50 protein-coding genes (1 of these 50 only partly in view) are annotated in these 57,671 nt (G+C 50.1%); 15 read left to right on the top strand and 35 right to left on the bottom strand.

The window, feature by feature from the left end:
• The first annotated feature begins 45 nt into the window (after positions 1-45).
• Positions 46-420 carry a VOC family protein gene (locus ACO0LC_RS03075; RefSeq protein WP_423000517.1) on the top strand — a complete coding sequence of 125 codons (375 nt, stop codon included), beginning with the start codon at positions 46-48 and terminating at the stop codon, positions 418-420.
• A gap of 14 nt (positions 421-434) precedes the next feature.
• Here ACO0LC_RS03075 and ACO0LC_RS03070 read toward each other — a convergent pair whose 3' ends face one another.
• Positions 435-1,010, bottom strand: coding sequence for a TetR/AcrR family transcriptional regulator (locus tag ACO0LC_RS03070; protein WP_423000515.1), 576 nt, complete (start codon positions 1,008-1,010; stop codon positions 435-437).
• A gap of 110 nt (positions 1,011-1,120) precedes the next feature.
• On the opposite strand from ACO0LC_RS03070, the gene ACO0LC_RS03065 reads away from it, so the two are divergent.
• Positions 1,121-2,341 (top strand): MFS transporter, encoded by a 1,221-nt coding sequence (locus ACO0LC_RS03065; RefSeq protein ID WP_423000513.1) that lies wholly within the window; start codon positions 1,121-1,123, stop codon positions 2,339-2,341.
• Positions 2,342-2,371: 30 nt separating this feature from the next.
• On the opposite strand, the gene ACO0LC_RS03060 is transcribed toward ACO0LC_RS03065, so the two are convergent.
• Positions 2,372-4,027 (bottom strand): amidohydrolase, encoded by a 1,656-nt coding sequence (locus tag ACO0LC_RS03060; protein WP_423000511.1) that lies wholly within the window; start codon positions 4,025-4,027, stop codon positions 2,372-2,374.
• Between the two features lie 369 nt (positions 4,028-4,396).
• Here ACO0LC_RS03060 and ACO0LC_RS03055 point away from each other — a divergent pair, with 369 nt between their 5' ends.
• Complete coding sequence (locus tag ACO0LC_RS03055; RefSeq protein WP_423000509.1) at positions 4,397-5,950, top strand: transglycosylase SLT domain-containing protein; 1,554 nt, start codon at positions 4,397-4,399, stop codon at positions 5,948-5,950.
• 203 nt (positions 5,951-6,153) lie between these two features.
• Here the strand turns inward: ACO0LC_RS03055 and ACO0LC_RS03050 are convergent, their stop codons facing one another.
• The 11 genes from ACO0LC_RS03050 to ACO0LC_RS03000 form a co-directional block, all read right to left on the bottom strand.
• A complete protein-coding gene (locus ACO0LC_RS03050) occupies positions 6,154-7,155 on the bottom strand; it encodes an NADP-dependent oxidoreductase (protein WP_423001029.1) in 1,002 nt (333 codons plus the stop codon).
• Positions 7,156-7,296: 141 nt separating this feature from the next.
• Positions 7,297-8,106 carry an oxidoreductase gene (locus ACO0LC_RS03045; protein WP_423000507.1) on the bottom strand — a complete coding sequence of 270 codons (810 nt, stop codon included), beginning with the start codon at positions 8,104-8,106 and terminating at the stop codon, positions 7,297-7,299.
• 127 nt (positions 8,107-8,233) lie between these two features.
• Entirely contained in the window at positions 8,234-8,842 is a 609-nt protein-coding gene (locus ACO0LC_RS03040) for a TetR/AcrR family transcriptional regulator (RefSeq protein WP_423000505.1), read from the bottom strand.
• Positions 8,843-9,189: 347 nt separating this feature from the next.
• Positions 9,190-9,861: an OmpW/AlkL family protein gene (locus ACO0LC_RS03035; RefSeq protein ID WP_423000503.1), complete on the bottom strand. Its 672-nt coding sequence runs from the start codon at positions 9,859-9,861 to the stop codon at positions 9,190-9,192.
• Between the two features lie 14 nt (positions 9,862-9,875).
• The gene (locus ACO0LC_RS03030) at positions 9,876-11,402 is read right to left on the bottom strand and encodes an alpha/beta hydrolase (protein ID WP_423000501.1); all 1,527 of its coding nucleotides are present in this window, start codon (positions 11,400-11,402) and stop codon (positions 9,876-9,878) included.
• A 310-nt stretch (positions 11,403-11,712) separates the two neighbouring features.
• Positions 11,713-14,844, bottom strand: a complete 3,132-nt coding sequence (locus ACO0LC_RS03025; RefSeq protein WP_423000499.1) for an efflux RND transporter permease subunit — start codon at positions 14,842-14,844, stop codon at positions 11,713-11,715.
• Between the two features lie 3 nt (positions 14,845-14,847).
• Positions 14,848-16,029 (bottom strand): efflux RND transporter periplasmic adaptor subunit, encoded by a 1,182-nt coding sequence (locus ACO0LC_RS03020; protein ID WP_423000497.1) that lies wholly within the window; start codon positions 16,027-16,029, stop codon positions 14,848-14,850.
• A gap of 171 nt (positions 16,030-16,200) precedes the next feature.
• Positions 16,201-16,686: a DoxX family protein gene (locus tag ACO0LC_RS03015; RefSeq protein WP_423000495.1), complete on the bottom strand. Its 486-nt coding sequence runs from the start codon at positions 16,684-16,686 to the stop codon at positions 16,201-16,203.
• Positions 16,687-16,758: 72 nt separating this feature from the next.
• Entirely contained in the window at positions 16,759-17,547 is a 789-nt protein-coding gene (locus ACO0LC_RS03010; RefSeq protein ID WP_423000493.1) for a putative DNA-binding domain-containing protein, read from the bottom strand.
• Positions 17,547-18,428 (bottom strand): DUF692 domain-containing protein, encoded by an 882-nt coding sequence (locus ACO0LC_RS03005; protein ID WP_423000491.1) that lies wholly within the window; start codon positions 18,426-18,428, stop codon positions 17,547-17,549. Before ACO0LC_RS03005 ends, ACO0LC_RS03010 begins: the two co-directional genes overlap by 1 nt.
• Positions 18,429-18,501: 73 nt before the next feature.
• Positions 18,502-18,756, bottom strand: coding sequence for a DUF2282 domain-containing protein (locus ACO0LC_RS03000; RefSeq protein ID WP_423000489.1), 255 nt, complete (start codon positions 18,754-18,756; stop codon positions 18,502-18,504).
• 214 nt (positions 18,757-18,970) lie between these two features.
• Between ACO0LC_RS03000 and ACO0LC_RS02995 the strand changes: the two genes are divergently transcribed.
• A complete protein-coding gene (locus ACO0LC_RS02995) occupies positions 18,971-19,252 on the top strand; it encodes a hypothetical protein (RefSeq protein ID WP_423000487.1) in 282 nt (93 codons plus the stop codon).
• 38 nt (positions 19,253-19,290) lie between these two features.
• Positions 19,291-19,509 carry an RNA-binding S4 domain-containing protein gene (locus tag ACO0LC_RS02990; protein ID WP_423000485.1) on the top strand — a complete coding sequence of 73 codons (219 nt, stop codon included), beginning with the start codon at positions 19,291-19,293 and terminating at the stop codon, positions 19,507-19,509.
• Here the strand turns inward: ACO0LC_RS02990 and ACO0LC_RS02985 are convergent.
• The 3 genes from ACO0LC_RS02985 to mobB all read right to left on the bottom strand — a co-directional run bounded on the left by ACO0LC_RS02985 (position 19,497) and on the right by mobB (position 20,945).
• Positions 19,497-19,925, bottom strand: coding sequence for a hemerythrin domain-containing protein (locus ACO0LC_RS02985; RefSeq protein ID WP_423000483.1), 429 nt, complete (start codon positions 19,923-19,925; stop codon positions 19,497-19,499). The genes ACO0LC_RS02990 and ACO0LC_RS02985 overlap by 13 nt on opposite strands.
• 159 nt (positions 19,926-20,084) lie before the next feature.
• Positions 20,085-20,285 (bottom strand): YjfB family protein, encoded by a 201-nt coding sequence (locus tag ACO0LC_RS02980; protein WP_110254153.1) that lies wholly within the window; start codon positions 20,283-20,285, stop codon positions 20,085-20,087.
• A 63-nt stretch (positions 20,286-20,348) separates the two neighbouring features.
• Positions 20,349-20,945 (bottom strand): molybdopterin-guanine dinucleotide biosynthesis protein B, encoded by a 597-nt coding sequence (mobB, locus tag ACO0LC_RS02975; RefSeq protein ID WP_423000480.1) that lies wholly within the window; start codon positions 20,943-20,945, stop codon positions 20,349-20,351.
• A 69-nt stretch (positions 20,946-21,014) separates the two neighbouring features.
• Between mobB and ACO0LC_RS02970 the strand changes: the two genes are divergently transcribed.
• On the top strand, positions 21,015-22,139 hold the full coding sequence (locus tag ACO0LC_RS02970; RefSeq protein ID WP_423000478.1) for an ABC transporter substrate-binding protein: 1,125 nt from the start codon (positions 21,015-21,017) through the stop codon (positions 22,137-22,139).
• Between the two features lie 135 nt (positions 22,140-22,274).
• On the top strand, positions 22,275-22,886 hold the full coding sequence (locus ACO0LC_RS02965; protein WP_423000476.1) for a porin family protein: 612 nt from the start codon (positions 22,275-22,277) through the stop codon (positions 22,884-22,886).
• A 135-nt stretch (positions 22,887-23,021) separates the two neighbouring features.
• On the opposite strand, the gene ppc is transcribed toward ACO0LC_RS02965, so the two are convergent.
• The 4 genes from ppc to edd form a co-directional block, all read right to left on the bottom strand.
• Positions 23,022-25,808 carry a phosphoenolpyruvate carboxylase gene (gene ppc, locus ACO0LC_RS02960; protein ID WP_423000474.1) on the bottom strand — a complete coding sequence of 929 codons (2,787 nt, stop codon included), beginning with the start codon at positions 25,806-25,808 and terminating at the stop codon, positions 23,022-23,024.
• Positions 25,809-26,020: 212 nt separating this feature from the next.
• The gene (pgi, locus tag ACO0LC_RS02955; RefSeq protein WP_423000472.1) at positions 26,021-27,655 is read right to left on the bottom strand and encodes a glucose-6-phosphate isomerase; all 1,635 of its coding nucleotides are present in this window, start codon (positions 27,653-27,655) and stop codon (positions 26,021-26,023) included.
• A 63-nt stretch (positions 27,656-27,718) separates the two neighbouring features.
• Entirely contained in the window at positions 27,719-28,354 is a 636-nt protein-coding gene (gene eda, locus ACO0LC_RS02950; protein WP_423000470.1) for a bifunctional 4-hydroxy-2-oxoglutarate aldolase/2-dehydro-3-deoxy-phosphogluconate aldolase, read from the bottom strand.
• A 40-nt stretch (positions 28,355-28,394) separates the two neighbouring features.
• Entirely contained in the window at positions 28,395-30,236 is a 1,842-nt protein-coding gene (gene edd / locus ACO0LC_RS02945) for a phosphogluconate dehydratase (RefSeq protein ID WP_423000468.1), read from the bottom strand.
• Positions 30,237-30,604: 368 nt separating this feature from the next.
• Here edd and zwf point away from each other — a divergent pair, with 368 nt between their 5' ends.
• From zwf to ACO0LC_RS02930, 3 genes are read left to right on the top strand one after another with little or no spacing between them, the layout of a single operon-like run.
• Positions 30,605-32,065 carry a glucose-6-phosphate dehydrogenase gene (gene zwf / locus ACO0LC_RS02940; protein ID WP_423000466.1) on the top strand — a complete coding sequence of 487 codons (1,461 nt, stop codon included), beginning with the start codon at positions 30,605-30,607 and terminating at the stop codon, positions 32,063-32,065.
• A gap of 14 nt (positions 32,066-32,079) precedes the next feature.
• A complete protein-coding gene (gene pgl, locus ACO0LC_RS02935; RefSeq protein ID WP_423000464.1) occupies positions 32,080-32,748 on the top strand; it encodes a 6-phosphogluconolactonase in 669 nt (222 codons plus the stop codon).
• On the top strand, positions 32,739-33,656 hold the full coding sequence (locus tag ACO0LC_RS02930) for an SIS domain-containing protein (RefSeq protein ID WP_423000462.1): 918 nt from the start codon (positions 32,739-32,741) through the stop codon (positions 33,654-33,656). The genes pgl and ACO0LC_RS02930 overlap by 10 nt, the downstream gene beginning before the upstream one ends.
• 17 nt (positions 33,657-33,673) lie before the next feature.
• Here ACO0LC_RS02930 and ACO0LC_RS02925 read toward each other — a convergent pair whose 3' ends face one another.
• The 3 genes from ACO0LC_RS02925 to ACO0LC_RS02915 all read right to left on the bottom strand — a co-directional run bounded on the left by ACO0LC_RS02925 (position 33,674) and on the right by ACO0LC_RS02915 (position 38,216).
• Positions 33,674-34,885 carry a PepSY-associated TM helix domain-containing protein gene (locus ACO0LC_RS02925; RefSeq protein WP_423001027.1) on the bottom strand — a complete coding sequence of 404 codons (1,212 nt, stop codon included), beginning with the start codon at positions 34,883-34,885 and terminating at the stop codon, positions 33,674-33,676.
• Between the two features lie 15 nt (positions 34,886-34,900).
• Positions 34,901-36,985: a TonB-dependent siderophore receptor gene (locus ACO0LC_RS02920; protein WP_423000460.1), complete on the bottom strand. Its 2,085-nt coding sequence runs from the start codon at positions 36,983-36,985 to the stop codon at positions 34,901-34,903.
• Between the two features lie 499 nt (positions 36,986-37,484).
• Positions 37,485-38,216 (bottom strand): hypothetical protein, encoded by a 732-nt coding sequence (locus ACO0LC_RS02915; RefSeq protein ID WP_423000458.1) that lies wholly within the window; start codon positions 38,214-38,216, stop codon positions 37,485-37,487.
• Between ACO0LC_RS02915 and ACO0LC_RS02910 the strand changes: the two genes are divergently transcribed.
• Positions 38,206-38,559: a hypothetical protein gene (locus ACO0LC_RS02910; protein WP_423000456.1), complete on the top strand. Its 354-nt coding sequence runs from the start codon at positions 38,206-38,208 to the stop codon at positions 38,557-38,559. The genes ACO0LC_RS02915 and ACO0LC_RS02910 overlap by 11 nt on opposite strands.
• 354 nt (positions 38,560-38,913) lie before the next feature.
• Positions 38,914-39,756, top strand: coding sequence for an HDOD domain-containing protein (locus ACO0LC_RS02905; RefSeq protein WP_423000454.1), 843 nt, complete (start codon positions 38,914-38,916; stop codon positions 39,754-39,756).
• Between the two features lie 31 nt (positions 39,757-39,787).
• Here the strand turns inward: ACO0LC_RS02905 and ribA are convergent, their stop codons facing one another.
• From ribA to ACO0LC_RS02875, 6 genes are all read right to left on the bottom strand, one after another.
• Complete coding sequence (gene ribA, locus ACO0LC_RS02900; RefSeq protein WP_423000452.1) at positions 39,788-40,420, bottom strand: GTP cyclohydrolase II; 633 nt, start codon at positions 40,418-40,420, stop codon at positions 39,788-39,790.
• A 278-nt stretch (positions 40,421-40,698) separates the two neighbouring features.
• Positions 40,699-42,576, bottom strand: coding sequence for a dihydroxy-acid dehydratase (gene ilvD, locus ACO0LC_RS02895; protein ID WP_423000450.1), 1,878 nt, complete (start codon positions 42,574-42,576; stop codon positions 40,699-40,701).
• Positions 42,577-42,689: 113 nt separating this feature from the next.
• Positions 42,690-43,301: a hypothetical protein gene (locus ACO0LC_RS02890; protein WP_423000448.1), complete on the bottom strand. Its 612-nt coding sequence runs from the start codon at positions 43,299-43,301 to the stop codon at positions 42,690-42,692.
• Positions 43,298-43,747 carry a (2Fe-2S)-binding protein gene (locus tag ACO0LC_RS02885; protein ID WP_423001025.1) on the bottom strand — a complete coding sequence of 150 codons (450 nt, stop codon included), beginning with the start codon at positions 43,745-43,747 and terminating at the stop codon, positions 43,298-43,300. Before ACO0LC_RS02885 ends, ACO0LC_RS02890 begins: the two co-directional genes overlap by 4 nt.
• 178 nt (positions 43,748-43,925) lie before the next feature.
• Positions 43,926-46,025, bottom strand: a complete 2,100-nt coding sequence (locus tag ACO0LC_RS02880; RefSeq protein WP_423000447.1) for a molybdopterin cofactor-binding domain-containing protein — start codon at positions 46,023-46,025, stop codon at positions 43,926-43,928.
• A 133-nt stretch (positions 46,026-46,158) separates the two neighbouring features.
• Complete coding sequence (locus ACO0LC_RS02875) at positions 46,159-47,145, bottom strand: MBL fold metallo-hydrolase (protein ID WP_423000446.1); 987 nt, start codon at positions 47,143-47,145, stop codon at positions 46,159-46,161.
• Between the two features lie 170 nt (positions 47,146-47,315).
• Here ACO0LC_RS02875 and ACO0LC_RS02870 point away from each other — a divergent pair, with 170 nt between their 5' ends.
• A complete protein-coding gene (locus ACO0LC_RS02870; RefSeq protein WP_423000445.1) occupies positions 47,316-47,774 on the top strand; it encodes a hypothetical protein in 459 nt (152 codons plus the stop codon).
• Positions 47,775-47,795: 21 nt separating this feature from the next.
• Here the strand turns inward: ACO0LC_RS02870 and ACO0LC_RS02865 are convergent, their stop codons facing one another.
• A complete protein-coding gene (locus tag ACO0LC_RS02865) occupies positions 47,796-48,776 on the bottom strand; it encodes a hypothetical protein (protein ID WP_423000443.1) in 981 nt (326 codons plus the stop codon).
• A 296-nt stretch (positions 48,777-49,072) separates the two neighbouring features.
• On the opposite strand from ACO0LC_RS02865, the gene ACO0LC_RS02860 reads away from it, so the two are divergent.
• A complete protein-coding gene (locus ACO0LC_RS02860; RefSeq protein WP_423000442.1) occupies positions 49,073-49,507 on the top strand; it encodes a winged helix-turn-helix transcriptional regulator in 435 nt (144 codons plus the stop codon).
• A gap of 67 nt (positions 49,508-49,574) precedes the next feature.
• Here ACO0LC_RS02860 and ACO0LC_RS02855 read toward each other — a convergent pair whose 3' ends face one another.
• Complete coding sequence (locus tag ACO0LC_RS02855) at positions 49,575-50,576, bottom strand: class 1 fructose-bisphosphatase (RefSeq protein ID WP_423000440.1); 1,002 nt, start codon at positions 50,574-50,576, stop codon at positions 49,575-49,577.
• Positions 50,577-50,631: 55 nt separating this feature from the next.
• Complete coding sequence (gene pepN, locus ACO0LC_RS02850; RefSeq protein ID WP_423000438.1) at positions 50,632-53,310, bottom strand: aminopeptidase N; 2,679 nt, start codon at positions 53,308-53,310, stop codon at positions 50,632-50,634.
• Between the two features lie 358 nt (positions 53,311-53,668).
• Here pepN and ACO0LC_RS02845 point away from each other — a divergent pair, with 358 nt between their 5' ends.
• The gene (locus ACO0LC_RS02845) at positions 53,669-54,304 is read left to right on the top strand and encodes a DUF4136 domain-containing protein (RefSeq protein ID WP_423000436.1); all 636 of its coding nucleotides are present in this window, start codon (positions 53,669-53,671) and stop codon (positions 54,302-54,304) included.
• Positions 54,305-54,364: 60 nt separating this feature from the next.
• Here ACO0LC_RS02845 and ACO0LC_RS02840 read toward each other — a convergent pair whose 3' ends face one another.
• The 3 genes from ACO0LC_RS02840 to ACO0LC_RS02830 form a co-directional block, all read right to left on the bottom strand.
• Positions 54,365-56,626, bottom strand: coding sequence for a DUF1631 family protein (locus ACO0LC_RS02840; protein WP_423000434.1), 2,262 nt, complete (start codon positions 56,624-56,626; stop codon positions 54,365-54,367).
• Positions 56,627-56,795: 169 nt separating this feature from the next.
• Complete coding sequence (locus tag ACO0LC_RS02835) at positions 56,796-56,942, bottom strand: hypothetical protein (protein ID WP_423000432.1); 147 nt, start codon at positions 56,940-56,942, stop codon at positions 56,796-56,798.
• Between the two features lie 11 nt (positions 56,943-56,953).
• Positions 56,954-57,671, bottom strand: the 3' portion of a protein-coding gene (locus tag ACO0LC_RS02830; RefSeq protein ID WP_423000430.1) for a quinone oxidoreductase family protein. The gene runs 257 nt beyond the window's last position; the window shows 718 of its 975 coding nt (coding positions 258-975); its start codon lies off the right edge, out of view — the gene reads right to left on this strand; the stop codon is at positions 56,954-56,956.

The following is a 57,671-nucleotide window of genomic DNA, read 5'->3' as shown; positions in this document are numbered from 1 at the left end:
GGCAAAATAGCCAACTCACCAACAACACTTACCAAGGAGACCATGATGATAGGCTACATTACTCTAGGCACAAATGATATCGGACGTGCCGCTGCTTTTTACGATGCCTTGCTCGCTGATGTTGGTGCCCGGCGCCAGATAGATCTGGAAGATTTTATTACCTGGGGAGCCAGCCCGAAGCATCCCGCTCTGAGTATAGTCAAACCATATAATGGCGAAGCGGCCACTCCAGGCAATGGCAACATGGTCGCCCTCGTGATGAAAACCAGAGAGCAAGTTCAGGCGGTACATAAAAAAGCACTTGAACTAGGCGGCAAGGATGAAGGTGCGCCAGGCCCAAGAGGTGACAGCGGTTTTTACGCCGCTTATTTCCGCGACCTGGATGGCCATAAACTCAATGCATTCTGCATGGGTGGCTAAAGCCTCAGTTGGCTTCAATCCTTTTCAGCCTCCAGCGTAGCAGCGACAGCGCCCAGGATGCGCTGGGAAAAATCTTCATCTTCTGCCACTCGCGCCAGCACGACTGCTCCCACCATGCTGGCCAAAGCCAGCATGGCCTTATCCTCTCTTTTTTCTTTCGTCTCGCCAGGCAGCAAGTCCGACAGTACAGCCATCAAATCATGTGCGCCTTTATCGGCAGCTTTGCGCACGGTCTTGTTTTGTCTGGCCATGTCTGAACCCAGTGCCGCCAGGGCACAACCCCTGCCCGGCTTGTCCCTGTGGGCGGGAGACAGATAATCATTGGCGATGCGTGACAAGGCGGTATCCGGGGATTCTGCCTGCCATTTCTTCCAGCGCTCTGCCGAACGTCCCAGGCTCAGTGCACAGGTTTGCGCAATCAGATCTTCTTTGGAAGAAAAATTTCCATAAAAGCCACCATGGGTCAGGCCTGCCCCCTTCATCAGATCGACCACGCTGACACCGTCATAGCCACGCTCCCGAAATAGCTGTGAAGCTACATCCAGGATACGCTGGCGATTTTCATTTGCCTGCTCTCGACTGACTTTCATGACGCTACTCCTTAACAAATTCTCTTGACATCATAGATTATAAACGTAATATATACAATCATGATGACCATCATTTAAAGTAAAATACCCCCCATTAACGGAAAACCAATATGGATACCAAGAGCAATCTTCTGAACAAATACCCTGCCATCTGGCTGGTATTGCTGGGCACTGCAGGCACTTTTGCCCTGACCATGGGGACCAGGCAAAGCATGGGGCTGTTTCTCAGTCCCATGAATACCTCCACTGGTCTAGGGGTAGGCAATATCAGCCTGGCTTTCGCCTTTGGGCAATTGTGGTGGGGCCTGACACAGCCATTCGCTGGCGCTTTTGCCGATAAAATGGGTGCTGGGCGCGTCTTGTGCATCGGTATCGTGCTGGTAGCATTAGGCACTTTCATCACGCCGCTGATGACGACTACGGCGGGCCTGATCTTTGCCATAGGCATGCTGGCGGCAGGTGGTGCAGGCATGGCCGGGCCTGCAGTGTTGATGGCGACTGTCACCCGCATGATCCCGGCAGAAAAACGTGGCATTGCCACTGGCATTGTGAATGCAGGTGGTTCATTTGGCCAATTTTTAATGGCGCCAATCGCCATCGCGCTCATGGGTTGGTATGGCTGGAATAATGCGATGCAGATCATGGGCATACTGGTTTTGCTGGCCCTGCCCGCTGCCTATCTATTGCGCGGTAAACCCGCGCAAACCGCCAGTGCAGGACAAGCACCTGTCAGCACTTCCAAAGCGATCGCCATTGCCCTGAAAAATCCCAGTTACCTAATGCTGGCAGCTGGCTTTTTTGTCTGCGGCTTCCATGTGGCTTTCCTCGCCACCCATTTGCCTGGCGTAATAAGTCTATGCGGCTTGCCTGCAGAATTTGGCGGCTGGGCGCTGGCCATGCTGGGCTTGTTCAACATCATAGGCAGCATTTCCATGGGTTGGGCAGTTGGCAAATGGCGCATGAAATCGCTGCTGTCCTTGCTATATGCGACACGTGCCATCGCTATCATCCTGTTTTTGCTGGCACCTAAAACTGGCACGGTTGTGCTGATGTTTGCCGCGGTCATGGGGCTGACTTTTCTGTCTACAGTACCGCCGACTGCTGGCCTGGTTGCCAAGTTGTTTGGCCCGGCAAATATGGCCAGCCTGTTTGGCATCGTCATGCTGACACACCAAATCGGCGGCTTCCTGGGTGTCTGGCTGGGTGGCAAGGTGCTGGAAGCAAATGGCAATTTCAATTTGCTCTGGTATATCGATATCACGCTGGCAGTGGGCGCAGCCCTGATACATTTACCTATACAGGAAAAACAATTGCAACTGCAGGTGGCCTGAGCCGCACTACAATCGACAAGAAAGCAGGCTTTATTTAGTGGCTGAATAAACCTGCTTGCCTGCCACCCAGGTTTGCAAGACCTTGATCTTGTATATATCGGTGGCGGGCATGTTCAGCATATCCTGGTCTATGAGGATAAAGTCCGCCCACTTACCTGCCTCCAGCGTACCCAGGGTATTTTCCTGATGTGCGGCATAGGCTGCATCAAGGGTAAAGCAGCGCAAGGCTTCTTGCACCATCATGGCTTGATTGGCATACCAGCCTTGTGCTGGCTTGCCTGCCATGTCCTGACGGGTAACGGCTGCATGGATGCCCCAGAATGGATTAGGGGATTCTATAGGGAAGTCAGAACCACAAGCGATGCGTGAACCCTGCTTAAGGAAACTGCGCCAGGCATAAGCCCCCTTGATACGTTCTGCTCCCACCCTGTCCTCAGCCATATTCATATCTGACGTCGCATGAGTGGGCTGCATGGAGGGCAAGATGCCCAGTTGTTTGAAGCGCGGGATATCATCTAGTGCCACGACTTGCGCATGCTCTATGCGGTGGCGCGAGCTGGCAGACGCAGGCAAGCGGGCAAAGCCATCGAGTATCTGACGGTTGCCAGCATCACCGATCGCGTGCACATTGACCTGATAGCCTTTGCTGGCGGCTTTTTCTATCATGGCGTACATTTCATCAGCAGTCTTAAATAGCAGCCCATGAGTATGAGGCGCATCTGAATACGGCGCCATCAATGCCGCGCCACGGCTGCCTAGCGCTCCATCGGCAAACAGTTTGACTGCACGCAGAGAATAAAAATCATGCCCATACGTCAGTAAAGGGCCTTGCTGTGAAACCTGATCAAAAAATTCATCGGTGCCGCGCACCATGCCGTAGACGCGTGTCGTCAATTTGCCCTGGTCCGCATATTCGCGGAATAATTTGTCGGCAGATTCTGAAACACCGGCATCATGCACGCTCGTGACGCCAACCTTGGCCAACTCCAGCAAGGCCAGGTCCAGGGCAGCTCTTTGCTCGGCATTCGATGCTGGAGGCACCACCTTGTCGACCAGACGCATGGCAGCATCAACGAGGATGCCGGTAGGCTTGCCCTGGGCATCTTTTTCTATCTTGCCACCAGCAGGGTCAGGTGTATTTTCTGTAATACTTGCCAGTTGCAGGGCTTTGGTATTGGCCCAACCAGCGTGACCATCTACCCGTGACAACCAGACCGGACGGTCTTTGACTACTGCATCAATCTCTTGAGCATTGGGAAAACGACCCAGCTTCCAGTTAGCCTGGTTCCACTCACCACCGACGATCCACTGATTTGAAGGAAAGCGACTTGCATAGTCAGCAATCGCTTTTTGCGCATCCGCAAGATTGGCCGTAGCGCGCAAACCCAATTGCATCTGACTTGCCCCCAAACTGAACACATGACCGTGTGCATCTATCATGCCTGGCAACAAGGTTTTACCGCCGCCATCAATATGCCTGGCTTTGGGTAAGCTGGCTGCCAGATCAGCAGACTTGCCAGTAGCTACGACCTTGCCAGCATCATCAAAAGCCAAGGCTTGAAACTGCTGCAATTTCGCCCCACTCAATGTATAACCACGGACATTATCGATAATCGTTTCGGCAGCAGCCATGCCTGCACTCAAGCTCATAAGTGCCACCATCAAAGGCTTCAATGTACTGTACATAAATCAAATCCAGGAGATAGGGAAAGGAGAGCATATTGTATTTCAATATGCATTGATAATTTAGATATAGCAAAGAACAACGCCAGTCTGCTTTCATTCTTGTCATATGACAAAGCAGCATATTCTTGCCACAATAAAAATACAGACTTAGATGCTATTACATGACATTAAAATGGTTTTAATGAAAATTAAATGCACTTACCATCACTTCCCTCAAAGGAAAAGTAAAATCCAAAGGGATATCCATGTAACAGATGTAAAACTTGTCATTTAATTGACATTTATCTTGACGCTGCAAACGACACTTGCGTACACTCTCACGATCCTGCAATCCACGTCGACTATGGTCGATTAGACAATTCATTGCCTATGAAACGATTCCGACTAAGCCCCCCAAGCATATTGACCGCCGCTCTATTAGCTGGCCTGGCTCCACAAATATGTCTTGCAGATGCTCCCCCCCCAGTTTTTTCCCTCGTATCCGCACCAGAAACCACTAATACGGCACAAGCTGCCAGCCAACCTGCCAATCTGGAATTACCAACTGATGTCGCCAATCTAGACTACACCGGCAAAACTACAGATTTGTGGGAAAGAGTACGTGCAGGCTATGCCATTCCTGACCTGGAAAATCAGTTGGTCAGCAATCAATTGGCCTGGTATAGCACTCGCACCGAATATATTTTGCGCACGGTACAGCGTGGCTCCCGCTATCTCTACCATGTGGTGGAGGAACTGGAGAAGCGCGGCATGCCAACCGAACTGGCCCTGCTGCCATTCATAGAATCAGCCTTTAATCCGCAAGCCATTTCCACCGCCAAAGCAACTGGCATGTGGCAATTCATGGCGGCAACGGGTCGCGACTTCAACCTCAAGCAAACCATGTTCAAGGATGACAGGCGTGGGGTAATTGATTCTACCGATGCTGCCTTGAACTATCTGGAAAAACTGTATGGCATGTTTGGTGACTGGCAACTGGCCCTGGCGGCCTACAACTGGGGCGAAGGCTCAGTCCAGCGCGCCATCAAGAAACAACAGGCACTAGGCTTGCCAATAGACTTCCAGAGTCTGTCCGTGCACATGCCAAATGAAACAAAAAATTACCTGCCCAAGTTGCAGGCCGTTAAAAATATCATAGGTCACCCTGAGCAATTTAACCTGGCCCTACCCAAGCTGGACAATCAGCCCTACTTTGTGACCGTAGAAAAGACCCGCGATATCGATGTGCGGGTTGCGGCGCAACTGGCGGAACTTTCCATAGACGAATTCAAGGCATTGAACCCACAATTCAGCCGCCCTGTCATTACTGGCAACAGCAGCACCAAGATCTTGCTACCCACTGATAATGCCGCTTTATACAAAGCCAACCTGAACAAATGGCAAGGTCCTTTGTCCAGCTGGTCCGCCCATACCGTGCAAAAAACTGAGCGCATAGAATCACTGGCCAGTAAATTGGGCTTGAAGCCTGAGCTTGTGCGTGAAGTGAATCTGATCCCGGCAAAAATGATGATCAAGGCTGGCTCCACCTTACTGGTACCCAAGTCTGACAAAACACCCGATCATGATATTTCTCTGGAAATCGCCGAAAAAGCACAACTGGTCATAGAAAAAACCTCTACCCGCCAAGTCAGTTATAAGGTTAGCAAACACGATAACCTGGCTGGCATTGCCAAACGCTTCCGCGTCAGTGTTGCAGAATTAAAAACCTGGAACCATCTAAAGCGTGAAAACCTTGCTCATGGCCAGACCTTGCATATACAAACGCCAGTTGTCACGCAGGTAAATCAAACAAATATACTGGCAAGTGCAGGTAGTCGCCATGCTGCACAGACACCTAAAATTGCCCACCGCTCAGTTGCACCTGCCCGCCATGGCAAGACTCTGCTGGCCAACCTGAAGGCCGGCAAAAAGAAACATAGCTGATCAAGCCCAGATAGTGCCGCCCGGTCTCGGGCTTACCTAGACCGAGCCAGCTTGTTAGCTTCCATGCAAAACAAAGCCCTCATATGCAAATGCGAGGGCTTTGAACTCTGACATAGTCCTCATACAAAACACCCACAGGCCGATGCAGCTAGCAAGAATAATGAGCTGCAACTGACTCCGCCTGCAAACAGATCTTGCCACCCCTACCGTATTTTGATAACGACCTTACCTTTTGCACGCCCACTTTCGACATAAGCCATAGCCTCATTACTTGCTTCAAACGGAAAAACCTTGTCTATCACAGGACGGATTGCTCCGGCATCGATGAGAGACGCAATCTCGCGCAATTGCCTGCCGTGCGCTCTCATGAACAGGAAAGTGTAGCTGATATTGCGATGCGTGGATTTCCTCCTGACGCCAAAGCTCAGCAGGCGCATGATCAGTCTCACGAACCACGGAGCACCAATTTCTTCCCCAAATGCTGTGTCCGGCGGCCCGGAAATTGAAATGAGTTTTCCACCAGGCTTTAGTATTTGCAGTGATCTTTCCAGTGTCTTTGTATCTTGACTATTTAATACTACATCGTAATCCTGCAGGATTTTTTCAAAATTATCTTTCTTGTAATCGATAGCAACATCTGCACCCAAACTCTTCACCAAATCAATATTTGCAGTACTGGTTGTGGTGGCGACGTATGCACCCAGATGCTTCGCCAATTGAATTGCAAATGTTCCCACGCCACCGGAGCCAGCCTGGATGAATACCTTTTGCCCTTGCTTCAAATTTGCTTTCTCAACCAGTGCTTGCCATGCAGTTAAACCTACCAACGGGATAGAGGCAGCCTCTTCCATACTCAGTGATGTCGGTTTCATCGCCAACGAGTCTTCCTTAATGGCGATGAATTCTGCAAAAGCACCGATCCTGAAGTCATCTGGCCCGGCATAGACTTCATCGCCCAACTTGAACTGCCGTACTTTGGAGCCTATTTTGACGACGATTCCGGCCACATCATGGCCTAGGATGAGTGGCAAGCGGTAAGGCAGTATGAGTTTAAATTCACCATCCCGTATCTTGGCATCCAACAGATTGACGGCAGCGGCATGAATCTGAACCAGGACCTCATCCTCCCTTATCTCCGGAACTGGCATTTGGCCAATTCGCAGCGCACTCTTTTTTTGGTAGCGATCAACAATAAAAGCTTTCATCATGAATATGACTCCAATCTGTTTAAAATAATTTATGGCAAAATCCGGCCTTCAGTTGTTGATACGGATTGCTTTGCATACCATCTCTGGCCTGCCTAGTGCCCCCCCCCCTGAACAAGAGCCAAGGCACAAGAATCACGCCTAAGCTTCGAGCCGCAGATCTTTACGAATCCCAGCATCCATCAGACCAGCCGGTGCAAATGTGCGTAACAAGCGCAAGCGATTCGCCAGACTGCCTGCGGTGTAACGCAATTTGGGGTGCCGCACGCTGGCAGCCTTCAGCACCGTCTCAGCGACGACCTCGGGCCCTTCAGCTGTCTCCATTACTTCTTTGATCCTCCTATTCACTATGGCACGAATTTCGCGATACTCTTCCATCTTGGTGTCTGGCTCCAACATGTTCGCGTCGAATGCTGTCTTGGTGTATGCAGGCTCAATTACAGTGACGCGAATACCTCTTGTGCGCAGTTCATGGTCCAGGGATTCGGAATAAGCTTCGACTGCATGCTTGGTCGCAGCGTACAAAGCCCCGTAAGGCATGGGCAAAAAGCCCAATACGGAGCCGATGTTGATGATGCGGCCCGCCCCCTGACGTCGCATATGCGGCACAACTGCCTGCGTTACCCGCAAGAGTCCGAAAAAATTCGTATCAAAAATCGCCTGAGCCTGCTCTATGGAAACCTCTTCTGCCCCGGCAGGCGCGATACCTATCCCGGCATTATTGACAAGCAGGTCTATACGACCACTCAAACGTATCACCTCGTCGATTGCCGCTACTACAGATTCACCGCTGGTCACGTCCAGTGACAGCATGTCGCAGGATCGTTCCCCCGTTGCAGCTCCTCGCCTGCTAGTTCCGTAGACCTTATAACCAGCTTTCACCAGGCTCCTGGCAGTAGCTTCGCCTATGCCTTGTGAGGCACCTGTCACCAACGCAATTTTTTTACTCATCATGCTCTCCAATCTATATAAATTATGTATTTAGTGGCATTAAGGCTTAAATTTCACATCACAATATGATGCTCATCATATTTTAAAGCCAAAGAAACCAGCATAAACTGCCAAACATTTACCTCAATCAGCTATCCGCTGGGATGAGTTTTTCCCGCGCCGCATCGAGAAAACTTGCAGATAACTTGGGGTCGTCAACAGCCCGTGCCAGCAGCATGCTACCAACCAAGGTTGCGACCATCACCAATGCCTGCTCATGCGTCCCCGGCTGCCCCCAGTTTGGCAATTGACGCGCAACGACGTCTATCATCTCCTTGATACGGCGGGTAGCTGCACGCCGCACCTCCGGTGCCTGCCGGGGCATCTCCGAACCCAGTGCACTCACTGGGCAACCAGTCTCTATGCTTTCGAAATGTTCCTTCGACAAATACGCCTTTACCAATGCTTGCAATGCCTGCTCTGGCGGCACCGCAGCAGCAATGCTGGCAGAAGCAGCCACCGCTTCCGCACCTGCTCTATCCGCAGCCTCAGCCAGCAATGCTTCGCGTGAGGCAAAGTGACTGTAGAAGCCGCCGTGCGTCAAGCCGGCCTCCTTCATGAGGTCAGCGACACCAGTGCCATCATAGCCACTACGTCGTATTGCACGCGCAGCAACTTCAACGATACGTTCGTGCGTAATTTCCTTGCGACTAAGGTTCTTTTGCCTAGATGATTTATTTTCCATGACGGTCATCATATACCATTTCTGAATAAACCGCTGGGTAACTCATTAAAATATCCAGATCCCAATTTATTAGGATTTACGCAAAATCGCCTTGGCAAGGCGTGGTGACGAAGACAGTACTTTAGTACGGTCAGGAGCTGCAACGCAGCTGGAGCGGGTTTACATAGCATGTATTCATTGAAAGTGCGACGCCTGCTCAATTTGGGCTGCTTGGCGTGGATGGCTTGCAGCAAAGGAGAATACCGACTGGCTGGTGATATTACACGTATCACTCTTGCAAAGAAAAAGTTTGCCAGTTCCTCAAAAAAAAGGTTCCAGCATATGCTGGAACCTTTTTTATTTGCTATGTTGCAGGATTATCAGAAGCTATAACCCACTGCTAGACCATATGCTACAGGACGGAAATCTATCGTCGTTTTACGTTCAATGCTGCCCGTCGTCGCTGTCATGTCAGATTTGACTTTGGCAGCAGCTACGGAAGCAATTACCGACCAGCGATCATTAATGTGGTAATTGATACCGACCTGCCCTGCCAGACCGATGGAATCCTTCAAATCAATCTTGGTTGGTCCGCCAGAAGCAATATTACCGTTAGCCGTAGATTTTGCATCGAAGAACTGGGTGTAGTTCAAACCAAGTCCGACGAAAGGACGCCAGGCATTAGTAGCTTCACCAAAATTATAATTAATGAAAAATGTAGGTGCACGTTGTTTGACCTTGGAAATAACACCGTAAGGTGCCAAATTGCCACGGCCAACCACTTCATGCTCAGGTGGGATACCCGCGACCAAATCGAAATCGAAATGATCGTTGAGACGACGCGTATAACCAAAGACAACAGTTGTTGCATTATTGACGATCAGGCCGGCTGGCTGCGGCGTCAGGAATGTCGGACCATTACTGGTGAAGTCAGGAGATTCTGAATGCACTTGCACATTCAAAACACCTGCATGAATAGTATTGTCGTAGGCGTGAGCCGAGAAACAAGCCAGGCCAAACAAGGCACTGACGGCGAAATGAATTTTTTTCATGATGGCGTCCTCTCTTATTTAGCCAAGACTTGCTGGAAGAAGGCGCGTGCCGCTGCATTGCAGAACGGTGGAACCAGGGTGCCGTGATACAGGCTTGCTACCGCTGTAGCCGGGTCTTGCTTGGCCGCAATCGCTGCATTAATAGCTGCTGCCTTACTTTGAGCAAAGCCAACTTTTGCTACAGCAAATGGATCTGCTGCGCTGGTCGGTGCGCTATCTACGTCCAATACTGCCAAGGCTGCTGCTGGCAAACCTTTCGCCAGGAAGAAGCCTGCCGTTGCCTGCGTGCTGGCGAAGAACACAGTAGGATCATTGCCACCACCACACAACAACACAGGTACATTAGGGACATAGTTACGCAAGTCATTCTTCACACCAGCCTTACGGAAAGGATTGGCAGGCGTACAGCTCAAAGGATCTGCGGGATTGACGTTGCAAGGATTTTTCTGTGCATCAGCCAGGTAAGTATTGCGGTAGCTGGTCTTAACCAGGTTACCGTCACCAAAGAATATGCCAAATGCTGGTGAAGATGGACCAGGCAAAGAATCCTTGGCAAACATTGCATAAGCAGGCAACTTGCCGGTAGTGAACAGATCATTGAAAGTCAGTGCACCTGGCAACAATGTTTCTATACCACTAGCGTATTTGTCTTCAAAAACTTCGTTCGGGCTGGAGTACAGGCCGCCGTAAGATTTTTGCCAGCTAGTGGTAATCAGCGGGATAAATACAGTACCGCCCGCATTTGGGCTACCAGCAAAAGTAGCGTCACCCAACAAGGACATGGCGTAAGGACCGGACATGCCAGCCAAAGCGCTCACCTTGAATTCGGAAGCATAAGTCGTTTGCATGGCGCGCTGTGTTGCCATCGCTACGTGACCACCCTGGGAATAACCACCAATAACCAGCTTGCCAGAATCTTGCGCACCGATAGTCGCAAAAGCCTTGCGTGCAGCACGCAGGGAATCGACCATATCATTGGCTTGTTGCTCAGCATTCAGGTATGGATGATAAGTCAGTGCAGAAGTATCGTAACCAGCATAGTTAGGTGCAACGACGATGAAACCCTGTGCGGCATACATTGCTGCCAGCAAGGTGGCTTCCGCATTGTCGCGCAGGTTGGCCATGTTGAAGGATTTTTCCACTGTCGTGCCGTGGGCATACAGGATCACCGGGCGTGGGCCACTACAGGCAGGATCGCTGCCGGACGGAACCATGATGGCACCAGTCGCATCGGTCGCTTCATTGGCGCCGCCGACTGTGGTGTACTTCATGTAATAAGTAGTGATTTCGCACTTTGGTGCGCCTGTGAGCTGTGTCAGGCCAGGTTTGGCAGCGTCGAGAGAAGCCTTGAATACGGCTGGATCAAGCTTGGTTAATGCCGGGCCATTAGCTTGAGGAATAGGGACCAAGATTGGTGGATTGGCGACCAGAGTGCCGCGGGCAGGTGTGTTGTCGATGACTGGACCAGCACTACCACCGCCACCGCAAGCCGATAAAACGGCAGCAGAAAGCAGCCCCAGCGCTACATGAATTTGACGCATTGTTGTCTCCTGTTAAGTATTTTTTTCAAGTAATTAAAAGCCTGGCAACCATCAATAAAATGGAACGAGCGTTCTAAAACTCAATATTAGTATGTCATTTGCGCAATTTACTGAATAGCAAAAACTATTCATCTAGAGTAAACACTCTTAAAAAAACTGCTTAAACTTGCCCTTGGGAAGATTCATGCGGGGCAAATACAACACTCTTAAAAAATTGGAGAAAGGGCGAAGTAAACCGCCGCTATTTCCGGGCGGCAAGTATACCTTTTTCTATATCAAAACGAGAAATCAAATATGTAACATTATATGTTTATTTTGCAGTATCTCCTCCGGTTACAACAGCCGCAGACATAGTTACGGCTGCTGTTTCGTGGTGCGTAAAATAAGCTTTCGCCTTTTTACCCAGATTATCCAGATAAGTATAGGCAATCGGCACAACCAGCAGTGTCAGCAAAGTGGAAGTAATGATACCGCCTATGACTGCCCTGCCCATGGGTGCCTGGGTTTCTGCACCATCACTGATGCCCATGGCCATAGGCAGCATACCGAATATCATGGCCAACGTCGTCATCAGAATGGGACGTAAGCGCACCTGACCAGCGGCCAGCACTGCATCAAACTGGCTCATACCCTGCTTTTGCGCCTGGTTGATAAAGTCCACCAGCAAAATCGCATTCTTGGTCACCAGCCCCATGAGCATGATGAAACCGATGATGGAGAAAATATTCAAGGTACTGCCAGTAATCAACAAAGCCAGCAAGACCCCTATCAATGAAAATGGCAGCGCCGTCATGATCGCCAGCGGCTGCAGGAAACTGCCGAATTGCGATGCCAGTATCAGGTAAATAAAGATCACCGCTATTCCTAGCGCAGCTACAGCTGCACTGAAAGACTCTTGCATTTCCCTGGTCTGGCCGCCGATATCAAAGCGGTAGCCCGGAGGTAACTCGATAGTTTTGACCAGTTTTTGCACTTCCGCACCGACGTCACCAGCAGGCCTGCCTTCTACGTTGGCATAAATCGCTGCGCGGCGCTGCAAGTCCTGACGCTTGATAACGCGTGGACTGGTGCTGGGAATAAACTGCACGACCTGGCGCAAGGGTATCATCATAGGTTTGCCGTTGGCATCCACCCTGCTGCTGGCCAGCGATAAGTCAGCCAGGTCAGAAATTTTTTGCCTGCCTGATTTTGGTAGTTGCACATTGATTTCATAATTCTGCCCATCAGGTGCCAGCCACTGACCTATATTGTCGCCAGCAACAAAGGGGCGCAAAGCCGCACCTATCTGCTGCACAGACAGACCCAGGTCATTTGCCAGTTCATTATTCACCTTGACCAATACGGTAGGGTTGGCACCAGTCAGGCTGCTCTCCAGATCGGTGATGCCCTTGATAACAGCCATTTTCTTCATGACACTATCAATCACATCCTGCAGTTTGTCGGCGTCCGGCCCCAGGATCGCCACATAAATTGGCTTATCAAAACCCACTGCCATTTCTATACCAGGGATGCTCTTCAAGCGCTCACGGATTTGCATTTCTATTTGCTTTTGTGATTTGCGGTGAGAAATGCGTTTTTCACTCAGCTTCATATTGATTTGCGCAGTATTCCTTTCATTTTCAACGCCGACTGAAGTATTGATAGTCTCGATATCCGGCATGGCCTTGAGCACGGCCTCCACCTGATGCGTCTTATCGTCGGTATATTGCAGGCTGGAACCTACCGGGGTTTTCAGGTTGATGGTGATTTGCCCTTCATCAGCTTCTGGTACGAATTCCGTGCCTATCATGGGCAGCAGAAAAAAACTGCCGACGAACAAGGAAAGTGCCAGTAGCAAGGTGGTTTTGCGCTTGCGCAAAACCAGTTGCAATAATTTTCCATACACCATGTGCAGCTTGTCTATGCCATGTTCTATGCCATCCATGAAACGGGCCAGCCATGGTAAACGCTTGAAGCGATTTTCCTCCGGGTCTCGCCATACCGACGACAACATGGGGTCTAGCGTAAAACTGACAAACAGTGAGACCAGCACAGCAACGGTCACCGTGATCCCAAACTGGAAAAAGAATTTACCTATCATGCCCTTCATGAAAGCCACAGGCACAAATACGGCAACGATGGCAAACGTCGTGGCCATGACTGCCAGGCCAATTTCATTGGTGCCATCTTCTGCCGCCTGCTTATGTCCCTTGCCCATGCCCAGATGACGCACGATGTTTTCCCGCACGACGATGGCATCGTCGATCAGCAAGCCTATGCACAGAGACAGTGCCATCATGGTTAAAAAGTTCAGGGTAAAACCAAAGGCTTTCAGGGCGATGAAGGTAGCGATGACCGAGATAGGCAAAGTCAAGCCAGTAATAATGGTGCTGCGCCAGGAATGCAGGAACAGGAAGACAATCAATACTGTCAGGCCTGCGCCTTCGAGTATGGTTTCTTTCACGCCATCAAGTGAGTGTTTGACAAAATCAGCATTGTTTTCGCTGACTGTCATTTGCACATCCTTGGGCAAGCGGGTCTTCAAGTCCGCTATCGCCTCTATGATACCGTCGCCTACCTTGACGATATTGGCATCCTGTATCCTGGTCACTGCCAGGGCAATTGACCTTTGCCCATTCACACGCGAGATGGAAAATTCTTCCTTTTCGCCGTCCAGGACTTCAGCTACCTGTTCCAGATAGACAGGCGCATCTGCACGACGGGCGACGATAATTTTATTAAAACCGCGAGTATCAACTATCTTGGCTTCCAGCCTGACCAATTGATCTTGAGATCCACGTGTGATCAAACCTGCCGGCATGTTTTGATTGGTGCTTTGTATTGCAGCCAGGACTTCATTGACACCAATATGATTTGCCGCCATGCGGTCAGGCAAGAGCTGGACCTGGACTTGTCGCACGACTGCACCACGTACATCCACTCGCCCTACACCGGGCACGCTCTGCAATTTCTTGACGATGATCTGGTCTGTCAAATTCGACAAATCACGCAGGCTGCGTTCGCCCGAGCTCACTGCCATTTGCACGATGGGGCGGCCATTGCCATCCCCACCCCGGATAATAAAGGGGTCCTTGACATCTCTGGGGAAGCTGGGGCGTATCTGGGCGATCTTGTCGCGCACTTCTTGCAAGACCTTGTCGCCATTGACGGACAACTGGAATTCTATCCAGATGCCAGCACGGCCTTCATACGAACTGGCCATGATGCGTTTGACGCCACTGATGGTATTGACGACGTTTTCGACCGGTTTGGTGATGTCATTTTCAACGATCTCTGGTGAAGCACCGGGATAAAGTACTTCCATCCAGACACCGGGCGACTCCATATCGGGCATGTTTTCCAGGCCCAGGCCTTTATAGGAAAAAATACCCAGCACCATCAGGCCTACCATGACCATGGTGGCGAACACCGGGTTTTGTATACTGACTTTGGTCATCCACATGGCTTAACCCTTGCTCAACGCATTAAGCTGGGGCAATTTGACCTTGCTACCAGCCTTGACACCATCCAGACGCGAGGAAATCAGCACTGCCCCAGTCGCCAGCCCCTGCACTACTTGCACCCTGCCTTCATCTTCACTGCGCAGGCCCAATTTTACGGCTTGCACCTTGACTTTATTATCAACAATTTCATAAACAACATCAGCACCATTAAGCTGTTTGACGGCAGTCAGCGGGACGGTGGTCACCGCTGCTGTTTTTTCCAATACCAGATTTCCTTTGGCAAACATGCCACCTCGTAACGCCGCATCGGCATTGTCGACAGCGATATACACCATCATGGAACGCGAACCTGCTTCAGTCGCGGGATTAATGCGCGCCACCTTGCCCTGGAATTCACGGCCACCATAACCATCGACTTGAAATAATACTTTTTGCCCGGCTTTGACTCGTGGAATTTCGCTGGCAGGAACTTGCGCTTCCAAGGTCAGGCGACTCAGGTTGACGATGTTATACAAGGCTGTATCTGGCGACACTTTTTCACCCGGCTGCACATGGCGCTTGCTGATGACGCCATCCAGCGGTGAACGCACCAGTGTATCCGCCAGAGCCAGTTGTGCTACTTGTTTTTGTGACAGCGCAGACTTCAGGCTGGCTTGCGCCAACTCAAGGCCATTGTGCGTAGTGTCATAAGCATTTTGTGAAATATAGTTTTGCTTGAGCAAAGTCTCGTTGGACACGCGATTTTTTTGCGCCAGTGCCAGCCTGGCCTGCGCCTCGTCCACCGCGGCTTCCTGGGTAGTCAGCCTTGCGTGTAAATCAGCCGCCGTAAAGCGCGCAATCACTTGCCCTTTTTGCACGGCAACGCCTTCTTGCAAAGGTGCTTCCACCACTTCTGCCACGACTTTGGCACGTACCGTGACCTGGCTTTCCGGCATCAGCGAGCCTGAGATCGGCAATTGTGATGACAATTCCTTCAACTCTGCAGTCGCAATGTCTGCCCTTGCCAGTTCAAACACCAGTTCTTTATCTGCTCCCTGCTTTTCTGTGGTACTGGCCTGGGCCGCCATCTTGCTGGAATAAGCCAGCCAGAGCGCAGCAGAAATTGCCACGGCTACCATAGTCAAGACAGGCGTACGCCATTGAATTTGTCCTTGAGCATTGCGAAAATGAAATTTACTTTGCATGATGAATATAGTCCGGTGAGATTCTGCTTCATATCCGCACTGCCGCCTGGCAGGCCAGATTTTGTTTTTAGTTTGACTGGACCCCAGGTGATTAGTTCATCAAAACGCATTTTGCAAAAAAAAGGCCCGCATTCGCGGGCCTGACTATATAGATATTTACATTTATCGGACTCAGACGGTTGGAGCCCGCTCCTGCAACTTGCCGGCACTCATCCAGGCATCAAATGACAGTTTGCCGGGACCAAAACTGACCAGCACCAGCAATAATATACCCCAGTACAAATGGGAATTGACGGCAGCCGGGCACTCCAGTTCAAACAACTGTGGATAGGAAACAACCGCCATCAGATTGACTGCAAACAAAGCCAGGGCCGCTGGGCGGGAGAAAATCCCCAATGCCAGCAAAACCGGTAAAATTAATTCGCCCCCTGCTCCCATCCAGGCAGCCAGCTCTGGTGGGATGACAGGTACCATGTATTCTTCGCGGAATAATGAGAGGGTTGATTGCCAATCAGCGATTTTTACCAGGCCAGCTTTAAAAAACTGCCAGCCCACAAATAACCTGAGAGCCAGGCTCAGGGCTGAACCGCCCCAAATGCTCAGTTTGTCATCAAAACGCGTGCTCAGGTTATGAAAGTATTGCAGGGTGTTATACATCGTCATTCTCCAGTTAATCTCCTGCATCTTAGTCAGCCAGGCCAGAGTTTCCTTACAGCTTTTTATGGAAATTTAAGCTGGATGAATATATTTGATAAATAAGTCTGCCGCAAACCAGGATTGCAAATGCGTATTGATAGCAAATTCTGCATCCACATCCAGTGCCGCCTCCAACGCCTCGCCCAAGCTGCGTCCCTCGAGCAGAGCAGACAAAGCCAGCCAGGCTGGCTGATCTAAGACTTGCAGCTCTACAGACCAATCCTTTCTATAGATAAGCCCATGGCTGATTTTTTGTATGTTTTCTGGCAACTCCAGTCCAGAATCTGCTTGATGAGCCAGCCAGATACCCACGGTATCCCATTCTGAACGGTACAGGCTGACAGCAGGATGCAATTCTAATTGCACTACTTGCAAATCCCGCCCGTCAGCAGCAATGGCGTGCAATAGCTCCGCCAGGCTAAGCACATCTGCATCAGCCGCATAGTAAGCGTTATGTATTTGCCATTCCAGTGCAGCGATGTCAGGAAAATAAGGGTAGTCGGCTGCGTCAGGTATGCCCTTCAGGAACTCTGGGAGTTTTGCACCAAACTGATTCAGATCCCCGGACAGGGATGGGCAAGCACGGCCAAAAGCACGTGCCAGCTGCTCAAAGTACGCCGCCCCCACCAATTGATATAAAACAGGAAAGGCATTCTTCAAGGCCGATGTCCAGATAGCCGTCAAGTTACCTCGATACAGGGCCAGCCGGTCTTGCTGATAAGGATGAGGATAAAATAAGCTCGCAGCATCCTGTGCGCTGGAGGGTTCCAGCAAAGCCGATGAAAAATGCTTCTGGATATCAGTCAGGTTCAATGCATTCATCAGGCCAGCACCATTTCCGGCCTGTTCCAGCTTGCCATGATTTCCCTGGCTGTATGCGCTTCACCCAGCAATACCGGCAAATCAGGAATCGCCGTATCCCACTCTATCAATACAGGAATACCAGGAGGCAGCATGCCGCCAGCTTGTCTAAATAAATCCCAAACCGCATCAGCTACCTGGCTACCATGATCATCCACCAGACAAATATCTGTTTGCAGATGGCCAGCCAGGTGAATTTCACCTATAGAGCCAGCAGGCAAGGCTGCCATGATCTGCAGTGCTTGCATGGCATCTTCACCGTGATTGTGTTGATTGACATAGAGATTATTGATGTCGAGCAAAATGCCGCAACCAGTACGCTTGGCCAAGGCAGCAAGGAATTCTGCTTCTGACATGTCATCCTGGACAAAGCGCAGATAAGTCGAGACATTTTCTATCAAGACCTGTCGCCGCAAGCGGGTTTGCAAATCGTCGACACGCTGGCAAACCAGCTCAAGGGCGCTGTGCATCAAAGGCAGAGGCAGCAGATCATTCAAATGCCTGCCCGCAATTGCTCCCCAACACAAATGCTCGGACACCAGGGCAGGCTCAGTTCTTTCTATCAGACGCTGGAGTCGGCTTACATGCGTATCAGAAAATCCCTGTGCCGAACCCAGGCCCATGCCTACACCATGCAAGCTTAGAGCATAATCCCGGCGCAGTGTTTGCAAGACATGCAAATCATAGCCACCGTCACCAAAATAATTTTCTGCATGAGCCTCCAGCCAGTCAGCTGGCGCGGTAGCAAGCATGGTCGTAGGCGCATGCAGAAAATCACGATAGTGCTGAGTGCGCAAACCCACGCCCACCCCTTGCAGGGTGGGCGTGGGTTTGCAGTTCAAGCGAGCCGCTTCAGTCAAAATACATCAACCAAGATAAGCGAACCCGTCAAGATAGCCAATGCTCAGAAAATACTCAGGACTTAGGGGCTTCCAGCTTGCCACCCATTTTTTCGCAAGAGCCAGCTGGGACTTTTTTCCATTCAGATGGGTCATTGTCTTTCTTGGATTGGCCAGCGCAAGAATGAGAACCGGACTTGGTGGCGCAGTCATTCTGACCTGCTTTGGAAATACCAAAGCATTTTTCTGTCTTGACTGGCTCAGCTGCCATTGCCATGCTGGAACCCAACAAACCTGCCAGTGCGACTGCTACCATTGCTTTGTTACTCATGTTCATCTCCTGTTAAGTGCGAAACATCCCACATGGGAAAATTAAAACTACTGCCTATAAGTCGGCGCAGATAAAGCAAACTTACATCATTTCTAAAAAAATTTCAGTTACGCTATCCACACAATCATATACGCACGACATTTTCAATTGGATTCAAGCTTCAATCAGATTATCCTACTAGTTTATGATATTTTTTCAAGCCTAAAGTTTCCATATGCTCAACTTCACGCAAGAATTACGACAAAGTATTCAAGATTTATCTGAAGAGCGACTCAATATCACACAATTTTGTCGCATATGGCGCAATAAGCCTGAATTATTGTCAGCCCTGCCACCGCAATTTAGCGTGGTCATGGAGGACTTGTTGAGTAGACTTGAATCTGGCAGCTTGTTCACTGAAGAGAGTTGCTCTTTTAGCCAGGCCGATTTGCTCAGTCAATTGGGAATGTGGCTGGACAAAGCCAGTACGCGCCTGACACCGGGAGAAATAGTGTAAGCTGCGTGCCTTTTATTGTGCAGGTCAGAGGAATTTATATGCAAAAATTGAGTTTTAGCCTGGATGGCGAATATGTAGAACTGAACCAGTTATTGAAACTGGTAGGACTATGCGAAAGTGGCGGCGCTGGCAAGGCTATCGTTGCCAGCGGCGATGTCAGCGTTGATGGCGAGCAGGAATTGCGCAAAACTGCAAAAATCCGTGCGGGCCAGGTCGTCAGCCTCGGCGATATAGAGATCAGGGTTCAGGCAGGCTGAACTTGAGCAGTATCTACAAGTTTTTCTGGATTGCTGGCCATGAAACGCGCCAGCATATTGTCCATAGTGTCAACATGATGTTCGAACCACAATGGCAATTCTTCTGCAAGGCGGTTAGCCAGGTCCAGCTCCCCTAACTCCACCCTGCGCCTTACCTCTTGCATGACTTCCAGCACAGCCTCATGCTCCTGCCTATGACAGCCTGCGGGCGGGAATGCAGTTTCAGCCATCCATTGATTCTCTTGCTCGAAATGGGCAATGGAATGCACGATCAAAGCATCCAGCCTGGCCACGAAGGTGGCAGGATTGTCTTCTGACAATGCGGCACAGAGTTCGACAAACTCCTTATGGGTATCATCCATAGGTTCATAGCTGAGACTGAGGCGCTCAGACCAGCCCCAAGAATTTTGTTCCATGCTTAGTCCTGAAATTATGAAATAGAGAAATCGCGAGATTATCGCTGATCGCCAAATAACTTGCTTGCGTTATATCAGTGGACATTGTCGACAATAAAAAAGCGCGCCATGAGCGCGCTTCCTGAAATTTGTTTAAATCTCTTTCTGGCAATACAGGCATCAGGCCGTAGTATTGATATTCCTACCCAAATTGGGTGGCAGATTGGCAACAGATTTATTATCGGGTATAGCTTCTATCAGTGCAGTGGCACTTTCAGCCGAGACATCAATGGCTTTCTTCAATACCGCAATACTCACTGCCTGGCTAGTACCGACATCAGCCAATGTTGTTGCTACGTTTGCAATACCGGTTACATCCATGACATTTCTCCTTATCCGTCTACTGTAGATAACGGTCGCTTTAGAGAAGTCTTTAGAGGATTTTCAGATTTTTTTTAAAATTTCGTTTTGCATCGCAATATTTATCCACTCTAGCACCCGTTTCGGCTGATTTAAATCCAGCCACAATAAGCCAGGACGTAAATCCTCTGGAGCTGGCGCATCGGAGGCCACCAGCAAAACATGCTGATCTTCCAAATATATCGCCGGCTTACCCAGCGAGGGTCGAAAAACTTCAATTTTGGGAAATGCTTCCCATTTATAACCCTCTACCAAGGTCAGATCAGCAGGTGCCAGACGCAGTAGCAACTCATCCAGCGATGGTTCGGCTTGCTGACGCAACTCATGCGCAATGACATAACGATAAGGCGATGCCAGCAAGACCTCTTGTGCACCAGCAAGGCGCAGGCGTGAGCTGTCTTTTTGTGGAGGTTCAATAATGACGTCATGATGACTATGTTTGACGACATTGATCTTACGGCCAGCAGTTATTAACTCACCAACAAGATACTCAAGCAAACTGGTTTTACCACTACCAGACCATCCTATAACCCCTAATATTTGTCCAGCCATCGTCACAATATTTCTTTCCCGCATAAAACGATTATATACATATAACTTATGAATCTTAGCCTGCTGCAAGCCTCGTCATTCCTTAGTCATATTTGAATGTAACAATTATGACATTGCAATATTTAACAGGTAATCAGTATGCACCCCCTCGTCAGATTCTGGTCTTTTTGCTTAGCCCTGCTTTTCAGCATTTTTTCATTAAATGCGCAGGCACAAGGCAACACCATCATTATTGGCCAGGCTATAGACTTGTCCGGACCGAATGGTAGCATTGGCCGCGACTATGTAGCAGGTATCACAACTTACTTTGACAGCATCAATGTGAATGGTGGCGTGGGTGGCAAACGCATTAAATACCTGGTGCGCGACGATCAGGGTAATCCAGCTATCTCAGCACAGGCTGTCAGTGACTTACTGGAAAAAGACAAGGCAGAATACCTGCTGGGCGGCATAGGTGCAGCAACTACAGATGCCGTGCTGGCAAATGCAAAATTCTCGCAAAGCGGCCTGACTTTGTTCGCTCCCCTGGTGGCTTCAGTCAAGACCTATGGCTCCCGTGTACTGTTCTGGCGCCCTAGCCCGGAACAGGAAATGCAATATATTTTCTCTTATTTTGACAAGCTGGGCATCAAGAGTGTAGGCATAGCCTACCAGGAAAATGGCTTGAATCAGGATATGTATAATTATGTGGTTGCTGAATTACGCAAGCGCAATATGCTGATGAGTGGCCTGGTACGCATAGGTGCCTCTGCCGCTGATCTTGAGAGAGAATCTGCCATACTGGCGAAATCCAATCCCGGTATCGTGATTGCCATTGCAGATACCCTGGGCACGGGTGTATTTCTAAAGGAATTCAGGAAGCAGGCGCCCCGCACCTTTGTTGCTGGCATGTCGCTCATCAACCTGGATACCCTGGCCGAAGTAGCAGGCCCCAAGGCTCTGGAATGGACAGTATTTTCCCAGGTTGTACCCAATCCCCTGAGCAAGAAATCACTGATACAAATAGATCATAGCAATATGATGAAAAAGTTCAGGGACGAAGACCTCTCAGCACTGACTTTTGAAGGCTTCATGGTTGCCAAGACTTTGGTCAAGGCAATACAGGCAAGTAAGCCTGGGCGAGATGCCCTGCAAGCACTGAGCGCGCAAAAAAACATTATTGACCTGGGTGGTGTCACCCTTACCCCATCGGACTCGACGCACCGCATGTCCAACTATGTCGATATGGCCCTCTTCAGGAAAGGTGGAGGTTTGCTTTTTTAAATATGCTCACATAACATTAATGCAATCATATCTAAAACAATATATGTAACGGAAATTAAATAAGGTTTTTTTGACATTCTTCCTGTTTTGCATTAAAGTGTTGCACTGCAATATAAGAATTTCACATTTGTTTATTTGACAGATATAGAAATCGCCATTGCGCTATTTAAAATTACAGGTACAAAAATGTTCACAAAAAAAATTATCGCTGCCACATTGGCTATCTCTGGTCTGTTTATTGGCACGACTGCAAACGCACAAGCTTACGCCGGCGCGACAGTTGGTCAAGCTCGTTACAATGTTGATTGCGCTGGCACAACTAACTGCAAAACTAACGACACATCCTTCTCAATTTTGGGTGGTTACAACCTGAATGCTAACTGGGGTGTAGAAGCAAGTTACAACGACCTGGGCAAAATCAGAGCCAATGTTTCCGGCGTAGCTGCAGAAATCAAAGCAACAAGCTTTGACTTGGCTGGTGTATATCGCGCACAGCTGAACAACAACTGGGGTGTATTCACAAAGTTGGGTCTGGCTTACTCCAAAGGTGAAGCAACTGTTTCCTACAGTGGCTTTAGCGCCTCCGTATCCAAAAATGCAACTAAAGTTGTTGCTGGTGTAGGTGCAACTTATGCATTCACGCCTAACTTCGCTGGCCGTGCTGAAATCACTAGCCGCCGCGTTGACCTGATTGGCGGTGACGCAAATGTTACCAACTTCAACATTGGCGTACAAGCATCGTTCTAATATTGAAGCAGTATTGAGTTGATTGACCTACCCAGGTCAAGTAAAAGCTCCTGACTGAATAAAAAAACCTCTCTTGCTGTAGCAAGCGAGGTTTTTTTTAAAAGCAAAATTACATAACCAACCCGCAGGTGAGGCTTAACCGCTATTGCGCAAACCTGCAGCAATACCATTAATGGACAAATGTATACCACGACGCACACGCTCGTCTTCATCGCCATTACGGTAACGTTCCAGCAATTCCACCTGTACGTGATTCAGAGGTGACAGATAAGGGAAGCGGTTGCGTATCGAGCGCGCCAGCAGTGGATTCGCCGCCAGCAGCTCATCCTGTCCAGATATTGCCTTTAGTATGTCTATAGTCGCCTCATGTTCAGCCTGTATGCGCGGGAAGATGCGATTGCGCAAAGACTCATCCTTGACCAGTTGTGCATAACGGCTGGCGATGCCTATATCGCTCTTGGCCAGCACCATTTCCATATTCGATAACACAGTGCTGAAGAAAGACCATTCCTGGAACATCGCTTGCAAGGTCTGCAAGCCCTTATCAGGATGCGCCTTCAGGTAGACTTGCACGGCCGAGCCAAAACCAAACCAGCCCGGCAACATCAAACGACATTGCGACCAGCTGAATACCCAGGGTATGGCGCGCAAGTCTTCTATCGCTGTCGATTTTTTTCGCGATGCCGGGCGACTGCCTATGTTCAAACCAGCGATCTCGGATATGACTGTCGACTCCCAGAAATACTGCTCAAAGCCCTCGGTCTCATAGACCAGATTGCGGTAAGCCTTGAATGCGTGATCTGACAATTCTTCCATCACCGACAAAAATTCAGGGCGCGGCGCTGGTTCAGTATGCGCGAGCAAACTGGCTTCCATAGTGGCCGCTGCCAGCACTTCAAGATTGCGCCGCCCTACTTCAGGATTACCGTATTTTGCAGTAATTACTTCACCCTGCTCGGTCAGACGAATTTGTCCCTGCACAGCACCGGCAGGTTGCGCCAGAATAGCCTGATAGCTCGGACCACCGCCGCGACCTACGGAACCACCCCGACCATGAAACAAACGCAGGCGCACCTGGTGTTTGGCAAATACGTCTATCAGATCAAGCTCGGCCTTATACAGCTCCCAGCCTGAAGTCAAAAAGCCACCATCCTTATTACTGTCAGAGTAACCGAGCATGACTTCCTGCGCATTGCTGCGGCTGGTCAGCAAACGAGCATAAGCTGATATACCAAACAATCTGTCCATGACAGGCGCGCTGTTTTGCAAATCGCCTATGGTTTCAAACAATGGGATGATATTCACATCAACACGGCCTTCAGCCGGATGCAGCAGGCCGGATTCTTTCAAGAGCAAGGCCAGCTCCAGCATGTCGGACACGCCATCAGTCTTGGAGATGATGCAATTAGGCACCGCGCCCTTGCCATAGCGCTTTTGCGCCGTGCAGGCAGCACGGTAGATTGCCAGCTCAGACCGGGTTTCTTCTGAATAGCTCAGGTAAGGCGAAGCCAGTGGACGGGCTGAACTGATCTCTTTGATCAGGACTTCTATGCGCTGATCTTCATTCAAGTCCAGGTACTTCAATTCAGGATTGGCCGCTTGTAGCAATTCATGCACGACACGTTCATGCACGTCTGAATTCTGGCGCAAATCCACAGGTGCCAGATAAAAACCAAATACCTTGACTGCACGGCGCAAATGACGCAAACGTCCACGGGTGATTGCGGCAGAACCATGGTCATACAGTGAGTGATGCACTACATCCAGATCAGCAGCCAGTTCTTCTGCAGTCGCATAAGGCTCAGCAATGCCACTAGGATGTATGACTGGCTCCAGGTCCAGCAATTGTTTGTAGGTGGCAGACAAGCGCGCATACACACCGCTAATGGCCAGGCGATAAGGTTCGTCAGAGCGATGCGGCGAATGATCGGGTGAACGTTGCGCCAGGGCCAGCAAGTCGTCAGAGACTTTCACCAACAAATTCGCCATCGATAATTGCGAACCCAGGGTATGCAATTCATCAAGATAGAATTTAAAGGCGCGCGTGGCCTGCATGGCCAGGGTTTTTTCCAGCACGGTGGCCGTGACGAAAGGATTGCCATCACGGTCACCTCCTATCCAGCTGCCCATTTTCATGAAGCTCGGCAGTTCATGCTGGGCCAGCGCTGCATCCTTGCTTGCCAACAAATCTTCCAGGCCGGCATACAAATGCGGCAACTCGCGCAGGAAGGTGTAGTCGTAAAAACTCAGACCATTTTCCACTTCATCGAGCACTGATAATTTGGAAGTGCGCAGCATGCGGGTCTGCCACAGTGTCAGCACGGCACGACCCAAAGCCTCTTCATTGGCGGCCGATTCTTCCGGCGTCAATTGCATGCGGTCGCGCTCATCGAGCAGGCGGGTAATCACCATCTGGCAATTCAAAATACTCTTGCGCTGCACTTCTGTAGGGTGTGCGGTCAATACCGGGAACACTTGCGCAGTTTCAAAAAAATCCAGCAACTGCTGACTGCTGTGACCGGTGTTATACAGCGCTTCTATAGTGTGTGCCAGGCTGCCCTGGCGCGGTGCAGAACCGGCAATCAGATGAGCGCGCGTGCGGCGTATATGATGCTGGTCTTCTGCCAAATTCACCAAATGTGAAAAATAACTGAAGGCGCGTATAACTTGGGTAGTCTGGTCATTGGTCAGAGTATCAAGCGTGGTTTCCAGTTCGGCGCGCGCAGCCTCATCGGCATCACGGCGAAAGCGTATGGAATTCTGGCGCACCTGTTCGATGAGATCGAATACTTCATCGCCATGCTGGTTTCTTACCGTATCGCCTAATATGCGGCCCAGCCTGCGTATATCTTCACGCAGGCTCTGGTCTTTGTCGTCGCTGATATCGTTCATTTTTAATTGCGGGTGTAGGTGGGCATTCATGCTGACAAATTCTACGGTAAGGATAAAAACAGATCGATGAAAATTCTTGTGCGTCTGAAGTGGCAATATATTTGCGGCAGCCAGGGCGCGGCTCTACAGAGTAAGCAACTGCCTTGACAGCATGCTTACATCGTCATATAAATTTAATATATCAAATACACTGAGGCTTGGTTGCAACAGTATTACAACATCAGCCTGCCTGAATATTGATGCTAGGCAGCCTTTTTCAGTTTATGACTACGGCCAACTGCCATCAACAAACCCTTGGTTGAGCTGTCGTAATCCTCCTTGACGGCACTAGGATCAAGACTGATCAATTGCTGGGCCAGCGACTTACCGAGCTCCACACCCCATTGATCAAAGGCGTTGATGTCCCAGATCACGGACTGCACAAACACCTTGTGTTCATACAGCGCAATCAATGCGCCCAAGGAGCGTGGCGTCAGAGAATCCAGCAAAACAGTTGAAGTCGGGCGATTACCTTCAAACACGCGCGGCGCCAATACCTTGTCAGGCAAGTCACCAAGTTCAGCCCGTACTTCTGCCATGCTCTTGCCCCAGGCCATGGCCTTGGATTGGGCAAAACAATTTGCCAGCAAAGCCTGGTTGTGCCCGGGCAAACCAGCATCATCATCAGCCACCACGATAAAGTCGGTAGGGATAATCGTCGCACCCTGATGCAATAACTGGAAGTAGGCATGCTGGCCATTGGTGCCCGCTTCACCAAACAAGATAGGCGAAGTGGTGTAATCAACCCGCTGGCCTTCACGCGTGACGGACTTGCCATTGCTTTCCATTTCCAGTTGCTGCAAGTAAGCAGGCAAGCGCGTCATACGCTGGTGGTAAGGTGCAATCGACAGCGCTTGCAAGCCAAGGAAATTGATATTCCACACACCTATCAAGGCCATCAATACTGGCAGGTTTTGTTCCAGTGGGGCCTGGGCAAAATGCAGGTCCATTTCATGCGCGCCTGCCAACATTTCTTCAAAACGGTCAGCGCCTACATACAGCGCAATCGACAAACCAATGGCACTCCACATCGAGTACCGGCCACCAGCCCAATTCCAGAATGGAAAGACATTTTCAGGGGCGATGCCAAAATCAGCAGCAGCTTTGACGTTTGTGCTCAGTGCCACGAAATGCTGGCGTATCTGGTCGACTGGGCAGCCGTGCGACAACATCCATTCACGCGCAGTGCGTGCATTGGTCAAGGTCTCCATGGTCGAGAAAGTCTTGGATGCCACCACGAACAAGGTGGTTTCAGGATCAGCATTAGCCAGCGCATCAGCCACATGACGGCCATCAACGTTGGAGACGAAATGCAGGGACAGGTTTTTTTGCGACCAAGGTGCCAAGGCAATGCAAGCCATTTGCGGGCCAAGGTCTGAGCCACCTATGCCGATATTGACAATAGTGCGTATCGCCTTGCCGGTATATCCCTGCCAGCGCCCTTCCCTGACCGCATCGCTGAATGTTCGCATTTGTGCCAGCACCTGGTGCACATCAGCAGCGATATTCTCACCATTCAGATAAAAGGATTCGCCCTTGGGCAAGCGCAATACAGTATGCAGTACTGCACGGTTTTCCGTCTGGTTGATCGCCTCACCGCGCAACATGGCGTCACGGCGTGACTCTACATCCTGCTGCCTGGCCAGCGCCAGCAAATTCAGCTTTGCTGTCGTGTCTATGCGCTGCTTGGAATAATCAAGCATGATGCCGCAGGCAGACGCTGAAAAATGTGCGAAGCGCTGTGGATCAGCACGAAACAGATCTTTCAGGTTGGGCATGTTGGTGGCACGTTGCTGCAACAAACCCCAGATAGGAGTACGCGATACGGAAGTGACCATAATCTTGCTTATAGACGAAAAGTGATTAGTGAAAGTGCTAAAAAATAGTATTACAACCTGTATTTACTTCTTGCCTGCTGCGGCCGCGGCAGCCGCCAGTGCACCAATTGCAGCCCAGTCACCCGAATTAATCAGCGCTGCAGGGCACATCCACGAACCACCCACACACAGGATATTTGATTGCTGCAATAGAGTTGGTGTCGCCTCCACTGTGACGCCACCGGTCAGACAGAACTTCACTTCAGGGAAAGGGCCACCCAGTGCCTTGGCCATCTTGGTACTGCCGACGATATCGGAAGGAAAAAGTTTGACGACATTGAAGCCATGCTCCAGTGCCAGCATCAGGTCACTGGCACCACCAACGCCAGGAAAATAAGGCAAGCCAGAATCAGCGGCGGCCTTGGCAAGTACAGGAGTGATGCCAGGGCTGATACCAAAAGCGGCACCTGCTTCTTTGACTGCATCCAACTGCGCCTGTGTCAAAATCGTGCCCGCACCCACAGTCACTGTCGGACAAGCTTTGACGACCTCGCGCAAGACTTTCATCGCATTTGGCGTACGCAAGGTGATTTCCACGGCTGGCAAGCCATTTTCTGCCAGCGTAGTCACGCAACGTATCGCCTGATCTACATCATCAGTAACGAGGATAGGCAGTACGCGGATTTGTTCCAGTTGGGCGATGATGTTTCGTTTGCTCATACTGATATTCAGGCTCATGATAGATTTCGCTTTTATAAGATTAATCGATGAAAAGAGTCGATGCGCCGTGTTCTGGTGCAGTCACGACACGACGCTGTGCGGCAAACAAGTCACGGCCATAGCCAAAAGTGACCTCCTTGCTGAGTTCACGCACGGCGCGTTGTGACCATGTATCGGCATCCACCAGGGCACGCAATTCGCCAGTATGAACATTGAGCTCAAGCACATCACCATCACGCACTTTACCGAGTGGGCCGCCCTGTGCCACTTCCGGGCTGACATGCAGGGCCGCCGGTACTTTGCCAGATGCACCCGACATACGGCCATCCGTCACCAGTGCAACCTTATACCCAGCCGACATCAGGCTACCCAGCACAGGCGTGAACTGATGCAGCTCCGGCATGCCATTCGCTTGCGGTCCCTGGAAGATGACGACAGCGACGAAATCCATATTCAATTCGCCAGCTTTATAGGCTTTGACGAGGGCATCCTGCGATTCAAATACTTTTGCAGGTGCCTTGATGACCCAGGCATCTTCAGGCACGGCAGAGGCCTTGACGATGGCACGGCCCAGGTTGCCATGCAATAAACGCAGGCCGCCAGTAGGTGCGAAAGGATCAGTCACGTTGCGAACGACTGTAGTGTCGGTCGATTCTGCTGGCAAAGCTGCCCATTTGACCTTGCCGTCTTCAGTCAATACTGGGCGGCTGGTGTGTGAGTTCAAACCATCATCACCATAGACTGTCATGACATCTGCATGCATGAGGCCCGCAGACAAGAGTTCACGTATCACAAACAATGGGCCACCGGCATCTTCAAAGGCATTCACGTCAGCGGTGCCGTTAGGATAAACACGCGTCAGCAGAGGAATGACAGATGACAGCTCATCAAAATCCTGCCAGTCGATGATGATGCCAGCCGCGCGGGCGACGGCAATCCAATGGATAGTGTGGTTGGTGGAGCCACCCGTCGCCAGCAAGGCGATGACGGCGTTGACGATGGTTTTTTCATTGACCAGTTGGCCTATGGGTTTGTAGTTGCCGCTTTGTTCGGTCAATTGCAGGACGCGCTCTACCGCAGCGTCTGTCAGCACGCTGCGCAATGGGTCGCTTGGATGGACAAAGGCAGCGCCTGGTAAATGCAGGCCCATGGCTTCCAGCAACATCTGGTTGCTGTTGGCTGTGCCATAGAAAGTACAGGTACCTGCGCTATGGTAGGCGGCACTTTCTGCAGCGAGTAATTCTTCCTTGGTGGCTTTACCCTGTGCATAGCGTTCACGCACCGCGGCTTTATCTTTATTCGACAAGCCAGAACCCATGGGGCCTGCTGGTATGAAGATAGTAGGCAGATGACCAAAGGCCAGCGCACCTATCAGCAGGCCAGGCACGATCTTGTCGCAGATGCCGAGGCAGAGGGTCGCATCAAAGGCGTCATGGCTCAGAGCCACTGCAGTCGCCTGAGCGATGACATCACGTGAGAACAGCGAAAGCTCCATACCCGGGCGGCCCTGTGTCACGCCATCACACATGGCAGGCACGGCACCAGCTACCTGGGCAGTGCCGCCATAGCGCAAGGCTGTCTGACGTATCTGCGTCGGATAGTGCTCATAAGGCTGGTGCGCCGACAACATATCGTTGTAGGCAGTGACTATGCCTATATTTGGTTTTTGCGCCTGATTGAGCCAGATCTTGGTACCGCTGTCCATGGCCGCATTGGCATGTGCCTGATTAGCGCAAGACAGGCTGGCACGGCGCGGGCCACGGCCACGCATTTGCTCCAACTGGGAAAGATAAGTACTGCGCAAGGTTTTGCTGCGCTCGATAATGCGCTGGGTAACCTTGTCGATAACAGGATGCAGCGCAATGGATGGGGATGTTGTCATATAACACCTGTGGCCCGTTCGGGCGAAAAATAAGAAAGCTGTAGCTATACTGAATCAATGCAGCAAAGATAGCATAAATCCCCACATTTCTGTAACAAACTTTCAGTATTTTAGTATTTAGCTGTTTTTTTTGGCAAAAACATCAAATTTATCGTAATGAAACTACATTTTTGAATATTTTCTGGCATAATCAAGATAAATCGCTATCATCAATGTAGTACATCTTTTGCAACGCACGAGAAAGCAGCAAAAAAAATAGCAAGCTCAGCAAGCCCAATTAGCACCCTGCAACACATAGAACATATGGGAACATGTACCTGCCGTCTGTGTTGCACTCAACATAACAACCAACACAACACGGAGTCAGCATGACCACATTTGTTTTATTTGGCGGCACCGGCGACCTTGCCAAGCGCAAGATCATCCCTGCTTTGTATAGCGCATTTGTGAATGGCAGGCTGGACCAGAACTTCAAGTTCATTGGTGCCGCCCGCGAAAAACTGACTGATGAAGAATTTCGGGTGCGTGTTGCGACTGCCATTGAATCCTATGCTGCCAACGTAGATGGTGCGACGGAAGAAAAACGAGCTGCCTTTCTGGCGACCACGCATTATTCGAAAATCGATGCGCGCATTCCTGAAGATTTTTCCGCACTTAAAGACAGCCTGCAAACCAGTGAAACCAATGCCACCCTGTTTTATCTGGCGACTGGCCCGGACATCTTTATCCCTGTGGTCGAGCAATTGTCCAAGCATGGCCTGGTTGAGGGCAATGCCCGTGTCGTGGTAGAAAAACCGCTGGGCCGTGATGCCCAGTCCGCCAAAGAAATCAATCAATCCCTGCGTTCTTACCTGAATGAAAATCAGATTTACCGTATTGATCATTACCTTGGTAAAGAGATGGTGCAAAACCTACTGGCACTGCGTTTTGCCAATTCTTTCCTGGAACCTTTGTGGAACCGCAAATGGATACAGGATGTGCAAATTTCCATTTCTGAACAAGTAGGTGTGGAATCACGTGGTGATTTCTACGACCATACCGGTGCCCTGCGTGACATGGTGCAAAACCATTTGCTACAACTGGTGTCCATCGTCGCCATGGAGCCACCGGTGAATGCCAACCCGGATGCCATCCGCGATGAAAAAGTCAAAGTCTTGCGCGCCCTGCACAAGTTCACGCCTGATGAAGTCAGCAAAAAAACCGTGCGCGGCCAATACCGTGCCGGTGCTGTCGATGGCAAACCCGTTATCGCTTACCAGAATGAGCCTGGCGTACCGCCATCTTCACGCACAGAAACCTTTGTTGCCATCCGTGCCGAGATCGATAACTGGCGCTGGGCTGGCGTACCGTTCTACCTGCGCACAGGTAAGCGCATGGCCAGCCGCAGCGCTGAAATCACGATCAATTTCAAACCTATTCCCTACTCCATTTTTGGCAAATCGCAAGGGCCTTTGCGCTCTAACCGTCTGGTGATTTCCTTGCAGCCAGAAGAAAGCGTGCAACTGTATATGAAGGCCAAGGAACCGGGCGAAGGCATACGTCTGTCTGATGTTGCCCTGAACCTGGATTTTGCTGAAGTGTCGAATTCACGCCGCGTTGAATCCTATGAGCGCCTCTTGCTTGATGCCATGCATGGCGACCTGACCTTGTTCGTGCGTGATGATGAACTGAGTGCAGCCTGGGCCTGGATAGACCCTATCATGAGCGCCTGGCAAAACGATAGCGAGGGTCTCAAGTCATACATCGCTGGCAGTTGGGGCCCGTCTGCCGCCAGTTACTTGCTGGCACAGCATGGGGCAGCCTGGGGTGAAGAGTTCGTTGAAAGCTAAGCGATAAAATGACCATGAAATATAATACCTTTGACAATTTTTCGGCACTGACCGAAGCCCTGAGCCAGCAATGGCTGGACGTCATACAGACTACACCAGATGGCAGCAGCTTTGCCCTGGCTGGTGGCTCCACCCCTGCACCTGTGTATCAACGCCTGGATCAGTTGCTGTCGAATATAGACGGGCATAATCCCATCAAACTGGTCGCAACTGATGAACGCTGGGTGCCAGACCAGGATACCCAGAGCAATGAAGGCTTGTTCCGCCGTTGCCTGTCTGGTTCTGCCGCAGACAAGCGCTGGCAACTGGTGTCTCTGAAAAATGCCTCCAGCACACCGGAAGTGGCGACTGAGGCCATCAATGTGCGCCTGAATGAGCAATTGCCGCAAGCCTTTAGCGCAGTCTTGCTGGGCATGGGTGCGGATGGCCATATCGCCTCCCTCTTCCCAGGTGCACCTACCCAGCATGATGACCTGGCCTGTCTGGCCGCCGTACATCCGCAAACCCGCCAGAGCCGCATGTCGCTGTCCTTGCCGCGCCTGCTCAATACTAAACGCATCTGGCTGGTGATAACTGGTGCAGAAAAACGTCAGGTGCTGGAACAGGCGATAGAAAATAATCTGCCGGTTGCCTCCTTGTTGCGCGAAGCAGGCTGTACCATAGATGTTTTCTGGTGTCCGTAAAATCTATGTATATGGCCAATCCGTTTTCTGACAGCAAACCCAACATTCCTCCTGAAAAGGGCTTGCTGGCACGCATACGCACTGCCAGCACAGCCTTGAGCCGTGCCGAGCGCCAGGTAGCAGAATTTTTGCTGCAAAAGCCTCATGATGCGCTGGAGATGTCGATTAGGGTTTTGGCCCAGGCTTGTGATGTCAGCGAACCTACGGTTGCCCGCTTTGCACAGAGCCTGGGCTTTGATGGTTTCAAGACCTTCAAGCTGGCATTTGCCAAGAGCCTGGCCACTGGCATCCCATTCTTGCATCTGGATGTCAACCAGGCAGACCATGTACGCGATGTCTTGCCCAAGGTCTTTGACCGCACCATCGCCGCCCTGATGGAAGCGCGCAATAATGCCAATACCGCGACTTTTGAAGCAGCAGTCAACTTGCTGGCGCGTGCCCGCCGCATAGAATGTTATGGCCTGGGTTATTCTGGCGCGCTGGCTATCGATGCGCAGTTGAAATTCTTCCGCTTTGGCATACCGACTACCGTATTTTGCGATGCCCACTTGCAGGCACAGTCTGCCACTTTATTGAATAGCGATTGTGTGGTCGTGGCATTTTCACGAACTGGCCGCACGCGTGACCTGATCGACAGCGTGCAACTGGCCAAGCAGGCTGGTGCCAAGATATTGGTGTTGTGTGCCAGTGGCGGCCCACTGGCAGAACTGGCCGATGTGCATATCGGTGTCGATGTGGAAGAAGACCCCGACATCTACACCCCGATGACTTCTCGCCTCGCCCACCTGACTTATATCGATGCTCTGGCAGTAGCAGTCACCTTGCTACGTGGCCCTGCCGCCATCGACATGCTGGAAAGAGCCAAGGCCAGTATCAGTGAAAAACGACTAGTGCCCAAGATAGGCTAAGGTCAAATAGGCCAACATCAGACAGTTTGCATAGCGGCGCTGACTACTACCCTGGCACGCCGCTTTCTCATCCAGATAATCACACCGGTGACGCTCAGCATGGCAACCACCAGACCCAGCAATGAAATCATGATACGCCCGGTCAAGCCGAGTATACGGCCTGAATGCAAGGGGAATTGCGCCTGCAGGAAAATATCGCCAGCAGAGCCTGTTCCAGGAATTTTCCCTCCCAGGGCACGGCCATCCTTGCCATCAAAATACAGCCAGGCATTACCCAGGCCGACATCGCCATGATCATTGCCAGGCTCAAAAAATCCCACGCCATACACACCAAATGCGGGTGAATAAAATATGCCGCCTGCGGGTAAAGTCCAGCCACGTTTTTGCGCTTCCTGCTTCGCCAGATCAATAACCCGCTCGCGGCTGATGATGGGCATGAGAGGTTTGTCCGGCGCTTGTGGCACACGACTGGCAAAGACGTCAGCACTCAGCGGTGAAAATAATGAAACCACAGGGCGCACCACTTGAGTATTCAGGTTCATTGATACCGAGGTAATTGCCAGCAACAGCATGAAGAGCCATAACCAGACACCACTGGAGCGGTGTAAGTCGAAATTGAGTTTATGCCCACCCTGACGCCAGCGAAAAGCAAGTGACTTGCGCCAGCTACGCCAGTTGGGAAAAGACAGCCACAGCGCGATAAAACAATCCAGTGCCCATACTATGCCTATGATGCCCATGAACAGAACACCCAACTCTATACCTGATACTTCGGGTATGTGCATGGTGTAATGCAGCTTGTATAAAAAGGGGAGCAGGTTTTCACGGCTCAGGGATATTTCGCCCCATTGCCGCTTACCCTGTACATCAGCAGTGACAGGGTCGACCGCAATCTGGTTAAAGCCCAGTGGATAAGCCTTGCCAGTTGCCGGATCGATCCTGCCCTCAACCGACATCTGGCTGGTATGCCCTGGCTCTGCCTCATTCAATACATAGGTCACCCAGATACGGGGATCACCTGCCTCTACCCTGTTGGCCAGTTCCAGTCCTGACATGGGTTTGCCCGCCTGGCCTTGCGACTGGCTGTGTGCCTCAAACAAATGCGGATTAAGCAAAGCATCCAGCTCATGATCCCAGGAGATGAAAGCCCCCGTCAGACCGGAGATGAACAGGAATACCGCTACCGCCAGCCCAAACCAGCGGTGCAGCAAGACAAAGACAGGACGCATCAACATACTTGCCTGTCAATATTTCCAGTTGACTGATATGCTGCCGTTTCTTGGTGCCGCATAATAGCCCTGGCTCCAGTACAGACTGCTCAGGTATTTTTGATCACTGACGTTGTTCAGGTTGGCTGATATGCTGAGGTTCTGATTGACGTCATAGCGCGCCATCAAATTAATCGTTGCATAACTGCCCTGTCGTATGACGTTGCCTGAGCCTTCATCACGAAAAGTATTTGATTGCCAGTTCAGACTACCACCGACTTTTGCCTGTGGCATGAAAGGCAGTTGATAAGTAGTGGACAAACGGAGTAATTTTCTCGGCACATAGGTTTTGACATCCTGGTCATTACTGCCCTTAAGGCTCAATTGTGTATAGCCTGCACTGAGGTTCCAGCCTTTGGCCAATTCACCACTGGCATCAAGCTCAAAGCCTTGCGATTGCGCATCTATGCCGCGGTAAAAACTCTTGGTACCTATATAACCTGCCTGTTCCGCAGCGTTGTTTTGCTGTATCTTGAAAACAGCAGCAGACAAATTAAGCTTGCGGTCAAACAGTTCAAGCTTGGTACCTAGTTCATCGCCTTTGCCTTTGACTGGGTCCAGGGTTTTACCGCTCGCATCCACTTCGCTTTGCGGATTAAAAATTTCAGTGTGGCTGACATACACAGAAGCATAAGCTGTCAGATCATAAACCAGCCCCAGATAGGGTGAAGTATTGCTGGCATTCTTCTGGCTGCTGACTCCATAGGCATAACCAGTACTTTCAGCCTTGGTGTGATTGGCTCCAGCAATAAACTTGAATTGCTCAGCCAGGTTGAAACGGGATGCAATAAATGCTGTCTTGCGCTTATCTTCATAAGCACTCCCTTCGGTGCTGGCATTAAATGCAGGCTGCGGATAATTGCCGGTCCAGTTGCTAATATCAGGCACAGCGCTACCTATGCCGACGCCATAATGAGAAATGTCATCCATCTTTGACTTCGACCAGTTGATACCAAAACTCAGGTCATGCTGACGCCCGGCCAAAGTAAATTTACCACTGGCAGATAAGTCAAACAGGGTTTGAGTATTCACACCATTATACAAAGAAGGATAGCTATACAAGCCCATGCCGGTCTCGCGCTCAGGTGTGCCGTAGACATAAAACAGTTTGGAATCAGCTGTCGATTTATTACGGCTCAATGTCGTCTTAATTTGCCAGTCGTTGTTGAGCTGATGACTCAATTCGACAAAGCTGCGGTCATCCTGGGTCAACCAGCGCGACCAGTCCGCAGCAGTACTGGTAGAAGTCCTGTAATTGGTCGGGCTACCATCTGTGTAATACAGCGGCAAGGCGCCCCACATGCCACCCTTGGCATCACTCTTTTGATGTGAATGACCCACACTCAATACGGTAGCATCACCCAGATTAACTTCAATCACACCATAAACGACAGTTTTTTCAGGCGAGTAACGGTCGAGATAAGAATCACCAGCCTGCTTTGCCACCACGACACGGCCTGCAACTGTGCCAGCTGCATTCAGGGCCGCAGTTACATCCGCATCGAGCCGGCGGGTACTCCATGAGCCCAGCGTCAGGCCGGCAGAAGCCCGGAATTGGTAAGCCGGGCGCTTGCGGATAAAGTTAACCGTCGCAGATGGATTGCCAGTTGCCGACATAAGACCATTCGCGCCACGCACGATATCCACCCTGTCGTAGATCGCAGTATCGACATCCCCAATCAGGATGCCCGAGGTGAATGGCAAGCCCATGCCATCGTACTGGAAATTGGTAATATCAAAACCACGTGCCATGTAATAAGTGCGGTCGGTCTCTACTTTTTCTACCGTCACACCAGTGGTATTGGCCAGTACATCGTTCGCATTTAGCTGTTTGAAATCATCCATCCTGGCGCGGGTTACTACCGAGATCGATTGTGGCGTTTCTCGCAAGGATAAGTCGAGTTTGCTTGCTGAATTGCTTTTTCTCTTTGTATATGCGCCGGTCTTTTCTGTACTTGGCTCATTACCTGAAACGCCAGTAACCAGAACCTCTGGCAATTCAGTCTGGCTTGCCGTGGCTGCTACTGGCTCATCGGCAAAAGCTGGTGCTGCCAGCAGCATGGAAAGCGCCAATGCAATTGGGCTTAAGGGGTGCGGCAAGCTTGCAGGAGGTACTTTTTTTTGAAGCGGTGCTGGAATCTTGCAAGACAAAACAAAGGAAGTGGACGAACGAGACGAACGCGAAATCATAAATAAGCCTGGAAATTAACTGCCTATGCAGAGAAAGTACCCCTGATAGCATTAGAAGTAAAAATTTAGGCTTATTCTACTTATTCATGAATATAAATGCAAATCATTCTCATTTATATTTAAATAAATTTCAAGCGCATATTACTCATCCAAGAACGCGCTTAGTATCTGCGGCGAGCGAGCTCCAGCGGGGTTAGCGTAATATAAAACGCCATGCAAAAAGCGGAATGCACTCTAGGGCGTGAGCATTTTGAGCAGCGCATGAGCCGCGATCACGCACGCGCTTAAGATCATAATCAGGTTCTAAGGGCAAATGCGTGTCTCGTACTGGACCTACATGTGCTTGCGCCTCAATTCTTGGACAGACACGTCAATCACAGGCCCCCACCGCACTGCAAGCGGGATAAGTCTTTTGTTTTTTCTGCGATGTGCACTTACCAAGTCTGGCATCACAGCTAATGGTGTAGGTTGTTTCCTGCACATCTACCCAGCTACCTATCTCGCATTGTTGCGCGTCTTTTTCTTTGCCTTTGAAATCAGATTCACTGCGTGTTAATAATTGTATTGTGCCTGTCTTGACAGGCTTTACCTCAAAGCTTTGCACCTGATCCTGGAATTTTTCACTGAGATAGGTTTTGCCATTTTGTTTCAGGTCAAAAATTGCATAGCCTTCACCAGCAGCGTCACCCATACAGCTTTGCTGGCTACCTATAGCAATGCGCATGCTGGTGTCAGGCAGCATCTGACTTTTTGTCGCGATATCTTTCAGTAATCTCATGTCGCGTTTATTGAAAAAGACAGAACGAAATTGATCCATACCCCCATCAACATCATCACTATGCGCAGTGAGCACTTCGCGCAATTGCAGCAAGACATGCTCACCCAGGTCTTCGAATTCAATTTGTACGACACCGGTGGGTAATGGCGGCAAATCCTCCCCGGCTTTTGCCACACCATGCGACTTCAATTGTTGTGTATTAAATTCATCTACCCATTTACGCAAAACAGACTCGTCATAAGATTTCATTGTCGCCTGCAGGTTGGTGACGAAACTGTCAGCGGTGTCTGGCTTGACCTCTTGCACTGGTGACTTGCTCGCCATTGCGCTGGCCGCAGCAGATGCGACAACACTTTCTGCTGTAGAAGATGCTTGCGCGGTTTCTACTTGCTTTTTCCCACAAGCGCATAGCGCTGCAGAAATCGCTATTAAACACAACAATCTGGTAGCGCTGCTTGCATTAAAAATGATCATGGCATTTAACCTGTTGATATACAAAGGTAGTGATTCTAAATCCAGTATGATTTTATTGCCTGAAAAATGCCTCTTTTCTCCCCCGGTCAAAGCCATGGACATGCTTGCCTCATTAGTTATGCCTCCACCATATCAATTGACAAAGGCAGGCGTGCTGATTAACTCACGCCTTATGCTTGGCGTCATTCCATGATGATAGTCACCCAAGGCTCTTTCTTGATAGTAGTTCAATATTACTTCTTCAAAATCAGTCATCAAGAATCTGGCAACGACATCTGCATACTAATTTAATCCTGTGCACACTCTATAAAGTATCGACATCTTCAGCTCAGTCGTCTGCGCAGACTGCGGTTTCAGGGAATAAGTCGTATCAAGGATATCAAAGCTATGCAGTACATCCATGCCCGACCAACTTCATCCGGCCGTATATTTTCTGCATGAAGCGCCTCAATTTTTTGTAGCAAATTGACACAGATAAGAAAAATACAAGTCCATTTCTCATATTTCTGGCAAGCTATTAGAAATATTCTTCATAGGAGCCAGATATATGAATCCCATTTCTCTTGCCCAGATTATAGACAGTGTCCAGGACTTGCCGACCCTGCCAGCCATCGTGATGGAACTGTTGAATAATATCGATAATGAAGAATTGGATATGTATGAGCTGGCGCAAAAAGTCAGCCATGATATGGCACTGACAGCCAAGACCTTGCGCTACGCAAACTCGCCCTATTACGCCACCATGATCAAGGTGACCACGGTACAGCAGGCAATTTCACTACTGGGTTTGAGTACGGTAAGGCAAATCATCATGACCGCGGCACTGACAGGCTGCTTTCCTGAAAATAATTGCCGCGGCTTTAACCACAAGGATTTTTGGCGGCATTCAAATGCGGTTGCCATCGCAGCCCGCATACTGGCGCGCCGCCTCAAATTCAATGTTGACGTCGCTTTCACTGCGGGCTTGTTACATGATATAGGCGCATTGGTATTGGCTACCTGCTATAGCGAGGCTTACGAACGAGTGCTGACACAACGCCAGGAACAACAAAGTTCGCAATACGAAACCGAAAAACAGATATTAGGAATTGATCACACCGTGGTCGGCGAGACCCTGGCAACGCAATGGAATTTCTCAGAAGTGATGATCAAGGCCATCGCTGGTCATCATCACCCAGAAAAGCCGGGGCTGGGTTTTCTGGCGACTATCATCCATGTGGCAGATGGCATAGCCCACGCACTGGGGGTAACGACCACGCCCGACCTGGCACCGCCAGAAATCACTGGGCAATCATGGGAAAGCCTGGGTCTGGACCAGGCTTTGTTTGATGAAGTTTTGGCGGAAGCTGCCATAGAATTTGAAAAACTGCAGGAAGCGGTTGAAGTATAGTTTTCTTCTGCCATCTGCCATCTGCCAGATTCTACAAATCTGGCTGTATCAAATGCCCTAGCTTGGTCGCCTTGGTACTCAGATAGCGTTCATTATAGGGATTGCGCTTAACGATCAGGGGGACGTGTTCCTCCACCCTGACGTTCATGCCTTCCATCGCAGAAATCTTGCGCGGGTTATTGGTCATCAGACGTACAGACTCTATGCCCAGATGCTTGAGCATGGGGTCACACAGGCTATAGTCGCGCAGGTCGGCAGCAAAACCTAATTTCTGATTGGCTTCTACTGTGTCCGCTCCAAGGTCTTGCAGATGATAGGCACGTACCTTGTTGAGCAAACCTATGCCGCGCCCTTCCTGACGCAGATACAGCAAAGCACCACGTCCTTCCTGGGCGATTTTTTGCAGCGCCAGTTCCAATTGCGGGCCACAGTCACAGCGTTTGCTGAACAAAGCGTCACCGGTCAGACATTCTGAATGTATGCGTGCAAGCACGGGCTGTCCATCAGCCACATCGCCGAGAGTCAGGGCGATATGCTCTTTGCCCGTTGCCGTTTCGACAAAAGCATGCATGCGAAAAGTTGCCCAGGTCGTGGGCAGATTACAGGAATCAACATATTCCAGGGCCTGTTCACTTAATTTGACAGGCTGGTCATTGCTTAACATACAATTCTCGCGGATTCTTTTTATGGATTATTGCCGGGCTTAATGCCCTGGCTGGCACGTAAAAACAGGCCAGCACAGACTAGAGTATAAACGAGACGCGCATTTCCTACTTGTTACAGTGAACGATCGTTTTATTCTTGCTCAAAGCTATATAGGGTCGCCATTCCGAAAAGCAAGTAGCTAAGGTGTTAGAGGGTTTCCCCAATAAAAAAGGGCACCTGCTTTTTACAGGACGCCCTTTTGGTTTGGCGAGCAGGCAAACTGCCTGCACCAGATTTTTATCTACGCTGCAACTGCGTAATATCCCTGACCGCGCCACGGTCAGCTGATGTGGCCAAAGCAGCATAGGCCTGCAAGGCTTGTGAGACATAACGCTCACGGTCTACTGGCTGCCAGGCTTGTGGGCCGCGTGCTTCCATGGCGGTTCTGCGTTGAGCCAGATCGTTGTCGCTGACTTTGAGGTTGATGGTACGGGCCGGAATGTCGATTTCTATAATATCGCCCTCTTCTACCAGACCAATAGTCCCGCCTTCTGCTGCTTCGGGTGAAGCATGGCCAATGACCAGGCCGGAAGAACCGCCAGAGAAGCGTCCATCAGTGAACAAGGCACAGGCTTTGCCCAGGCCCTTGGATTTGATATACGAAGTCGGGTACAGCATTTCCTGCATGCCGGGGCCACCTTTGGGGCCTTCATAACGGATGATGACGACATCGCCTTCATGTACGGTATCACCAAGGATGGCCTCAACCGCAGAGTCCTGGCTTTCAAACACGCGTGCCTTGCCGGTGAATTTCAAGATACTTTCATCGACGCCTGCGGTTTTGACGATACAGCCTTTTTCTGCCAGGTTACCGTACAAGACCGCCAGGCCACCATCTTGCGAATAGGCGTGAGCCTTGTCACGTATGCAGCCAGCTTCACGGTCAATATCGAGGCTATCAAAACGCTTGTCTTGTGAGAAGGCCGTCTGGGTAGGCACACCACCCGGTGCAGCGCTGAACAGTTTGCGTATCGCAGCATTGTCAGTCACCGCGATATCGTTTTGTGCAATCGCATCTGCCATAGTCGGGCTATGCACAGTAGGACGTGTGGTATCGAGCAAACCAGCGCGTGCCAGTTCACCCAGGATAGAGATAATGCCGCCAGCACGATGGACATCTTCGATATGATATTTATCGGTCATCGGCGCGACCTTGCACAGGCAGGGTACTTTACGCGAGATGCGGTCGATATCGGCCATCTTGAAATCCACACCCGCTTCATGCGCCGCAGCCAGCAAATGCAAAACGGTATTGGTAGAACCACCCATGGATACGTCGAGTGCCATGGCATTCTCAAAGGTTGCCTTGTTGGCGATGGAGCGCGGCAGGATGGAATAATCATCCTGCTCATAGTGGCGCTTGGCCAGCTCAACCACCAGACGGCCTGCGCGCAGGAATAATTCCTTGCGGTCTGCATGCGTCGCCAAAATCGTGCCATTGCCAGGCAAAGACAGGCCCAGCGCTTCAGTCAGGCAGTTCATGGAGTTTGCCGTGAACATACCAGAACAGGAACCACAGGTAGGACAGGCAGAACGCTCTATGCGGCCTATCTCTTCATCTGACACATTGCTGTCACCAGCCTTGATCATGGCATCGACCAGGTCTATTTTCATGATCCTTTGTTCACCAGTCTGCTTGGGATGCAAAGTCTCCAGTACCTTGCCGGCTTCCATAGGGCCGCCGGAAACAAACACGACAGGGATATTCAAACGCATGGCAGCCATCAGCATGCCGGGCGTGATCTTGTCGCAGTTGGAGATGCACACCATGGCGTCAGCACAGTGGGCATTGACCATGTATTCAACCGAGTCAGCAATCAGTTCGCGTGAAGGCAGTGAGTACAGCATGCCGCCATGGCCCATGGCGATGCCGTCATCCACGGCTATCGTATTGAATTCTTTGGCCACGCCACCCGCCGCTTCTATCTCACGTGCCACCATCTGGCCCAGGTCTTTGAGATGCACATGACCAGGTACAAACTGGGTAAAGGAATTGACAACGGCAACGATAGGCTTATCGAAATCACCATCTTTCATGCCAGTCGCGCGCCACAGGGCGCGGGCACCGGCCATATTGCGGCCATGGGTGGTGGTACGGGAACGGTAGACGGGCATGATGGAGCTCCAGAGGTTGAACAAAATTAAATCATATCCTGTTAGCTTGCCCTGCCTACAATGATATGTCAAATATCAAATTAATTGAAAATTAGGTCGAAATTCATATCAAACTAACGTAGCGCATCATTAGGGCAGATCCCCCCCTTTTCAGCCCACAAGACACTATAACGCATGAATTCTTCATGGCTAATGACGGGAGTTGATCTGGCTTCGCCTTTGGCGTTCTTACCTGGTGTCCAGGCCCATAAGACCAGTGGCTCAGTACGCAAATGCTCTATCAATGCGGGCAAATCCCGTCCGCCATTCTTTTTGGGGTCGCGTAATATCTGACATAAGTCTTTACTCTTGAATACCTTGCCAGGCTCGGACTCCCATGTCATGGATGCTGGTGCATGCTGCCAATGAGAAGCACCAGGGACACCGCTGCCGAGTTGATTTGTACTCTGGTGACATGCAATACACAAGTTGCCTGAATTTCCCTTGCCCTCATGTCCATTCAAAACACGAAATTGGTGCGTATGTCTGTCATCAGCCTGCGTTGGTGCTTCACCGGCTGCATGACAATTCAAGCAACGCGGGTGCAACAATACCTTTTCCATCTCATGCCAAGCCTGCTGCGCTACTGCAGCTTCTTTAGAAACATGCTCAGCAGCAGAGAAAGAAGATGGAATAATTATCGTTGTCAACCACAGGCAAACCAGCATTTGTCTTGATCGTCTCATGATGTCTGTCCTGTCGCTTTTTTAATTGCTATGCGTATGCGGTGATACGTACCGCAACGACAGATATTTGTGATGGCATCATTGATTTGTTTGTCATTAGGCTGCGGTATTCGTTTGATCAAGGCGGCAGCTGCCATTAACATGCCTGACTGGCAATAACCACATTGCGGCACTTGTATTTCCAGCCACGCTTTTTGCAAGGCGTGGGACCTGTCTGGTGAAAGCCCCTCTATGGTCGTAACCTCCGTCCCTTGAGCAGCCTCAACAGGGAACGAGCATGAGCGCACAGCCTCACCATTGATATGCACGGTACAAGCGCCGCAAGCAGCGATACCACATCCAAATTTAGTTCCTGTCAGGCCCAGTGTTTCACGTAATGCCCATAACAAAGGGGTTTTGCCATCTACATCCACCTGGCTTGATTGACCATTGACTTTGAGTTCCATCGGTTCCATCTCCTGATTGCTAGACATAATGCATTCAACCTGGAACAGTTGAAGCGGAAGTGAGCGACGCGCGCATGACGGGCACTCTGCTTTCTATTAGTACAGGTCACTGAGTACGTTTCATATATGCGCTTATGAATAATTGACAAACCTGGCTTTATCGTTTTTCCATCTGGATTCAAGCCAGCTTGAATCCCTGTTCAGCCAGTGGCAGGCGGCGGATACGCTTTCCGCTGGCGGCAAAGACTGCATTTGACAGCGCTGGGGGCACAGTAATGGGGCTGACTTCGCCAACACCCCCCAGTGCCGCACCACTGTCAATAAATTCCACGGCAATATGCGGTGTCTGCGCGAGATAGGGCAATTCATAATCATTAAAATTGCGTTGCTCGCAACGCCCCTGATTGAAGTGAATGGCGGTATTTGCATATGCCAGACCAAACACCACACCTCCTTCAATTCCTGCGGCAGCAATGCCTGGGTCCAATACTGTTCCACAGTCCACCGCAAGCCAGGTATTCAAGACTTTGATGACATTCGATTTCACCTCAACTTCCAGGACTTGTGCAATATAAGTGCCAAAGGCAAAGGCAAAGGCCAGACCTTTTGCACGTCCCGATTTACTGGATGGTTTGCTCCATTTACTCATGCTGGCGACTTTAGCGAGGACTGCCAGAGCGCGTGGGTTATTACGCAAACAATGCTGGCGATAAGACAAGGGGTCATGTTTGCCCAAGTACGCCAGTTCATCAATAAAGCATTCAATGGCAAATAGATTTGGACCGAATCCTGTGGTCCGCATCACCGATGTCGGAATTGCTGTTTCAAACAAATGAAAATCCATTTGTTTTGCGCCTAGTTCATAAGGCAACTCAGCCAAGCCTTCGATTGCACTGGGATCTATATGCTTTTCTTTAAGCATGCCAGCAATTGGCGGGAACACCGGCAGCAGTATCGTTGGCGATACCAGTTTTGCCTGTATAGCCGTGGGCCATCCTTGCACATCCAAGGCGGCGTCCAAGGCAAGCATACTGGCCGGTCGATAGTAGTCGTGGGAAAAATCCTCTTCCCTATCCCATAACAGCTTGACTGGTTTTGCAATCGCTTTTGCAATCAGCGCAGCCTGAATTACAAAGTCTGGCAGTAGCCGCCGCCCAAAGCCACCACCGATCGCGTCAGTGCGATGGATGATGACTTGCTCATCCTTGAGTTGAAAAATACTCTTCAAAGCAACATGGGCAAACTCCTGACCTTGGGTAGGAGCCCAGATTTCGCACTTGTCTGCACTGACAACGGCAGTGCAGTTCATGGGTTCCATCGTTGCATGAGCAGCGAAAGGGTTTTCATACTCAGCATGTAATTGCTTTTTGTTTTGACTCAGTATGCTGGCTGCATCACCTTCCTTTGCGAATGTTGCAAAGGGCCCGGCACGCAATGCATGAGCATAGTCTTTTCGCAATTGTGATGAATTCAGATTCTGGCCTGCCGCCGCAGCAAACTCAGGCGGACATGCCTGCAATGCCGATTTAGCCTGCCAATAACTATGTGCCACAACCGCCACACCATTGGGAAACGGCACCACCTCAATGACACCGGGCAGCGCTTTCAAAGCAGGTGCATCATAGGATTTCATGCTGCCGCCGATGTAGGGACAAATACGGATTGCGGCATGCAACATACCTGGCAATTGCAGGTCGATGCCAAATATCGCACTGCCATCAATTTTGGCTGGCACATCGACCCGGGGCAGTGAACGTCCCATTAACTTCAATTGTTGCCGTGTCTTCAGTTGGGGTGATATCGGCAATGGCAAACGAGCCGCATCTCTAGCCAACTCACCAAAACTACATTTTCTTCCACTACCAGCATGTGTAACCTGACTTTGCTCTGCTGTACACTCAGCAACCGGCACTTGCCAGCGCTGCGCAGCCGCGCTCAGCAACATTTCCCTTGCACAGGCACCGGTCTTGCGCATCAGTTCATAAAAGGATTGCGTACTTTCACTGTTGCCAGTGAACATCCAGTTCAATTTGGGATTGCGAAACGCTGGTGCAAATGGAGCGGTCTCGATACTGAGCGTTTGCCAGTCTGCACCCAGCTCATCGACCAGGATGGCAGGCAAAGTGGTACTGATACCCTGGCCAATCTCAGCCTGGGACAGCATGACGGTTACCTTGTTGTCGGGACTGATTTTTATCCAGCTCCCCAAGGCGATATCTTCGGCAATAATCCCAGACTTGTCTGGATTAGCCAATACAGGTTTCATGGTGGCTGCCATTGCTGGCAATTCGAATCCGAGTACGAGTGCACCTGAGCTTGCAAGCAGCATTTTGATCAAGCTACGCCTACCCTGATTGGGCAATGGATATTGGAGGTATTCAATAGTCATCTCTAGCCTTTGTGAAAGTGGATCAAGGTGATGAATTTGGTGCGGAGGGAAGCGAAATAGCCAGACTCATGATCATGGTCCAGCAATGCGATTTGAGCGAACGGTGCAAGCCTAGCAGGCGTTTATCCCAGACTGGCAACAGTTGCGCATAACAAGCCGCGACCCGGTCATTTTCATAGTCGTCGTGAGCGAACCATGTAGATTTCGTATCTGTTTCACTCCTGCTCTTCAGATAGTGAGTGAAGGTTTTTTCAGATAAAACCTGTCTTGCCGTTTTTTCCAGATCCTCCAAAAAAATCAATGATGTCTCTACGTCTTTCCTGCTTCCCGGCTGACCGACATGACCGCCGACAAACTCTTTGAAATCATAGTCGAGCGCTTTCTTATTGACGACAATCAATCCACCTATGTTGGTCGCTACGCCCAGATTGGGATAAGGCGCATATGCCGGGTAAATTACATCCACGAGCATGAGTATTTTTTGTCTCGGTAAGTAGATGAAGATATTTCCAGCTGTGTGGTTTTCACTGGAAAACTGCAATTCGAGGCTTTGATTGCCTACATGCAGGTGATATGTTTTTCGAAAAGAAATGTCTGGCACGGGACGCCGGGGATCATGTGCCTCGTCTAACAGTATTCTCGTGTTTTCATGTGCAATTATTTTTGCATCCGCAGGAAACAGGTAAGCTGCACCGATATGATCAAGGTGTTCATGGCTGTAGATAATATGGGTAACAGTCTGGCTTGTTACCTCGGCAATGGCCTCCTGGTATTTATGTCCCAAGCTCGGAAGCGGATCAACAACTATCACACCTTGATCGCTGACAACAAACATCGTGTTGTAGGAACCATCGGATAAAAAATACACGCCGCTGCCCAAGTCTTTGAGCTCATAGCCCTTCCCTGTTTGCGGACTGGCAAAGACAGAACTGCACATCAAGCAAGACAGCAATGCCAGTGACAAGAGTCTCGAAAAATAAAAGAAACATGAAAATATCTTGCTGAACATGATCGCCTTTAAGAATGAATATTTCCATTTTACGAGCCTCGTATAATTTTCACCATTAGGCACAATTTTGTAACCAGACTTCAAACAACATCTCGCATTTCATCGTGCAAAAACAGCTTGCAATGGCATACAATCTTCAAAGCTTTTTTAAACCTGCCAGAAGAATATTCATGCAAAAAAACATACTGGAAGACATATTAGATGCGCAAATCAATCAGTCACTGAAAATCATGTTTGCGTTTTTGGGGGGAGTGTTTTTCGCAGCTGCAGGCCTGGCATTTCTGATGTCACTTCATATCATGCAGAAGTCAATTGGCGTGTGCATTATTGCCTTACTGGTATTCTCGCTAGCGATGTTCTCTCAAGCCAAAATCCTGATGCAATTGCGTAGTTTGAGAAAAATGGTCGGACCGGGCAAGTCCGACGATATCAAGTCAGCGCTGTTTTATTATCGCGACAAAGAGCAGCGTCTTATTTTGAAAACTGATGCGGCACTTCCTGTAAGTATTACAAAAGTAAGCCTGCGCCTGCACACACGCCATGGAAAGGAACTGGAATTCATCCTGCCTTCCAAATTCGCTGATAAATTGCATTTGGCGATAAAAGAAGTTTTTCCATCTTTGCCCTGAATACAGCCACGCTGTAGACAGTCAGCGTGCTTGCACCAAAGCTCGCTTGTAATTGTCTGTATTTAACTCTCGTGGTTTGCCATCCAGCTCAACGTCTATGCGTCCATTACCTGGATATTTTTTGACATTCAGGTTTTGATAAAAGACTTTTTTCACCGTCGAAAACAAGGCCGTTGCGGTCGTTATGTGGTATTCAATCTGACCTATCCTGTTAGTATGGGCTGCCCAGCCATCATCAGTAAAATACGTAGCATCAGGTTTATTACCCAATAGCTGGCTCGCCTGCTTGCTGACTTCAACTGCCAGTCGCATGTCGTTACGGTGTATATTTGGTGGCGCTTCATTTGAAGCGGGATCTCCTACCACGAATCTGCTGCGGTACTCCTTGGTCATGGCTTTGTACTTATCGATGCCATCATTTACTTCCGCTGTCAGTGGAGCGACGGCCAGCAACTTATTATTGCGCCCCAACAGGCGAATTTCGTTATCCCAAATACCGTGGCTACCACCACCTACCGTTTCCATCCATACGTGCATGGACGATTTCCTGATTTCTCCCGGTGCCAGGTTCAGGTGCAATTCGCTTCCATTCATCTCTGTTTCGCGCAAGAACAAGGCGATTGAATTATGTTGTTGCCCAGGTATGCCACGTGGACCTACTGTCAGTATCAGGCCAGGCCTGTCGTTGACAAAAGTCGGGAAAACATAGTCTTTCAACGGTCTCGGCAAACGTACATGAAAAAATACTGGATCTCCATCATGTATTGAAATAATGCGTCTTTCCTGTGCTTCTGCAAAACCCGAGACTGGTGCCCCTGTTACAACTGCCTCACCTTCCAGACCAGAGTAGCTTGCAGCAGTAGCGTCCCTATTCTCTGTAGCAGGTGTCCGGCCTGCACCCGTAGTCGCAGGATTTTTACTTGCGGCTTTCAGCAGTTCTGCTGCCTTGCCAAGGTCATCCAGACCGCCAGCACATGCATGCGTAGCGAGTACAAAAACCAAGCCAAATGCAGAGCATGACGCTGGCTTAAAATGTGATATGCGAGTCAAGTTCGCATGATTGTGCTTAGTAAGGGTCATTTTACTGTATCCCAATGTAGTCGATTCAATCGAAAGTCGTCGTGGAAAAATTTGAATGGCGCGCCGCTGGCGATTGTAATGAACATCTATTTCCGTGACTATTAGGCACTTTTTTGTTCTTGCTTTAAATCGAAAAAAGAAAGAATTTATATGCTGGATGATTAGCGCAGAAGTATAATTTTCCAGGAACACCAAGCAAATTGCCTTAGAGGAACTTCGTGAAAATAGTCAGATTACCTATGCGGCTGGAAGATTGTCCTGTTAAAACCACAGCAGATGTCATTTCCGGCAAATGGAAGGCTCTGGTGTTGTATTACTTAAAAGATGGCCCCATACGATTTGGGCAATTGAAGCGATTGACACAAGGTGCATCACATAAAGTATTAACCGAGCAATTGCGTGAACTGGAAATGGACGGTGTCGTGCAACGTGTTGAAACGCTGGGCAAGACTTTAAAGGTTGAGTACTCTTTATCCGAGTATGGTCAGACTCTTGCACCAATACTTTCCCTGATGGCGAAATGGGGGGCAGATTTCAAGAACAGAAATGCGCAAGCAAGCGCTGATGCCGCATCTGCCCAAGCCACTGAGCTTAATCAATCGATCGCACAGAGCGCTAGCTCATCGGTATATGAGTTAAAACGCAAACGCTGACACTGTCGACACGCAGGCAAAAAAAAACGCGAAGTCAGCGCTTCGCGTTTTTTAGGGTCATGAACCATCATTCCTGATGGTATTGCGTCACTCTTTCCACTTCGTTTTTGGAACCCAGGAACACCGCTACACGCTGGTGCAGTTTTTCTGGCTGGATATCGAGCATACGCTGCTTGCCATCGGTCGATGCGCCACCAGCCTGTTCCACGATGAAGGACATGGGGTTGGCTTCGTACATCAGGCGCAGTTTGCCAGCCTTGTCTGGTTCGCGCTTGTCGGCCGGGTACATGAAAATACCACCGCGGTTCAAGATGCGGTGCACGTCGGCGACCATGGAGGCGATCCAGCGCATATTGAATTCCTTGCCGCGTGGGCCAGTGCCGCCCGCCAGCATTTCATCCACGTAGCGCGTGACTGGCGGGTACCAGTGACGGGTATTGGAAGCATTGATGGCGAACTCTTTAGTGTCTGCCGGGATTTGCATATTGCGTTGTGTCAGTACCCAGGAACCCATTTCACGGTCGAGGGTAAAGCAATTGACACCGTTACCAGTCGTCAGCACCAATACTGTTTGCGGGCCATATACGGCATAGCCAGCGGCAACCTGTTTGCTGCCAGGCTGCAAGAAGTCTTGCTCGCTTGGTTTACCCATGCCGTCTGGCGCTTTCAATACCGAGAAGATGGTACCGATGGAGACATTGACGTCGATATTGCTGGAGCCATCGAGTGGATCAAACAAGAGCATGTATTCGCCCTGCGGGTAGCGATTCGGTATCGGGTGTATGCTTTCCATTTCTTCCGATGCCATGGCTGCCAGATGGCCGCCCCATTCATTGGCTTCGAGCAGGATTTCATTCGACAGGATGTCGAGTTTCTTTTGTACTTCGCCCTGGATATTTTCACTACCGGCTGTGCCCAGCACTTCACCTAATGCGCCCTTGCCTACTGCGTGGCTGATGGTCTTGCAGGCGCGTGCGACGACTTCGATCAACAGGCGCAATTCTGCCGGTATCGAATTATTCAGGCGCTGCTCTTCAACCAGGTATTGGGTCAGGCTTACACGTTTCATGTTGATCTCTCGATTTTTTCAGTAATTCTTGTCAATAGCTTGTTCAATAAGTCGCTCAAGACGCTAAAGCTTTGCTGACGACTTCCAGCACGTCTTTCGACAGCTTCTTGGTATCTGCCACTTTTTGCAGTGCTGCCTTCATATGCGCTTGCAGGCTTTCTGGATATTTTTTCCAGCGGTCCATACTGCGTGCCAGACGTGCTGCGACTTGTGGATTGAGCTTGTTGAGCGCAATCACCAGTTCAGCCCACAGGGCATAACCACTGCCGTCAACAGCATGGAAGCGGGATGGATTGGCATTACAGAAAGCAAAAGTCAAACTGCGCGCACGGTTAGGATTGCTCAATGTAAATGCTGGATGCGTCATCAACTCACGGACCTTGACGACATCCGTAGTGCGTGCAGTTGCCTGCAACATGAACCATTTGTCGATGACCAGGGCTTCTTTCTTGAAGTCTTTATAGAATGCTTTCAAGGACTTGGCTGCCGATTTGACTTGCTTGTCATTGCCACTGAAATTGCTCAGTGCGGTCAGCGCAGCCAGACGGTCTGTCATGTTTTCTGCTTCATCGAACTGGGTTTTAGCCAGATCAAAAGTGGATTCATCCGACCACTCAAGCAAATAAGACAGTGCCAGGTTTTTCAAACCACGTTTAGCCATGGATTGTGCATCCGGGCTGTATTTACCTGGTGTCAGATGGCCTTCATAAGCACTCAGCAAATCAGCGCGCAGATGTTCTGTGATGGTGGCGCGGGCAAACTGGCGTGCTGTATGGATGGCTTGTGGGTCAACCACCTTGAATTCTTCAGCAATCATGGCTTCGGATGGCAGCGTCAGCACCAGTTCACGGAAGGCTGGGTCAAGGCTGGCATCATTCAGGGTAGCGCGCAGGGCTTCGATGAACATGCTGTCCAGACTCAGCTCTTCGCCTTGCTGTACTGCAGTCGTCAGTTTGACGAGGCGACGGGTAGCCAGACGCTGACCAGCTTCCCAGCGATTGAATGGGTCACTGTCATTGGCCAGCAAGAGGCCCAGCTCTTCATCGCTATAGTCGATTTCCAGCACGACTGGCGCGGAGAAATTGCGCAACAGCGAAGGCACTGGTTTGCTGGAAACACCAGTAAATACAAAGGTCTGGCTGGCTCCTGTCAATTCCAGCACCAGGCTGGTCGCGCCAGCCTGTGCTTCGTAAGCAGTGCTATGCAAGGGAATATCTTTGCCATCTGCACCCAGCAAGCCCATGGCAACCGGGATGTGGAAAGGCAGTTTTTCTGCCTGGCCTGGTGTAGCCGGGCAAGACTGGCTCAGGGTGATGGAATAAGTCTGTGCTTCTGCATCGTAAGTCGCTTCCACCTTCACGCGCGGCGTACCTGCCTGGCTGTACCAGCGTTCAAACTGTGTCAGGTCACGGCCACTGGAATCTGCCATGGCAGCGCGGAAGTCATCACATTCAACCGCCTGGCCATCATGACGCTCGAAGTACAGATCCATGCCTTTGCGGAAGCCATCATGACCCAGCAAGGTGTAATACATGCGCACGACTTCTGACCCTTTTTCATAAATCGTGACAGTGTAGAAATTATTGATTTCTACAAAAGAATCAGGACGTACAGGATGGGCCATAGGGCCTGCATCTTCAGAGAACTGCACCTGGCGCAGCAGGCGTACATCCTCTATGCGTTTGACAGCACGGCCAGTGGCTGTGCCTACCAGGTCCGCAGAAAATTCCTGGTCACGGAAAACCGTCAAACCTTCTTTCAGCGACAGCTGGAACCAGTCGCGGCAAGTGACGCGGTTACCTGTCCAGTTATGGAAGTATTCGTGACCAACGACGGATTCTATGCCTGCATAGTCAACGTCAGTCGCAATGCTAGGATTCGCCAGCACGAACTTGGTATTGAAAATATTCAAACCCTTGTTTTCCATCGCGCCCATATTGAAGTCGCCAGTGGCAACGATCATGAAGCGGTCAAGGTCCAGTTCCAGGCCAAAACGTTCTTCATCCCAGCGTATGCTGTTTTTGAGAGAATCCATGGCATGCTGGGTCTTATCCAGATTACCGTCTTCTACCCAGACTTGCAGCAAGGCTTTGCGCCCAGACTTGAGTTCGTAATTTTCTTCCTGACAGACCAGCTTGCCAGCCACCAGGGCGAACAGGTAAGAAGGCTTTTTGAACGGGTCTTCCCACTTGGCGAAATGACGGCCATCCCCCAAATCACCCTCTTCTATCAGATTGCCATTGCTGAGCAGCACAGGGAATTTTTTCTTGTCGGCACGCAGCATGACAGTGTATTTCGCCATTACATCAGGGCGGTCCGGGAACCAGGTGATCTTGCGGAATCCTTCTGCTTCGCACTGGGTAATGAAGTTACCGTTGGATGCATACAGACCAGACAAGGAGGTATTCTTGAGCGGATTGATCAGGGTTTCGATTTCCAGCGTGACTTCGTCCGGTGCATTGGCGATGCGCAGGGTTTCGCCTTCTATCTTGTAGGCAGATTTTTTCAGGTTCACGCCATTCATGCGCAATTGCAGCAATTTCAGGGACTCGCCAAACAAGACCAGGTCTTTCTCGCTGCTCTCATGATTGCGGCGCATGGTCATGCGGGTGGCTACATGGGTGGCTTGCAGATCAAGGTCGAAACCCATCTCTACTGTGTCTACCCAAAATCCTGGGGCTATATAATCTTTACGGAAAATTGTCTCTGGCTTGCTGGCAGTATCGTTACGCATGGATGGAATATCTCGCGGAAATAAGTTGAATGACAAAGTCTTATGAACCCTGCAAAGACCGCCATTTTACCAAGCTGTGTCACTACAGGGATAAAAGTAGTCTGAATAGACAGCAATTAGTGCAGAAAGTTTGGTTAAATTGTGGATTTTATACTCACAATTCCTGGTCAGGCGCAGCAAATCAAGGAATATCTTTAGACTATCATTGGCTCCGTCGATATTTCGCAATTGATCCCCCAGCTATACAGATACACAGACAGTCACAAAATCGTTACAACACGTTACAGTAAGAGCAACAATATTAGCCAATCGGGCATATTATGGAGGAATGACACACATCAGCACCAAGGAGTAGAACATGAAAAAATTAAGCCTCTTTTTCGCCCTGGCTTGCAGCCTGATCTTGAGCGGTTGCGCGACTACATTCAGTAGCCAGGTCAGCGTATTCCATGAGTGGCCTGGCAGTACCCAGGATAAATCGTATATTTTTGAACGTGCGCCTGGTCAGGAAAACAATCCCGAGCATAAATTATATGAAGACTTGCTGCGCAGCCGCTTGCAAAACCTGGGATTCAAGGAAGTTACTGCGGGCACAACGCCAAGCTTGAAAGTCGAATTGCAGTACGCCACGACACTCAGGGAAATCCAGTATTCCCCATTCTGGCAACCCGGCATCTATGACCCGTATTGGGGCCTGCATTTCAGCCGTGGCATTTATCGCCGCCATTATATTTACTACCCACCTTACTGGGGCTGGCCTGGCTACCCCAGAGGCTGGATGGATATCAGCATGCGCAGCACCTATCTACATCAGTTGCAAATCCGTATCACGGAAATGAATGGCAATAAAAAATTGGCTGACATCAAGGCCAGCTCTGAGCAATTGAACCCGGAAATTTCGCTTTACATTCCTTATCTGATAGATAGCGCACTAAAAGATTTTCCAGGCAAGAATGGCAGCACCAGCAAAGTGGAGTTGACCGTCAATAATTAGGCTGGCAATAAAACAAGCTGACACATGCACAATGACAGGACTTAGTGCCTGTCATTGTGTTCATGCAGCAGGAGGATCGCGTAGCGCCTCTACCAGCGCACGGTCGACCACCGATTCTGCGACGATTTGTATGGCCCTGCCTTCGCGGAACTGGGTGATCAATTCTTCACTGGAGACCGAGAAGGCATCATGTCCCTGGCGGTTGGTGAAGATATAGCGGGTACGCTTGGGGCTGACCCAGGCCAGTTTGAAGCGGGTGGTCACGCCATTTTGCCGCGTGAAATCGACCCAGATACCACGCTCCATGGATTCTATGACCCGTGCCCATTCATCGACAGGTTGTTCTATCTGATCTTGCACATGACGGTTCAGGCGCTTTTCACTGGCACGCTGGGCAATATTAACGGCAATTTCCAGTTGGCGACGCGGTGAGAATTCCAGTGGCGCACGAGCAATGGCAGCATGCCGCTCGGCGAGTTTGGAAAAGAAGATGACGCGCTCAGGCTCATCCCATTTAATTGCATTGAGCCAGGCATTCAGCAGCGACAGCATGGCAGGCAGCTTGCTGACCAGTTCCTTGCGTTCTTCTGCACTATTCTTGGGTTTCAGGCTCCAGATCAGGTCATCCATCGTCCTCAGGGCATTTTCCAGGGCGTTGGGTTTTTCTTCCTTGACGTTATGCGATATCGTCAAGATCCTGATCCATTGTTCCTTGAGGAAAGTTTCCAGAAAGCCTGCGACTTCACCAGTTTCTACCCGTATGGCGACGTCGTTTTCTGCAAACTCGCGTGCCAGGCGCATTTTTTCCTGCTTGAGCGCAGCAGCGACTGGCTCACTGATGGCAACTTCGGTCTGCTGCTCTTCTTCCTTTAGAAAAGCTTCAAGGTCAGCAACAACATCAGAGAATAATTCTATCTGCTGATCAAAATCCTGCTGCACTCGCTCAACTATGCCTTCTATCATTTGATAGAGCGGGTCTTCTGCCGTAGTGTCGCTATTGAGCAAGACACTGGATTTTGCCAGGGTATCGATCAACACCCGCGCTGGATGGCTTTCCTTGAAAAAGAAATCTTTGTCCAGCAAAGCGACTTTCAAGGTGGGTATCTGTAACTGGCTGATGAGGTTTTTTATATCCGCCGGTATGCTTTTATCATTGAAGACATAGTCAAAGATACGCGCCAGCAATTCTATGGTGCTTTGATCTATGTGCGTCAGGCCGCCAGCATTGGGTTGCTGCGACAACTGCCGCAAATGTGCCGTATCCATGGGCATGGGATTGGCATTGAAATCTCTTTGTACGCTGGTCAGGTAATCAAAAAACTGCCTGTCTATGGTCACCATGTCAGGAGCGTTGCCGCCATGCCCGCCACCGCCCTGGCCTGAGCCAAAACCATTGTCACCACCGGCATCCTGCCCGCCGGTAAAAGGTATGCCACCGTCCATGGAAGGCGATCCACCGCCACCGCCACCGCCACCGCCACCGCCACCGCCACCGCCACCGCCACCGCCAGTCACAGTATTGCCAAATGAGCCGGGTGGAGCATTGCCTGAGAAAATATTGCGCAGCTTGTTTTCCAGATAGGGATCGCGGTCGCTAATATCTTCAGAGCCAGAGATCATATTCTTTTTCTGTTTGTTACGATAACCGTCATTCAGTTCAGGCAAGATACCGCGCTCAACCAAAGCCAGATTCAACTCCCGATAAATTGCACCCAACTGCAGGAATATCTCGGGCTGCAACAACCGCAATATCAGGTGATGGGTTTCTGGATTGGGTTCCAGCTCCATCCAGGCCTGGTGAACCGCTTTGACAAATAACTCAGGACGGAAGGGATTTTGCGAAACACTGATGGGGGTGCGACGCAACACATGGCCTATACGCACATTCAGGGCCACCAGTTGCTCGGCATTATTGACTTCCAGTGACTGACTCAAGTTGCGGCTGAGTACCTTGCTTTCCATTTCTTCGAAACTGACCAGGGAGAAATCCTGCTTGCCCTCATCTGTTCTGGCACGTTTGCGGGTATTGACGACGCTGACTTCTTTGGCAAGAGCAGCATTCACTTGCCCGGCAACCAGGCGGTAAAAGGTCGTGCCATTGCGTTTTAATTGCTGGTAGGCAGCAAAACTGCTGGCTACCTCTTCTGGCCTGACAGTTTGATCGGACAGCTTGAACAGGGCCTCAGTCAGGCGGCCAGCAAATGCCTCAATTTGCGAAGAAACCAGGTTAGTGGCGATAGGCACCAGACTTTGCAGTATCAGCAAACGGCTAGAGCTGGAAAATTCACTCGTCTTGGCATTATTTAGTGGAATGGTATCCATCGCTCTTTTTTATTATAGTTAAATTATTAACAAAACTCAGATCGTGAAGCTACAACTAAAAACTTGCATTTTGCCAAGCCAAGCAAGCTTACGCAATGCCAGCATCCATATCTACAGTGCCGCAAAACAACAAAGCTGCAAAATAGCGCTCAATCGTGTTCTAGTCTGCTTAATTAGTATAGTAAGCCTCGGAGCCTAGTGTAATGGCAACGATGAGCATGACTGCAAAAATAAGAACAATCAGCAAGCGTCCAAACTTGGGACTGCCATTTTCTTGCTCTTCGGCTTTTTTTGATGGTGGTGTTACTTGTGTCATATTTTCTTGCTTCAGGGAATCAATATACTGGAACCAGTTGTTTTTCGGGCTTCCAACTCGCGGTGTGCTTGCGCAACATTACTTAAAGGATAGCGTTGGCGTATATCTATTTTAACTTTGCCGCTCTCTACCATGGAAAATAAGTGAGCAGCCATTTGCTCCAGATCATCACGCCTGGCCGTATAACTCATCAAACTGGGACGGGTAATGAATAATGACCCGCGCGAGGCGAGTTCTCCCAGGCTGAACGCAGGAGCCGGGCCAGATGCATTGCCAAAGCTGACCATCATACCCAAAGGAGCCAGGCAATCCAGGGAAGGGAAGAAAGTATCTTTACCTATGGAGTCATAAACGACCGGCACCCCTTTTCCATCTGTAATTTCACGAACACGCTGGACAAAATCCTCCTTGTTATAGTTGATGACATGGGCGCAGCCATGGGCTTTGGCCAGCTCGCCCTTCTCATCCGAGCCCACCGTACCTATCATGGTGACGCCTATGGCACGCGCCCATTGACAGGCAATCAGGCCAACTCCACCAGCAGCGGCATGAAACAATATTGTCTCACCTCCCTGCAAGGGGAAAGTCCGGTGAAACAGATATTGCACGGTCAGGCCTTGCAGCATCATGGCTGCCGCTGTCTCAAAATCTATACTGTCAGGCAGGCGCACGAGATTGTCTGCGGGCATGATGCGCGCCTCGGCATAGGCTCCTGTAGGCCGGCCAGCA

This window comes from Undibacterium sp. JH2W, from assembly GCF_049340425.1.
In the GTDB taxonomy this organism is placed as follows: Bacteria; Pseudomonadota; Gammaproteobacteria; order Burkholderiales; family Burkholderiaceae_D; genus Undibacterium.
Note: the sequence above shows the minus strand (reverse complement) of the source record. Positions and strands in the feature narration are given on the sequence as shown.

Excerpts from the sequence above, each read along its gene's own strand:
- ACO0LC_RS03075 (WP_423000517.1), top strand. The coding sequence starts at position 46 with ATGATAGGCTACATTACTCTAGGCACAAATGATATCGGACGTGCCGCT.
- ACO0LC_RS03070 (WP_423000515.1), bottom strand. The coding sequence starts at position 1,010 with ATGAAAGTCAGTCGAGAGCAGGCAAATGAAAATCGCCAGCGTATCCTG.
- ACO0LC_RS03065 (WP_423000513.1), top strand. The coding sequence starts at position 1,121 with ATGGATACCAAGAGCAATCTTCTGAACAAATACCCTGCCATCTGGCTG.
- ACO0LC_RS03060 (WP_423000511.1), bottom strand. The coding sequence starts at position 4,027 with ATGTACAGTACATTGAAGCCTTTGATGGTGGCACTTATGAGCTTGAGT.
- ACO0LC_RS03055 (WP_423000509.1), top strand. The coding sequence starts at position 4,397 with ATGAAACGATTCCGACTAAGCCCCCCAAGCATATTGACCGCCGCTCTA.
- ACO0LC_RS03050 (WP_423001029.1), bottom strand. The coding sequence starts at position 7,155 with ATGAAAGCTTTTATTGTTGATCGCTACCAAAAAAAGAGTGCGCTGCGA.
- ACO0LC_RS03045 (WP_423000507.1), bottom strand. The coding sequence starts at position 8,106 with ATGAGTAAAAAAATTGCGTTGGTGACAGGTGCCTCACAAGGCATAGGC.
- ACO0LC_RS03040 (WP_423000505.1), bottom strand. The coding sequence starts at position 8,842 with ATGATGACCGTCATGGAAAATAAATCATCTAGGCAAAAGAACCTTAGT.
- ACO0LC_RS03035 (WP_423000503.1), bottom strand. The coding sequence starts at position 9,861 with ATGAAAAAAATTCATTTCGCCGTCAGTGCCTTGTTTGGCCTGGCTTGT.
- ACO0LC_RS03030 (WP_423000501.1), bottom strand. The coding sequence starts at position 11,402 with ATGCGTCAAATTCATGTAGCGCTGGGGCTGCTTTCTGCTGCCGTTTTA.
- ACO0LC_RS03025 (WP_423000499.1), bottom strand. The coding sequence starts at position 14,844 with ATGTGGATGACCAAAGTCAGTATACAAAACCCGGTGTTCGCCACCATG.
- ACO0LC_RS03020 (WP_423000497.1), bottom strand. The coding sequence starts at position 16,029 with ATGCAAAGTAAATTTCATTTTCGCAATGCTCAAGGACAAATTCAATGG.
- ACO0LC_RS03015 (WP_423000495.1), bottom strand. The coding sequence starts at position 16,686 with ATGTATAACACCCTGCAATACTTTCATAACCTGAGCACGCGTTTTGAT.
- ACO0LC_RS03010 (WP_423000493.1), bottom strand. The coding sequence starts at position 17,547 with ATGAATGCATTGAACCTGACTGATATCCAGAAGCATTTTTCATCGGCT.
- ACO0LC_RS03000 (WP_423000489.1), bottom strand. The coding sequence starts at position 18,756 with ATGAGTAACAAAGCAATGGTAGCAGTCGCACTGGCAGGTTTGTTGGGT.
- ACO0LC_RS02995 (WP_423000487.1), top strand. The coding sequence starts at position 18,971 with ATGCTCAACTTCACGCAAGAATTACGACAAAGTATTCAAGATTTATCT.
- ACO0LC_RS02990 (WP_423000485.1), top strand. The coding sequence starts at position 19,291 with ATGCAAAAATTGAGTTTTAGCCTGGATGGCGAATATGTAGAACTGAAC.
- ACO0LC_RS02985 (WP_423000483.1), bottom strand. The coding sequence starts at position 19,925 with ATGGAACAAAATTCTTGGGGCTGGTCTGAGCGCCTCAGTCTCAGCTAT.
- ACO0LC_RS02980 (WP_110254153.1), bottom strand. The coding sequence starts at position 20,285 with ATGGATGTAACCGGTATTGCAAACGTAGCAACAACATTGGCTGATGTC.
- ACO0LC_RS02970 (WP_423000478.1), top strand. The coding sequence starts at position 21,015 with ATGCACCCCCTCGTCAGATTCTGGTCTTTTTGCTTAGCCCTGCTTTTC.
- ppc (WP_423000474.1), bottom strand. The coding sequence starts at position 25,808 with ATGAATGCCCACCTACACCCGCAATTAAAAATGAACGATATCAGCGAC.
- pgi (WP_423000472.1), bottom strand. The coding sequence starts at position 27,655 with ATGGTCACTTCCGTATCGCGTACTCCTATCTGGGGTTTGTTGCAGCAA.
- eda (WP_423000470.1), bottom strand. The coding sequence starts at position 28,354 with ATGAGCAAACGAAACATCATCGCCCAACTGGAACAAATCCGCGTACTG.
- edd (WP_423000468.1), bottom strand. The coding sequence starts at position 30,236 with ATGACAACATCCCCATCCATTGCGCTGCATCCTGTTATCGACAAGGTT.
- zwf (WP_423000466.1), top strand. The coding sequence starts at position 30,605 with ATGACCACATTTGTTTTATTTGGCGGCACCGGCGACCTTGCCAAGCGC.
- pgl (WP_423000464.1), top strand. The coding sequence starts at position 32,080 with ATGAAATATAATACCTTTGACAATTTTTCGGCACTGACCGAAGCCCTG.
- ACO0LC_RS02925 (WP_423001027.1), bottom strand. The coding sequence starts at position 34,885 with ATGCGTCCTGTCTTTGTCTTGCTGCACCGCTGGTTTGGGCTGGCGGTA.
- ACO0LC_RS02920 (WP_423000460.1), bottom strand. The coding sequence starts at position 36,985 with ATGCTGCTGGCAGCACCAGCTTTTGCCGATGAGCCAGTAGCAGCCACG.
- ACO0LC_RS02915 (WP_423000458.1), bottom strand. The coding sequence starts at position 38,216 with ATGGCGAGCAAGTCACCAGTGCAAGAGGTCAAGCCAGACACCGCTGAC.
- ACO0LC_RS02905 (WP_423000454.1), top strand. The coding sequence starts at position 38,914 with ATGAATCCCATTTCTCTTGCCCAGATTATAGACAGTGTCCAGGACTTG.
- ribA (WP_423000452.1), bottom strand. The coding sequence starts at position 40,420 with ATGTTAAGCAATGACCAGCCTGTCAAATTAAGTGAACAGGCCCTGGAA.
- ilvD (WP_423000450.1), bottom strand. The coding sequence starts at position 42,576 with ATGCCCGTCTACCGTTCCCGTACCACCACCCATGGCCGCAATATGGCC.
- ACO0LC_RS02890 (WP_423000448.1), bottom strand. The coding sequence starts at position 43,301 with ATGAGACGATCAAGACAAATGCTGGTTTGCCTGTGGTTGACAACGATA.
- ACO0LC_RS02885 (WP_423001025.1), bottom strand. The coding sequence starts at position 43,747 with ATGGAACTCAAAGTCAATGGTCAATCAAGCCAGGTGGATGTAGATGGC.
- ACO0LC_RS02880 (WP_423000447.1), bottom strand. The coding sequence starts at position 46,025 with ATGGCAGCCACCATGAAACCTGTATTGGCTAATCCAGACAAGTCTGGG.
- ACO0LC_RS02875 (WP_423000446.1), bottom strand. The coding sequence starts at position 47,145 with ATGTTCAGCAAGATATTTTCATGTTTCTTTTATTTTTCGAGACTCTTG.
- ACO0LC_RS02870 (WP_423000445.1), top strand. The coding sequence starts at position 47,316 with ATGCAAAAAAACATACTGGAAGACATATTAGATGCGCAAATCAATCAG.
- ACO0LC_RS02855 (WP_423000440.1), bottom strand. The coding sequence starts at position 50,576 with ATGAAACGTGTAAGCCTGACCCAATACCTGGTTGAAGAGCAGCGCCTG.
- pepN (WP_423000438.1), bottom strand. The coding sequence starts at position 53,310 with ATGCGTAACGATACTGCCAGCAAGCCAGAGACAATTTTCCGTAAAGAT.
- ACO0LC_RS02845 (WP_423000436.1), top strand. The coding sequence starts at position 53,669 with ATGAAAAAATTAAGCCTCTTTTTCGCCCTGGCTTGCAGCCTGATCTTG.
- ACO0LC_RS02840 (WP_423000434.1), bottom strand. The coding sequence starts at position 56,626 with ATGGATACCATTCCACTAAATAATGCCAAGACGAGTGAATTTTCCAGC.
- ACO0LC_RS02835 (WP_423000432.1), bottom strand. The coding sequence starts at position 56,942 with ATGACACAAGTAACACCACCATCAAAAAAAGCCGAAGAGCAAGAAAAT.